Below are 56,848 nucleotides of genomic sequence, written 5' to 3'. Positions count from 1 at the left end.
CGAATTCGGTTCCGATTACCCGTCGGACGGGGTTTCGCCTTTCGGCGTGATCACTACTTTAGCGGAATTCCTCGGCGGCTCATAATCGAGTCCCGGTCCGAATTCCGGCATGCCGGAATTCTTCCCGTTGAGGGACCGTGCAGTAGTGGTGTGCCGCTGAAGCGGCGGGATGGCCACCGTGGAACCTGACGGTTCCGCGGCAACTCGAAGAACTTACACGATCCCATGGGTGCAGCACGACTGGGGGGCCACGTCCGCGGTGGTTCGAGCTGTCTCGGACCACCGGCCTCGATCGTTCCTGAGCCTCCGCTGCTCGCCGGCGGGGGCTCTGCGTTTGTGTGGCCGGGTCTTTTCGGCGCTGGGACGGGTTGCGGGCCTGGCCGTCGCGTCGGTTGGGCGGCGGGTTCCGCTGTCGGTGTGGTGGCGAGGGTCGTCGAACGGTCGAAGTGGCTCGTCAGCCGGGGTTCGGCAGCACGTGGGGCCTGTCGATCGCGTAGGTGGTGATCGGTCCAGGGCCATCGGGCCGGCAGGCGGAGCCCAGTGGCGGCGACTGGTGCTCACAGCGTGCGCGGCGGCGGATGGAGGAGGAGCGTCGTGGGCTCCCAGCGGTGGGTGTCGTCAGCCAGGACAAGCGTCGCCGGCCAGGTCAGCAGGTCGAGCACGAGGGAGACGATCCCCGGCCAGATCTGGTTCTGCGCAGCGTCGTGCTTGGGGGAGGTTGCATGAGGTGGTGCACGTCGTACGTCTTTCTGACCGGTACGGAGCGGTGCCTTTCCGGAGAGCTCAACAAAGACGTATGTGTTGGCGCTTCCGCCGGAAGCCACCGCACTCGTCCAGGCCGCCGCGGAACAGGCGGAACAGGAAGCCGATCTCTGGACGGGCTTACCCCACCGTCCTCGTGAACGCGCTCCGAGGTGGCCTTCAGGGCCTCCGCGGCGCCGACGCCGACGCCAGCCCAGGCAACGCCTGTCGGAAGCCGCGCGGGGCCACCGTCACTGTGACCGGAGGAGCGGTGCGGGGTCGCCTTCACCGTTCATGGCGTTCGAACGCGGGCCACCGCGTGTTCCGGACATTTGTCGGAGAGCCTCAAGGGCTTTGGGGCGGGTGGGAGGCAGGATGCCGGTCATGCACCGCCGACAGATCAGTTCCCTCGCGCATACCGACCATCCCATCGCCGCGCCGCTGAGCGACGATTCCGTGCATACGCTCCTCGACCGGTCCCTGCCGAGCGGCGAGGCCCGGCTGCTCGACCTCGGATGCGGCTCGGGCACCTGGCTGATGCGCGCACTGGCGGCTCGCCCGGGTCTGCGCGCCGACGGCGTCGACAATGACGCGGAGGCCGTGGCCGCCGCCGTTCGCGGCTGCGACGAGGCGGGGCTCGGTGACCGGATCGCCTTCCACGTCCAGGACGCCGCCCAGTTCAGTTCGTCGCACGCATACGATCTGGTTCTCAGCATCGGTGCCGCCCACGCCTTCGGCGGTCTCGCCCCTGCCTTGAAGGCCGCCGAAAGCCATCTCGCCCCGGGCGGGAGCGTTCTCCTCGGTGAGTGCTTCTGGGAGCGGGAACCCGGCCAGCGGACCCTCGACGCCGGTTTCGCCGTCGAGGACTACGACTGCCTGGCGACAACGGTCGACCGCATCATGGCCGACGGCTGGGTGCCGCTCTACGGGCACGTCAGCACCCTCCGGGAGTGGGACGACTACGAGTGGTCCTGGACCGGATCGCTCTCCCGCTGGGCTCTCGACAACCCGCAGCACCCGGACCGGGGCCAGGCGCTGGGAGCCGCGGCCGGGCATCGCGACGCCTGGCTCCACGGCTACCGGGGCACGCTCGGCTTCGTCACCCTGCTCCTGCGGCGAGCACCCCGCTCCTAGCGCCCCGGTCCCGGTACCGCAACGCCGTCATCCCAGGCGATGGAGATGCCTCAGCACGGCGTGCGGTACAGCCATGTCGACGAAGGCCGCGGCTCCCGGCCGCGCCCCTCCGGCTTCGGCCGGCAACAGCAGGGTGCCGTCGAGCGCTCGGGCGAGAGCGGTGGCCGCCGGTATCGCGGCGAGGTGGTGAATGCCGCCGTCCTTGCCGTACGCGATGCTCGACACCACCGGGATGCGGCCACTGTCGAGGAACACGCGCAGTACCCCCGGATCGACCAGTACGTCCTCTCCGTCACGGACCACCAGCGTGCGGCCGTCCTCACCTGTGAGGCCGACCGCCAGCGTGGTGTGGTCGTTGATGCCTCCCACCAGTTCTCGCTGTACATGTCCCGCGACATGGCTGCGCAGCGCGGCCGGGTCGTCGTCCACCCAGGCCGGGAGGTGAGGGCCGCCGTCGTGCACCACGACGGTCCTCACCCCGCTGTACCGCAGGAACCCGATGTCACCGCAGAACGCATACCGCAGTTCCTCGTCTGCGAGCACGTGGTGCCCGGCCACCACGACCACGGTCCGGCCGTGCAGTGCCCTGATCCGGGGCAGGGCGGCGACGAGGGCCTCGGCCGTGTCCTGGGCGGCCGGGTCGGGGTGTACCTCCGTTATCACGCCTCGGCTGGGCCGTCGGTCCGCTGATACAGCGTCCCGTCACTCCAGATCCGGGCGACCCTGCCCCACTTGGCGGCGGAGGCCACATCAGGGAAGAAGCCGTGCCCATTGAGGTTGGCGCTGGTGTTGCAGAGCACGGGAACGCCGCTGAGCCGGTGATAGGCGGACAGCACGGTGAAGAGCAGGTCGTCGTCCGCCGGGCCGACCGTCTGGAGCCGCGCGGTGCCGTCGAGGTGGATGACCGCGGGGATCCGGTCCACCCAGTCCGCCCGTACCTCGTGGTCGAAGAGCATGTGCGGGTCCGGTGTGCCGGGGGCGAAGATCCCCGGCGCCTCCGTCTCCAGGCAGATGGGGGCCACCGGCCGGTACGGTTCGCGGTCCTTCACCCGGTTCAGCTCGTCCTTCATCGACGCGCTGACGGGGGCCGCCAGGATGCTGCGGCCGCCGAGTGCGCGAGGACCGAGTTCGGCCCGTCCGTGCAGCACCACCACGGGCTCCCCGGACTCATGGAGGATCGCCGCGAGTTCCTCCGCGGTGCACGCCGACGTCGACCAGCCGGCGGGCAATTCGGGTGACGGCGTCAGGGCCGGACCAAGGCGGGGGTTCCAGTCGAGCGCTGCCAGGCCGTCGCGCTGCGCCCGGCCCAGAACGGCCGCTCCGATGGCGGAGCCGGAGTCGTTGGGGAACGGCGGGACCCACACGTCACGGAAGTCCGGTGCCTCGCGCAGCGCGCTGTTCCACTTGATGTTCAGCGCACAGCCACCGGCGAAGCACAGGTTCCAGGGGCCCTCGCCCTTGGCGGCGCGGACCTTGGCGGTGATGCGCTCGACGAGGAGGTCCTCGAAGAAGGCGTGCACGCTCGCCAGCACGTCCTCGTCACTGACCCCGGTCCGCGACACCCGGTCGCGGACCGCGGAGAAGAACTCGTGCACGGGGGCCACGGACCGCTCGAAGAGGCTGCCGTACCCGCCGACCGTCGCGCGGTACTCCACGGCGGCCGGCTCATCGCTCTCGAAGACCCGGTGGAACTCCTCGCGCAGAACCGTGACGACACTCTCGTCCGCCCGCCCCAGCGCGATGTACGCCATGAGCTTGCCGGCGACCGAGAGGTCGTCGACCGTGGGTGACTGGACGGTTTTACGGAAGGGCCCGAAGTGGTGTCCCGCGATGGCGTACGCATGGCCGATGAGGGGGAAGAGTTCGCCCAGGTTCTGCACGCCGCCGCGCGGGTCCGCCCAGTAGAGGCGGGGGAAGAGACCGCCGTCCCAGACCAGGACGAAGGAGCCTTCGTCGCGCTGCGCGAAGGGACTGGAAACATAGGCGCTGGCCACGTGTCCCGCGGCGTGCGGGTAACTGGTGTAGGGGTAGGTCCGGCCGTCCATCGGGAACGTGCCCGAGACACTGGGCGCATCGAGCGCCGGGCACGCCGCCGACTCCCGGTAGGGACCGACCACGATCTCCGTGGGCTCCCCCTGGTCGAGCAGGGCCACTGTTCCGGAAACATCTCCGTCCCAGCCGTCGACGACCCACTGTTCGACGTCCTCAGGCTTGTAGCCGAAATCGGAGAGGATTCCGGGGATCAGGCTGAAGTCGGCAACGGTGCTGTACCGCAGACCGTTTCCCAGTTTCTCCATCTCAACGCTGAAAACGAGACGGTCGTCGTCGAGCAGGGCAACGGCACCATCATGCGTGAGTTTCAACCCGCAGATTATCAACTGTGTCACTCCATAGGTCTGCTTGAGTCGGCACACGGGCGTGCTTCAGTCTCCGGACTGCTCGGAGGTGAGTCTCAATCGATAGAGGCTTGATTCTCGGCCGGGGCGGAAAAGGACGCGCCATTCGTCACGGGCCTCACTCGCCGGGACTTTCGAGAACCCCAGCTTCCCGAACCATTCCCCGCCGTATCGGGTCAGGGCCAGCAGGGAGCTGTATCCCTGTTCTCTGCCGATGGTCTCGGCAACACCGACCAAATGCCGGCCGATACCCCTGCCCTGCCAGTCGGCCGCAATGCACAGGTTGTAGACCACCAGGCTCTCCCCGGATGGCGCCACCCCGGCACAGCCGACCAGCCGGCCCCCGGCGCAGGCGACCACGAATTCCTTTGTACGCTCGGTCAGTTCGGCCAGTGGACGAGCGATCAAAAGGCCATTCTCGACGAAGGGGGCGGAGAGCGAAGCGATCTGTTCCGCCTCCCCCGGGCGCGCGGGTCGTGCGACGAGCACATCCGGCGTGGCCACGCGCCGGGAGCCTGCTCGTACCGACTCACGCGTCATCCGCGCCACCCGGCGGGGCGGTTGGACCACCGGCGAAGCCGAGCCCGAAGTGCTGCTCCGACGGCATCAGTTCGATCATGTTGACATTGACGCGGGGAGGCTGCGCAAGACACCAGGCCACCGCCTCGGCCACATCGTCGGCCGCGAGCGGCTCAAGGCCCTGGTACAACGCGTCGGCGCGCTGCTCGTCCCCGTCGTACCGCACCTTCGCGAACTCGGTCTTCGCCATACCCGGTGCCACACAGCTCACCCTGACGCCGGTGCCCTGGAGGTCGACACGCATATTCAGCGACAGTTGATGCACAAAAGCCTTGGTGGCGGCATAGACGTTCCCACCCATGTACGGGTAACTCGCCGCGATGGAGCCGATATTCACCACATGCCCGGAGCCGCGGGAGACGAGCCGGGGAAGCACCAGGCCGCTGACGTTCAGCAGACCGGATATGTTCGTGTCGATCATCTCGCGCCAGGACTCGCCGCTGCCCGACTGAAGGGGACCGAACCCGCGCGAGAGGCCCGCGTTGTTGATGAGCACCGAGATGTCACGGAAGTCCGGCGGCAGCTCGTCCAGGGCCCGGGTCAGCCCCTCTTGGTCACGGACGTCGGCCACCACCGGCAGAATCGACCCGGTGGAGTTCTCGTCCGCCAACGTCTTCAGCCGGTCCGCTCTGCGGGCCAGAGCCACTACCGAATAACCCCGACGGGATAACAGCTGCGCAATTCTCTCGCCGAATCCCGAAGACGCACCAGTAACCACGGCCACGCCACGTTCGCCCTGCGCCATGCACACATCCCCTCAGCCCCCGTTGCGCTGTATCGCTACGAGGACTTCACGTGCTCATCCCACACCCCGGTCGGGGCGGAGTTCTGGACACCTGATCAGCGGCATCGGGGTCTCCATTGCGCGCCGGCCGGCCAGAGGCACTTCTTCCTCACACCGAACACCTCGTCGGCAGGGCCCCCGGTCGGCCAACCTCTGACCGCGAATTCCTGGCCAGTGAATCATGGGCCGACGCGGCTCAACCATGTGACGTACAACACAGATTGTGGGCGCTGATGGATGGCGAAACTATTCCCAATTCGCCACTCGGCCGACCGGAGGTGGGGCGCGTGGCCGGGCAACAGGACTCACAATGCGAGTGGTTGAGCATCCGCGCTCACGGAGGAGTCACCATGACCTGACAGTGCGGCACTCACGTCCTGCCCTCACACCCCGCTCCCTTGCCCGCCCGGAACTTGATGTGGGCGGTCGTGACACTCGGCCCGACACCCGCACCGAGCGACCGAATCACCGGACCACACCGCCCCGCCTCGCCCGACGGCGTGCGTCTCGAAAGCCGTCATTGCCCTGGTGGGACCCAAAAGTGATCCGCCACCGGGCAGCGGCAGCAACTCCTTCGACTTGGCGACGGACACAACGGACGATCGCTATTTATCTGTTGACACTCCACGTCCACCCCATGATAGGAATGTCGGCGATGGGCCAGGGGCCATGCGCATTTCCGAATCGAGCCCCACTCACGAGGAATTTCCTGTCTTCCGTCCCAGCCACTTCCCTCAGCAAGTCCGCCGTTGATGTCATTTCCGGCCGCCAGTACAGGCCGTTCCCGACCACTGAACGTCACCTTCGACTGACAAGGGAAACAGTGTGTCTGCCCTTCAGAAACGACACATTCACCTGCCCGTCGTGACCCGGCCGCTGCCATGCAGTTGCCGGCCGGGCGGCGCCGCGCGCCACCGGTCCGAGCGCGTGTGGTTCTGAGACCCGCGCCCATGGCTGCCTCCCACGCACGGACGACGGACGGCCCCCGCGCGATGCTGCGCACCACCCCGCGGCCGGACGCGCACACCGCCCTGTACTGCCTGCCCCACGCGGGCGGTGCCGCTTCCGCGTACCGCGACTGGTCCCAGCACCTGCCCGGCTGGCTGGAGGTGGTGGCGGTCCAATTGCCGGGCCGCGAGAACCGGTTAGCCGAGCCCGCCGTGATCTCTCCCGAGGCCACGGCGGCGGCTGTCGCGGCCGACCTGAGCGAGCGGCCGGACCGGTCCGTCGTACTGTTCGGGCACAGCATGGGAGCACTGCTCGCCTTCGAGGTCGCCAGGCTGCTCGCACGGGACGACCGCACGGCGCCCGCCTGGCTGTTCGTCTCCGGATCGGACCACCCCACCGCGGCGCCCCGCACCGGCCCGCTCCTGGCCGCCCTCCCCGACGCGGAGTTACTCGCTTGGGCCGTGGCCCTCGGTGGGATGCCCGCCTGGGTGGCGGCGGAGCCACAGATGCGGGAACTGGCGCTGCCCCTCCTGCGCGCCGACTGCGGATGGCTGGAAAACCACGTTTACCGGCCCGCCCCACCACTTGCCTGTCCGATCACCGCTCTGGCGGGCGAAGCCGATCCGCACGTCGGAGCCGCCGGTCTCGAAGCCTGGCGCGCGGAGACCACGGCCGCCTTCCGGGTACGCCGTCATCGCGGCGGGCACTTCTACGCCGAGAGCGCGCTGCCCGAGATGCTCTGCGCACTCGCCGACGATGTGCGGGGGCGGCGGTGAAGGCGAAGCCGGGGCCATTGATGGAGTGGGGTCCGCCCCGCACCGCGAAGGCGGTACTGCTGTGCCTGCCCCACGCGGGTTCCGGTGCCTATCAGTTCCGTACCTGGCAGGAACCGCTCGGCCCGGACATCGCGCTGCTGGCCGTACAGCTGCCCGGCCGCGAGAACCGGTGGCGCGAGGAGCCCTCGACCCGCATGGCGCAGGTGCTCGACGAGTTGGTGCCGGCGCTCGTGGCCCGGATCGACCTGCCCTACCTGGTGTTCGGCCACAGCATGGGAGCGCTGGTGGGGTACGAGCTCGCCCGCGCCCTGGGCCGGGAGCGCGGCCGGTGGCCGCGCGGGTTCGTCGCCTCGGCCTCCCGGGCCCCGGACGATCAGGGTGAGCCCTCCGGCACACCTCGGCTGAGCGATGACCAGCTCGTCGCCGAACTGATCGCGGAAGGCGCCGTGCCCGCGGCCGTGGGCGCCGACAGTCGTCTGGCCGCGGCGGTGGCGCGACCGTTGCGCGGCGACAACGCCATCTGCGACTCCTACACACCACCCGGCGGGGACACGCTGCTGCCCTGTCCGCTCGGTGCGTGGCGGGGGCAGGAGGACGCAGGCGTCACGGCCGACCACATCCGCAGGTGGAGCGCCTGGTCCACCGGGGCCAGCACCGTACGGACCTTCCCCGGGGACCACTTCTATCACCTCAGCGATCCCCATCACGTGATCCAGGAATTACGGCAGTTCACCCTCGATCTGCTGTCACCCCACGGCTGACCGAGGACGCTCCCGGGCGTCCCCCCGATCCGTTCCCCCGATCCGCAGGACATCTCCGTACCTCTCCGTCCCCTGACCGTCCCGGCCGGCCGGGACGGGACAACCCCGAAGGAATTCGCATTGCCAAGCAACAATCCGCTGCCCGAGCTGGGAGATCCGGACCTCCGGTCACCCCGGAGCTATCTTCGATGGCTGATCGGCAGGCAGTCGAGCACACTGTTCCTCGGGGTGTTCTGGGGGTGCCTGTGGATGGCCAGCATGGGCCTGACCCCCTTCGCCATCGGCCGGGCCATCGACGCCATGTCGGAGAAGGACACCGACCGGCTGCTGGTCTGGACCGGCGTCATCATCGGGCTCGCCCTGGTGACCACCGCCGGCAGCGTGCTGCGCCACCGCTGTGACACGATCGGCCGGCTCAAGGCCAACTACCTGACATTCCGTCTCGTCGCCGCGCAGGCCGTACGGCTGGGCGCCACCCTGCCCAAGCGGATCTCCGCCGGCGAGGTCGTCGCCATCGGCACGGCGGACATCTCCCGCATCGGCGCCCTGCCCGGGGCCGTCGCCCGCGGCATCGGCAGCGCGGTCACCGTCGTGCTCGTCGCCGTGGTGCTGCTCTCCACCTCGGTCACCCTCGGCCTGCTCGTCCTGGTCGGCGTCCCCGCGCTGCTCGCGGGCACGGGACCGCTGCTCAGCCCGCTGCACAAGCGGATCGGCAGCTACCGCGACCTACAGGGCGACCTGACGAACCGGGCCGGTGACATCGTGTCCGGTCTGCGGGTGCTGCGCGGCATCGGCGGCGAGGCCGCCTTCGGCGAGCGCTACCGCAAGGACTCGCAGCGGCTGCGGCAGGCCGGTGTCCACGTGGCGAAGGTCGAATCGGTGCTGCCCGCCGCCGAGGTGCTGCTCCCCGGGATCTTCGTGGTCGCGGTCGTCTGGATCGGTGCCCGCCTCGCCGTCGGAGGCAGCCTCTCGGCCGGTGATCTCGTCGCGGCCTACGGATACGCCGCGTTCCTCATGCTGCCGATGCGCACGGTGACTTCGGCGGTGCGCTCGCTCGCCGGCGCCGATGTGGCGGCGCAGCGGGTCGTGCGCGTACTGGCTCTCGAACCCGACGCCACCTCCGGTACGGCACAGGCCGACCTCTCCGAGGCGCCCGCCCTGTACGACGCGGCATCGGGGCTGCTGGTCCGGCCGGGGCTGATGACCGCGATCGCCGCCTCCACTCCGGAGCAGGGCGCCGAGATCGCCGAACGGCTCGGGCGCTACGCCCCGGGTGAGGTGACCGTCGACGGTGTACCCCTGGAGTCGCTGCCGCTGGAGCAGGCGCGGGACCTCATCCTGGTGGCCCGCAACGACGACACCCTCTTCTCCGGCGTCCTGGCCGAGGATCTGGGGGGACGCTCCGACCAGGTACGGGCGCGGGCCCTGCACGACGCCAACGCGGAAGACATCGTCGAGGCCCTGCCGGACGGCCTGGCCACCGTCGTCACCGAGGGGGGCTCCACCTTCTCGGGCGGCCAGCAGCAGCGCCTGCGGCTCGCCCGCGCGCTGGCGGCGCGACCCACGGTACTCGTCCTCGTGGATCCCACCAGTGCCGTGGACGCGCACACCGAATCGGTCATCGCCGAACGGCTCCACACGTCCAGGGCGGAGCTCACGACCGTGGTCGTGAGCAACAGCCCGCTGTTGCTCGACCAGGCCGACGAGGTCGCCTATGTGGAGGACGGCAAGGTCGTCGTGACCGGGACACACCGTGAACTCGCCACCGGTGCTTCCCAGTACGCCGCCGTCGTCATGCGGGAGGAGACGTGACCGTGACCGTCCCCCGCCCTTCCGACAGCCGCCCTCAGAGGAGTGCCCAGTGAGTCTTCCGGTCGTCGACGCGAAGACGGTTCGCCGTCACGTACGAGGTCTGGTGCGCAGCCATAGGGGCCTGCTGACGCGAACCGTGCTCTGGTTCGTTTTCGCCACGGTCTGCGGCCTGGTCGTGCCGGCCCTCCTGGGCCATCTGGTCGGGCAGGTGGAGAAGGGCATCACCACCGGCCAGGTCGATGTCATGGTGCTGACGATCGCCGGACTCCTGCTGCTCCAGGGCGTGTTCACGCGCACCGCCCGCTTCGAGGGGGCCCGGCTCGGTGAACTGATCCTGGCCGACATCCGCGAGGGGTTCGTCCGGCGGGTCCTGACACTGCCCCTGCAAACGGTGGAGAAGGCCGGGGCCGGCGATCTGCTGACCCGCAGCACCCGCGACGTGGATTCGCTCTCCAACGCCGTACGCATGGGGGCGCCGTCGATCCTGGTGGCGAGCCTGTCGGTGGCGCTGACGCTGGTGGCCCTGATCGTGACCAGCCCGATCATGGTCCTGCCGTGCCTCGTCGCCGTCCCGTTCATCGTCTGGTCGACCCGCTGGTACCTGGCCCGTGCCCGGGATGCCTACCTGACCGAGGCGGCCAGCTACTCCGACCTCACCCAGGGGCTCTCCGAGACGGTGAGCGGTGCCCGCACCGTGGAGTCGCTGCGCCGGTCCGCCCCGCGCGTCCGCCGCACGGACGAGGACGTCGAGCGCGCGAACGGCGCGGAGCGGCGCACTCTGTTCCTGCGCAGCGTCTGGTTCCCGCTGATGGACTTCGGCTATGTGCTGCCGGTCGCGGCCACGCTGCTGTTCGGCGGCCTCTTCTACGTCCAGGGCTGGGTGACCCTCGGCGAGGTGACCGCCGCGACCCTCTACACCCGGGCCGTGATCGACCCGCTGGACGAACTCCTCGGCTGGCTGGATGAGTTGCAGGTCGGCGACGCGTCCCTGGCCCGCCTGATCGGCGTCGAGGCCGGCGCGGGACCGGAGAGCGGCTCCGGTCGGCGGCCCGAAGGCGACCAGCTCGCCGCGTCAGGCATCGCCTATGCCTACCGCGCCGGTCACGACGTGATCGAGGACGTCAGCCTGAGCACCGGAGCCGGTGAGCGCGTCGCCATCGTCGGTCCCTCGGGGGCCGGGAAGTCGACCCTCGGCCGCATCCTCGCGGGCATTCACGAGCCGCGTACCGGATCGGTCACGCTGGGCGGCGTTCCGGTTCACGAACTGCCGTTGGAGGAACTGCGCAGCCATGTCGCGCTGGTCACCCAGGAACACCACGTGTTCCTGGGAACCGTGCGCGAGAACGTCGCCCTGGCCGCACCGGACGCCACCGACGAGCAGGTGACGGCGGCCCTGGCCGCCGTGGCCGCCGAGGACTGGCTCCAGGCGCTGCCGGACGGCCTCGACACCGAGCTGGGCACCGACGAGAACCCGGTGTCGCCCGGTCAGGCCCAGCAACTGGCCCTGGCCCGGCTCGTCCTGGCCGATCCGCACACCCTGGTGCTGGACGAGGCCACCTCGCTGCTCGACCCGCGAGCCGCCCGCGACCTCGAACGTTCGCTCGCCGGCGTGCTGCGCGGGCGCACCGTCATCGCCATCGCCCACCGGCTGCACACCGCGCACGACGCGGACCGTGTCGTCGTGATGGAGGCGGGCCGCATCATCGAGCAGGGGGCCCATGACGACCTCGTCTCGGCGGGGGGCGCCTACGCGGGACTGTGGGAGTCCTGGCACGGGCGCGGTCCTTCGGCCCCTGCTCCATCCTCTGTTTCTTCGCATCCTGTGGACCAGCCCGAACACTGAGCACCAGGAGAGAGCCTTGCAAGCCGAGCGCACACTCATAGTCGACGCCGAAGCCATCGCCACCATCGTCGCGAAGGTGGGACTGGGGCAACTCTACGATCTGACGATCGCCCGTCTGGAAACCGTCGGTGGCCCCGACGCGCCGGTGGAGATGAAGCAGCGGGACGGATTCCTCATCGAGTCGCCGCAGTTGGGCCTGCTGGAGTGGATGCCGGCGCTCCGGCACGGCGCCACGGTGTCCATGAAGATGGTCGGCTACAACCCGCACAACCCGGTCAAGAATCAGCTGCCCACCATTTTGTCCACCCTGTGCGCCTTCGATGCGGACAACGGCCACCTGCGCACGGTCGTCGACGGGACGTTTCCCACCGCCGTCCGTACGGGCGCGGCGTCGGCACTGGCCAGCCGGGTGCTGGCACGTCCGGACTCGTCGGTACTCGGTCTCGTGGGCTGTGGCGCGCAGTCCGTGACGCAACTGCACGCCCTGTCACGGGTCTTCACGTTCTCCGAGATCCTGGTGTGCGACAAGGACGTGCGGGCGGAGAACTCCTTCGCGGCCAGGTCCCGGCTGCCCGAAGGCGCCGTCCGGATCGCGCCGTTGGCGGAGGTGGAGGAGCGGGCCGACGTGCTGTGCACCGCCACCTCGGTCGCGCCCCACGAGGGCCCCGTCATCCGGGGCACCGCGCTCAAGCCCTGGGTGCACATCAACGCCATCGGCTCCGACATGCCGGGCAAGACGGAGCTGCCGCTGGAACTGCTGCGCAAGGCCGTCGTCTGCCCGGATCATGTGGCACAGGCGAGGGCGGAGGGCGACTGCCAGCAGCTCACCCCCGAGGAGATCGGGCGCCCGCTCGCCGAGCTCCTCCAGGACCCGGAGGCCCACGAGAGACTGTCCCCGGTCACCACCGTGTACGACTCGACGGGCCTGGCGCTCCAGGACCTCGTCATGGTCGAGGTGTTCGAGGAGCTGGCGCGGGACCTCGGGGTCGGCCATCGCATCGCCATCGAGGCCACCGCCGACGACCCGCAGGATCCCTACTCCTTCTTGCCGGGAGCGGTCACCAGGTCCTGGGACGGGCAGCCCGGGGCCCGGCGATGACCGCGGGGCCCCCTCCCCCGGGGCACGCCGGGCCGGTGGTGGACACCGGCGTGTCGACGGTCCTGGACCTGATCGACCGCGAGGTGGCCGCGCGCCCGGGGGCGCCCGCGGTGCGCGAGCCGGGCCGGGAGACGACGTACGCGGAACTCGACCGTCTCGCGGACGGCGTCGCGGCCCGGCTCGAGCGGGAGTTCGGCATCGCGCGCGGTGACACGGTGCTCATCGCGGCGCGGGCGGGAGCCGACTTCACCGCGGCGGTCCTGGGCACGCTGCGGGCCGGGGCCGCCTATCTGCCCGTGGACACGGCGTATCCGCCCGAGCGCATCGAGCAGATCCTGCGGGCGAGCAGCGCGGGACTGCTGGTCCTGGCCGATCCCGGTGCGCTGGACACCACCAGCGCACCGGGCACGCGGGTGACCGATCTGGCGTGTCTGGTGGCACCGGATTCCGCGGGCGACCCGGTGCCGGCGGCGGTCCGCCGGCCGCCGGCGCCGGAGGACCCCGCCTATGTCATCTTCTCCTCGGGTTCCACGGGCGTCCCCAAGGGCATCGTCCAGACCCATCGCTGCCTGGCCAACTTCATCGCCTGGCAGGTGGACGGCTCCGGACTCGGGCGCGGACGGCGGGTCCTACAGGTGGCTCCGCTGACCTTCGACGTGTCGGTCCAGGAGATGTTCTACACGCTCGCCTCGGGCGGGTGTCTCCATGTCCCGGAGACTCATGTGCGGCGCGATCCACGGGATTTGATGGATTTCGTCATCGCCGAACGCATCGAGGTCGTGGACTTCCCGCAGTCGCTCATCGACGTGGTCATGACGCTGCCGACGAACTTCGAGCACGCCGCGGACCTGCGCCACATCATCAGCGCGGGCGAGACGGTCCGGGTCACACCGGCGCTTGAGGGGTTGCTGACGCGCCGGCCGGAGATCACCCTGCACAACCACTACGGGCCCGCCGAGAACCACATGGTGGCCAGCCACTCGATGAGGGCGGGTGACCGCAATCTCGAACCGAGGCCACCGGTCGGGTCGCTGGTGTGGAACACCTACATCTATCTGCTGGACGAGCAGGGCGCGCCGGTGCCCGACGGGGAGGTCGGGGAGGTCTACATCGGCGGCGTGGGGGTGGCCCTGGGGTACACCGATCCCGAGCTGAGCGGCACCGCGTTCGTGCCCGATCCGTTCCGTCCGGGCGCCCGGCTGTACCGCACCCGGGACCGGGGGGTGTGGCGGGCCGACCGGACACTCCAGTTGCTGGGCCGGATGGACGACCTGATCAAGGTACGGGGCAATGCCGTGGAACCCCGGGAGGTGGAGGCGCGGCTGGCGGACTTCCCCGGGGTCCGGGACGCCGCGGCGTTCGCGGTGGTGCGGGCCGACGGGGCGGTGGAGTTGCACGCCGCTCTCACCGGTACTCCGCCGCCGGCCCCGGAACTGCGCCGGGCGCTGCTCGCGGTCCTGCCCGACTACATGGTGCCGGTGCGCTGGTGGCTGGTGGAGGGACTGCCGGTCTCACCCAACGGCAAGCTGGACCGCAAGGCATTGCCCGGCCCCGGGGCGCAGCCCCTGTCCCTGGTGCCTCACCACTCGAACGCCTCGCAGTAACCGCGCTTCTCGATGCAGTACGTCCGGAACGCCTTGGCCTTCTCCACCAGTGCGTTGTTCCCGGTGCGCACGGCGGCCTCGACGAACCAGTCGAACGCCGCCGTCGCATCGGCCCGGCGCACGAAGGGCACCTCCGCGAACTTCCGGAAGGAGGCGCGCATACTGTCCGCGTTCATATCGGCCGCCGAGGACAGCAGTTCCGCCAGTTCGGCGTCCGATACCGGCGGGCGCGAAATGATACGGACGGGCAGCTCCGACGGAATGGCGTTCTTGATTTCAATCGGGTCTTCGGCGTCCGCAAAATCAAGACAGAGAGAAAGCCTGGCGACCGGCGAGACACTCCGGGCCGAGTGCGGAACCGTTGTGTGAATTTTCCAGACTTCGCCACGACGGAGGTGATAGACGATGTCATTCTCGGAATGCAGGGACTCCTCGTCCGTGCGCAGCGGTATCTGAACCCGCGTACCCGGCTCGGCGAATTCCAGAAAATCTACGTGTGGCGCCAGAATTCCCTCGCTCAAGCTGAATATGCGTACCCACTGCAACCTTTCGAGGGGGAAGTTGTCGGTGACGATCGACATGATGTTGGGAAGCTTCCTGCCCAGCTCCGTCAGGGCGAGCTGCCCCTCGTAGGGCCGGAAGGACGTGTCCTCGTCGCTCCCCCCGGAGTTGGCGAGAACATGCGCCGACCAGGAGCCGAAGGTGAACGCGTCGTACTCACCCCCGGCATCGTTGGCATCGATGATCGACAGCTCTTCGGTAAAGTCGTAGGAATCGATCGGAAGCGTGGCGAGCCTTTGCGACTTGAGCATGCGAGATCCCGTCGGTTAATGAGCGCACGGTGGCGCCGGACGCCGATGATCGGCCAGCGTAACGGCTGACGGAAGGGAGGGCAATGGCCGACCGCGGACATCGGATTCATTATTGACAAGATCTATTTCTCTTGCGCAGGATCTTACGGTGCCGTCATGTTCGTCAGACCATCGAAGGTATTGGGTGAGCGTGCGAAATGCTGAGTGACAATGCCCTGACCGAATCCTGGCTCGCCCGTTTGGCGGCCGGCCACGGAGTTCCCTTCCTGGATGTCGTATCCCCGGCAGGTGACACACAGGAATGCGTCCTGGAATCCACGGTCACCGAGCGGCTGGACGCCCTGGCGGGTGGCGACGCGACCGGCCTCCTGCTCCTGACCGTCGCGGCCGCGCGGCTCGCGCTGGCCGCCCTCGACGAAGAAGCACGGCATGTGGTCCTGGTGCCCGCCCCCACCCCGTCGCCCGGGGGCGCCACGGGGACCGACACGGACGCGGCGCCACGCGAACTCGCGCTCTGCGCTCCCCTCGACCGCGCGGCACCGGCCGCCGCCTTCCTGACGGCGCTGCACACCGAATTCGAATCCGCGCTGCCCCTCGCCTGGCCCGACCGGGAGACGGTCGCCGCCCGGCTGCGGCTCGCCGGTGCGCCCGTGGGCCACGCCCTCGGCCGGCTCGGCGTCGTGTGCGAGGAGGCGGGCGGCAGGCTGCTGCAACCGGTCGGCCTGTGCTTGACGCTGCGTCGCTCCGGCGGCCGGCTGACCCTGACCGCCGAGGCGGGCGGCGAGTTGCCGGTGGCCGCGGCGGCCCTTCTGCGGTGCACGGCGGCCGCCCTCGCGGAGCTCGGCCGCTCTCCTCGGCGAGCGGTCACGGAGCTGGACGTCCTCGGTCCCGCGCAACGTGCCGAACTGGAGCGATGGTCGGGCCTGCCCGTCGTGGCGGAATTCGCCGACGCGACCCTCACCGGCATCGTCGACGACGCCGCCGCCCGCTTCCCGGATCGCGAGGCGGTATCCGACGACACGCTGGGGTGGAGTCACCGGGAGCTGGCGCTGCGATCGTCGCACGCCGCGCGGGCCCTCACCCTCGACCACGGCGTGAAGCCCGGCGACCGGGTCGCCCTGCTGCTGCCCAAGAGCCCCGAACTGGTCCTCGCGGTGCTGGCGGTGCTGCGGGCGGGCGCCTCGTTCGTGCCTCTCGACCCCTCGCACCCGCCGGCCCGGGTCGCCCGTCAGCTGCGCCTGAGCGGGGCCGTCTGCGTCATCTCCGCGCAGGACGAGCTGCCCGGGGAGACGCCCGTCCCGGTGGTGTCCCCGCAGGCCCTGACCACCGCGGCCGACGGCGGCACGCAGGTGGTGGCCGAACCGGGTCCCGACGACGAAGCCATCCTCTTCTTCACCTCCGGATCGACCGGACTCCCCCGCCCGGTGGCACTCACCCACCGTCAGCTCGCCCACAAGACCCTCGCCTCGGGGCGGCTCGTCGGCTTCGACGAGGAGAGCCGCTGCGCCCTCCTGTCGGCGGTGACCTCCGACGCCCTGACCTACCAGATATTCACCACGCTCGCCGCCGGCGGCTGCGTGGTGGTCATGGGCTCGCCCCAGACGCTCGCGCCCGCGGAGTTCTGGACGACGATGCGGCGCCGTCGCGTGAACGTCCTCAACTGTGTTCCGTCCCTGCTCGCCGTGATGGCCGAAGGGCTGCCCGCGGGAGCGGCCGAGGAGATCCGCATCTGCCTGCTGGGCGGCGACGAGATCCCGGCGGGCCTCCTGCCCCGGCTGGCGGACCGGCTGCGCGTGGGTACCTTCGCCAACCTGTACGGGCCCACCGAGGCCACCATCGAGGCGGCCACCTTCACCTGCCCGGGGTCGGCCTTCCCCGAGCTGACCACCGTCCCGGTCGGCAGACCGTCCGAGGGCTTCGGCGTACTGGTGCTGACCCCCCACGGGGAGCACGCACCGCCCGGCATCCCCGGCGAGATCCATGTGCTCGGGGCGGGTGTGGCCCGGGGCTACCTCGACGACGAACCGACCGGTCCGGGCCGGTTCTGCGAGCTCCCCGCGCACCCCGGCGTGCGGGCCTTCCGGACCGGCGACTTCGGCCGCTGGAACCACCAGGGCGAGCTGGTCTTCCTGGGCCGCCGGGACAACCAGATCCAGATCCACGGCAACCGGGTCGAACTCGGCGAGGTGGAGGCGTCCCTCAGCGCGGTCGCGGGCATCGTCGCCGGCACGGTGCTTCCCTTCACCGCCGCCTCGGGGCCGCCCACCCTCGTGGCCGTCTACACCTCGGACGACCCGGAGACCGAACCGGCCCGGGTACGCCGCCAGTTGGAGCTGCGCCTGCCCGGCTACATGGTCCCGGCCCGCATCCTGCGACTCGACGAATTGCCCGTCACCCTGCACGGCAAGATCGACCGCGTGGCCATCCTGGCCCATGTGGCGGGCCTGGACAGGCAGGTCTGGCAGCCGGCGGACGAAGCCGACCGCACCGCCGCCCGGATCTGGGCCGATGTGCTCGGCGCCCCGCCGCGCGCCGCGGACGAGGACCTGTTCGCGGCGGGCGGCCACAGCCTCACCGCCGCCGTCCTGGCGGGCCGCCTCGGCGCGGCCGCCGACGGCGGCGTGATCACCGTCCGCGACGTGTTCACCGCGCGCACCCCCGAAGGGCTCGGCGCCCTGCTGCGCCGTGCCGCCACCGGCGGACGTCCGGACCCCGCCACCCGGGCACCGTGGCCCGAGACCCCGGGCCCCGTCCCCGCGAGCAACGCCCAACGCCGGATGTGGTTCCTCGAACAGTACGAGGGCGGGGAACTGCGCCCGTACAACATGGTGGAGGCATTCCGGCTGCCCGGCGCCCCCGAGGCGGCCGACGTGGCGGCCGCGCTGGAACGGACGGTGCACCGGCACCAGGCCCTGCGCACCGTGTTCCGCGCCGACGCCGAAGACCTGCGCCAGATCGTGCTGCCTCCCGAGCGGGCCCGGCCCGAACTGCTGGTCCACCGGGCCGGCAGCGGAGGCACCGCCGCCCTGCTGCGGCGCGTCGCCGATGTGGAGCAGCGCCAGGTGTTCGATCCGGCCGAGGGCCCCCTGCTGCGTGCCCACTGGCTGATGGAGGACGGCCGCCCCGGCGGCACACTCCTGCTGTCCGTCCACCACAGCGTCTGCGACGGCTGGTCGTTCGCGGTGATCCTGCGCGACCTCCAACGGTTCCTGGACGGCCGGGAACAGGTCTCGGAGCCCACGCAGTACGGTGCGTACGCGCTCGGGCAGCGGACCCGCCCCGACGACGCGCACAGCAGTGCGTTCTGGCGGCGCACGCTGGACGGCGCGCCGAGCGTCGATCTGCCGCTCGACCGCCACCGGCCGGCGGAGCGCGGTTCGGCGGCGGGCACCGTCCGGCTGACGCTCGGCGACGGCACGACCCGGTCCGTACAGGAGCTCTGCCGAGCGCTCGGCACCACTGCGTTCACGGCGATGGTGGCCGCCGTCCGGGTCCTGCTGCTGCGCTGGACCGGGGCCGAGGACATCGTGCTCGGCACGGTGGTCTCGGGGCGCGACCGGCCCGAACTGGCCGACTCGGTAGGGCTGTTCGTCAACACCGTGGCGCTGCGCACCGCGGTCGATCCGGACCGCGGCTTCGCCGATCTGGTGGCGGCGGTGGCGGCGCACGCGCGGGACGTCCGGGCCCACGAGGAGTACCCCTTCGAGAGCCTCGTGGAGGCGATGGAGCTCGAACGGATCACGGGACGCAATCCGCTCTTCGACGTGCTGGTCGAGGCCGCCCTCTCCGGTACGAACCCGCTCGGCAGCGAGGAGGGGCCGGCGGCCGAGCACATCCGCCTGGACAGCGGCGCGGAAGGGTTCGACCTCGCTTTCAGTTTCAGCGAGCCCGGCGCGGGCCTTCCGATCGAGGTGGCGATCACCTACCGCGAGGACGTACTGGACGCGGAGACGGCGCACCGGCTCGCCGGCCAGCTGGACCATCTCCTGACCGCTCTGGCGGACGCCCCTTCGGCCCCCGTGGGTACGGCCCCCCTGCTGCCCGGTGAACAGCGCGCCGCGCTCCTCGCGGCCGGTACCGGGGAGAGCCCCGCCGCCGCGCGCACGGCGGGCACGCTTCTCGACCTCGTACTCGCGCAGGTGCGGCGCGCGCCCGAGAGCCGGGCCGTCGTCTGCGGCGACCGTGTCCTGACCTACCGCGAACTGGACCGCCGGGCCGATGTTCTGGCCGCGCGGATCGCGGCGGTGGCACCGACCGGCCCCGACCGGGTGGTCGCGGTCCTGTGCGAGCGCTCCGAGTGGATGCCGGTCGCGTTGCTCGCCGTCCTCAGGACCGGTTCGGCATTCCTTCCCCTCGATCCGCAGCAGTCGACGGCCCGGCTGGTGGGGGTGCTCCACGACAGCGGCGCCGTCGCCGCCGTGGCATCGGCCGGCCACACCCGGATCACGGCCGACGCGGGCCTGCCCACGGTGACCGTCGGCGACACGTCCGAGGCCGCTCCTGTCCGGGCCGAGCCACAGCCGCCGCGTCCCGCCGGGCCCGCCGACCTCGCCTACGTCGTCTACACCTCCGGCTCCACCGGAACGCCCAAGGGCGTCATGGTGGAGCACCGCGGGATTGTCAGCTCCGTCCGCTTCCGGATCGACCACTACGGCCTCGACGCCGGCGGGGCGGTGCTCCAGGTCGATCCGATCCATGCCGACGCGGGTATCGCCGACGTGTTCAGTGCGCTCGGTTCGGGCGCGCCCATGGTGGTGGTCACCCGGGATCAGCTGCTCACACCCGAGGAGGTGGCCGCGGTCGTGCGGCAGCACCCGATCCGCCATGTGCTGCTCGTGCCGAGTCTGTACCAGATGCTGCTCGACGAGGTCGGCCCGGCGTTCCGCGAGGTGCGGGAGATCGTGCTCGGCGGGGAGCGGGTCACGCGGGCGCTCGCCGCCCGCCATGCCGCACTCCTGCCCGGGGTGAGGCTGTTCAACGAGTACGGCCCGGCCGAGGACAGCGTGGTGACCACGGTGGAGCCGGTGGACACGGCCCGGCCGCCCGGCACGCCGGACACGCGGTCCCGGACGTCCTCCGGCGACGCCTCGATCGGGCGCCCGCTGCCGGGCAAGTGGGTGGACCTGCTCGACGAACGGGGCCAGTTGGTGCCGCTGGGCGCGCCGGGCGAACTGTGCGTCGGCGGAGCGGGCCTGGCCCGCGGCTACCTCGGCGACGCGGAGTTGACCGCCGCCCGCTTCGTGACCAGCCGGGTACGCCCGGGAGAGCGCATGTACCGCACCGGCGACCTGGCCCGCCGGCTGCCCGACGGACGCCTGGAATACCTGGGCCGGGCCGACGACCAGCTCAAGATCCGGGGCAACCGGGTCGAACCGAACGAGGTGGCCGTGGTCCTCGCCGAAGCCCCCGGGCTGCGCAACGCCGCGGTGCTCCCGGCGACCGGCGCCGACGGCGATCCACGCCTCGTCGCCTATGTGGTCGGGGAGGCGGATCCGGCGGCGCTCCGCCGGTACCTCGCGCGACGGCTGCCTCCCTACATGATGCCCGCCGCCTTCGTGCGCCTGCCCGCGCTCCCGGTGGCCGCGGGCGGCAAACTCGACCGCCGGGCGCTGCCCGCCCCCGAAGAGGCCCTGGCAGCCGCGGAACTCCCCGCCGACACCCGACCGTTCACCACGGCCGAGCAGCACGTCGCCGACGTGTGGACGCAGATCCTGGAGCGTCCCGTCACGGACCCGGACGCGAACCTCTTCGAGCTGGGCGGCCACAGTCTGACCGCCGCGCGCATCGCGCATGCCCTGCACGTCAAGGTGCACACCGTCTTCACCTTCCAGAGCGTGGCCACGCTCACCGCGGCCCTGGCCGACCGGTCGGCAGACGTGGCGGCGGAGCGGGACCCGGCCTCCGGGCCCGGCCCGCGCAGCGGACCTCTGCCGCTGTCCCGGGCGCAGCGCCGTGTCTGGCTGACCTCACGGTTGGCGGGCTCGGACACTTTCCTCATCTCCGACCTCGTACGGCTGGGACGCAGGATCGACGCCGACGCGCTGCGCAGCGCCCTCGAAGCCGTCGTCGAGCGCCAGGACATGCTGCGCGCCCAGGTCCTGCCCCGGGGGACCGAGGCGGAGCTCACGGTGCTGGACCGATTGCCGAACGGCGCACCGCTGGTCGTGGTGGATCTGCCCGGCGCGGACCCCTCGGGCCCGGAGGTCGCAGCCGCGCTGCACGACGCCCGCCGGGTCGGCTTCGACCTCACCAGGGCGCCGCTGTTCGAGTTGCGGCTGCTCGCGGGGCCCGTCGGCGGTGATCTGCTCACCGTCACCGCACACCACCTGATCTACGACGGCGCGAGCGTCGACGTGCTGCTGCGCGACCTCTTCACCGCGTACGAGCGGGCCGTCGCGGGCGAACCCCCGCACCTGCCCCGGCTCACCTACAGCTACCAGGAGTGGGTGCGCGAGGAACAGGAGTGGCTGGCCGGGCCCGAGGCCGAGCGGGAGGTGGAGTTCTGGCGGGAGCGGCTGCGCGGCGTCGTGGCAGGGCCCGACCCGGTGGACCCGGCCCGCCGCCGCAGCCGCCGGGGCCGGACCGGACTGGTCCACAGGTCCCTTCCCGCGGCGGTGCTCGGCGACGCCCCCGCGACCCCGTTCGCACAGGTCGTCACCGCTTTCGCCCGCACGGTGCACCAGCGCACCCGAGCCACCGACCTCGTCGTCGGCTTCGCCGCGGGGCTCCGGCACCGGCCCCAGGCCGACGCGCTGATCGGCTATCTGGTCAACGCGGTGCCCCTACGGGTCACGCTGGACGGCGCGGCGACCGGGAGGGAGCTGCTGACCCGGGTCCAGAGCGGCATCGTCGAGGCGTACGAGCACTCCCGGCTGCCCTTCGACGTGCTCGCGGAACGGCTGGGCCTGCGCGCGGCACGGGGCCGCAGCCTGTTGCTCGACCTGGGCGTGAGCTGGGAGAACGCCGGGCTGCGCCCCGAGAGCCAGGTGGTCGAGGACCTGCTGGTGAACGATCTGCCCGCCACCAGCGACCTCTGGCTGTACGCACGGGTCAGGGGCGACGCGCTCCATCTCGACCTCACCTACGACGACAACCTCCTCGACGAGGCCGAGGCCGCGAGCTACGTCGATCATGTCGCCGACGCCCTACGGAATGTGGCGACCGGTCGGATCACGCCGACCACCGGCCCGCCGGCTCCCGCCCCGTCCGCACCCGGCTCGGTTTGGGGCGACACACACTATGACTTCTGACACCGGCTCCGGCGCTGGGGATGGGGCGACCATGACTGAACTCGATCCGACACAGCGGCTGTGCGAACTGTTCGCCACGGCACTCGAATTGGACGACGTCACCGCGGACACCGACTTCTTCCTCGCCGGCGGACACAGCCTGTCCGCGCTGGCCCTCGCCGTGGCGGTGGAGGAGGCATTCGGCGTACGGGTCCGGGTGCGGGACGTCTTCGACGCCGCCTCGCCCGAACTCCTCGCGGCCCGGCTCGCCGGCCTCGCCCCCGGGACCACCGAACCCGCCGTCCCGCCCCAACGGCCCGCCGCCGCGCTGCCCGGCACCGAAGTCGCCGAAGCCACGCGCTGGCTGTGGCTCGAACGGCAGCGCGGGGACGTCGGCCTGATGGCCTACACGGTTCCCTGTCTGCTGGACGGCGAGGGTGCCGTGGACGTCGACCGGCTGACGGCCGCGCTGTCCGTCCTGGCCCGGCGTCACCCGGCGCTGCGGACCGTCTTCGTCGAGGCCCAGGGCGAACCGCGGGCGGTGGTCACCGACGGCATACCCCCGCTGGAGACAGTCGACCTGACCGGGGACGAGGCGGGTGACGCCGGGCTCGGCGCCCTGGTGGACGAGCGCCTCACCGTGCCGTTCGACCCGTCGACCGGCCCCCTCGCGCGGACCACCTTGTTCCTGCGCCCCGGCGGCCGGTGGTCGCTCCTGCTGCTCGCGGACCATCTGGTGTGCGACGGACGCAGTCTGGAGATCCTCGCCAGGCAACTCGTGGCGGCCTACGCGGATCCGGCGGCCGCCGAGCCGCCGACGGAACCGGCCGCTCACCGCTCGCCGGACCCAGCGGCCTCCCTCAACCACTGGCGCCGTGTGCTCCTGCCGCCGCCGGCCCCGCTTCCCCTTCCGGTGCGCGGCCCGCGCACGGAGCGGGCCGGCAGCACCACCGGCACAGCCGTACGGGAGATCGGCCCGGATGTGCTGCGACAACTGACACACCTGGGCAGGCGGCACCACGCGGGCCCGTTCGTCCCGCTGACCGCCGCCGTCTCGCGCACGCTGGCCGGGATCACGGGCAGCACGGACATCTGTCTGGGCACTCCGGTGGACCGCCGGGCCCGGCTCGGAGCGCACGAGGCGGTCGGCTTCCACATCGCGACCGTCCCGCTGCGGCTGGAGGTCCGCGAGGACATGTCGGCGGACGACCTCGTACATCAGGTCGCGCAGCGCACGGTGGACGCGGTGGACCACAGCGAGGTGGCCTTCGACACGCTCGTGGCGGCGCTCGCTCCCCCGCGCGCCCCCGGACGGATGCCGTTCTTCGATGTGTGGGTGGCCCTGTACCCGCACATCGAGACCGGCCCACGCCCGCCGGACGGCATCGCCCTGCGCGGCGGGCCGGTGCCCCTGCGCGTCGGCATGTTCGAGCTGTCCTTCCAGTTCGTGGAACACCCGGACGGAATGCGGCTGTTGCTCCAGTACGACACCGCGCGCTACGCCGCGGACACCGCGGAGCGGATGGTCCAGCGCCTAGCCGACGAGGTGGCTCGCCTCCTGCGGGACCCCGCGGAACCCGGGCCGGAGGCGGCGCCCGCGACACGGTCCTTCGGCGGCTTCCGGTTCGACGCCTGATCCGGTCCCTTTGCCCCTGCCCATGAGGAGTTGAACCATGACGACGTCCATCAGGCCCCAGACCGGGACGGAGCTGCGGCTGACCGCGGCCGAGGCCCGGCAGGTGTCCGAACTGACGCTGCGCCTGGCCGAGCAGTACCCGGCGGCCGACGACGAGCGCCTGCTCCAGGACCTGCCGTTGCTCACCGACGGACTGCCCGGCCGGGTCCGGCGGTTTCTGCGTACCTTCTCCCTCGACCAGGCCCACGGCTTCTGTGCGGTCAGCGGGCATCTCGTCGACGACGAGCGCATCGGACCCACGCCCGTGCACTGGAAGGACGAGACGCGTATCCACCACGAACTGCCCGAGGAGATCCTCGTCCTCCTCTACGGTGCGCTCCTCGGGGAACCGTTCGGCTGGGCCACCCAACAGGACGGGCACCTGGTCAACGACGTGTTCCCGATCCGCCAGTACGAGCGCGAACTGCTCGGCACGGGCAGCAAGACGCCGCTGACCCTGCACACGGAGGACGCCTTCCACCCCTACCGGGCCGACTACATCCTCCTGTCGGCGCTGCGCAACCCGGACGCCGTGCCCGTGACGGTCGCGGAGGCGGATTTCTCGGTGCTGCCCGACGACGTCCTCGACGTCCTGTTCCAGAGCCGGTTCCACATCATTCCCGACAAGTCACATCTGCCGGAGAACAACACGGTGCGCAGCGACGAGGACCGGCTGGTCTTCGAGAACATCGCGCGCCTCATCGAGGGCCTCGGCCCGGTGCCGATGCTGACCGGCTCCCGGTCGCATCCGCTGCTGTGCTTCGACGCGACGCACATGTCGGCGCCGCGGGAGGACCCCGAGGCCGTACGGGCCTTCGCGGCGGCGTCGGAGCTGCTCGATGCCGGCCTGACCGACTGCGCTCTGGAGGCGGGCAGTTGTGTCGTCATGAACAACCACCGGGTGGTGCACAGCCGTAGTGCCTTCGAGGCGCGCTACGACGGCACGGACCGCTGGCTCAAGCGGGTCAACGTCACCCACGACCTCCGCAAGTCCCGTGCCATGCGCCGGTCCGTCGGCTCCCGCCTGATCGGCTGACCCGGAGCCCCGCGCCGCCCGGCGTCGTACGGCCCCGGCCCTTGTGGGCCGGGGCCGTACGACGTGGCGCCGGGGTCAGTCCTCGGTGTCGGGCTTCGCCTCGCGGACCAGTCGGGAGACCTCTCGGACCGTGGGCGTGAGGAAGAAGTCGCCCAGGTCGATGCTCACGCCCAGCTGCTGCTCGATGGCGACGAGGACGGAGATCGCGAGCAGACTGTGCCCGCCCTCATCGAAGAAGTCACCGTCGGGACCGATCGGGCCGGAGGCGAGGACCTCCTCGAAGATGGCCCCGACCGTAGCCTCCACCTCTTCGCCGCCCGCCCCCGTCGGTGCCGGTGCGGACGGCGGTGCCGGGGCGGTGGCGGTCTCGGCGAGACGCACCAGGGCGCCCCGGTCGATCTTGCCGCTCACCATACGGGGCAGTTCGCCGATCAGCGCGATGGAGGTCGGCACCATCGCGGGCGGCAGTGCCGCACCGGCGCGCGCCCTGATCTCCTCCACCGTGGTGCCCGCGGCCTCCAGCCAGGCCGCCAGCGCCGGCGCACCGTCGGGGCCGCTCACCACCGCGACCACCGCCTGCCGGACCCCCGGCAACAGCCCCAGCACGCTCTCCACTTCACCGGGCTCCACCCGGTGGCCGCGGATCTTCACCTGGTCGTCGGCCCGCCCGGTGAACTCCAGCATGCCGTCGGGACGCCACCAGACGAGGTCCCCGGTGCGGTAGCTCCGTCCCCCGGGCGCCTCGGCGTCAGCCACGAAGGCCGCCGCCGTCAGCTCCGGCCGGTTTCGGTAGCCGTCCGCGAGGCCGTGTCCCGCCAGCCTGAGTTCTCCGACGAAGCCGATCGGCAGGAGGCGGCCGTCGGCGCCCGTCACGGTGGCGAAGGTGTTGCGGATGGGCCACCCGATCGGCAGGCCGGGCCCGGCATCCGTGTCGTGGTCGAACGCGGTGGCGCCCACCGAGCTCTCCGTCGGGCCGTACTCGTTGATCAGCCGGACGCCCGGCAGGAGTTCGTGATGGCGGCGCACCAGATCGTGTGTCGTGGCCTCGCCGGCGACGGTGACGGCGCGCAGTGCGGTCGCGGCACCCGCGAGGTCACCCACCAGGACCGCGTAGAGGCTCGGAACGGTCGTGAGATGCGTGATGCGGTGCTGTCGCGCCAACTCGGCCAGCTGACGCGGCAGCAACTGGTGCGTGTCCGCGAGGACGAGGCGCCCGCCGGCGGCCAGGCACGGGAACAGGTCGGCGACCGAGCTGTCGAAGGCCAGCGACGGCAGTTGGAGCAGCCTGGTGTCGAGGTCCAGCCCGTGGTTGCGCACCTTCCAGTGCACATAGCTCGCGATGGCACGATGGCGGATCTCGACGCCCTTGGGTCTGCCGGTCGAGCCCGAGGTGTACACCACGTACGCGAGGTCGTCCGGGAGCGGCCCGGGGCAGTCGGCCTCGGGCGCGATGGCGGGGCCGCCGACCGCGGCCTGGATGTCGATCACCGGGGCGGAGAGGCCGACGGGCAGCGCGGTGAGCTGGTCCGGCGCGGCGAGGACGGCTCCGCACTCGGCGTCGTCGAGGATCTCGGCCAGCCGCGAGGCCGGTGACCTGGGGTCGAGCGGGACATAGGCCGCGCCCGCCAGCAGGACGCCCGTGATCGCCGACACCGCGTGGACCGACTTGCCGGTGAGCACGCCCACCCGGTGCCCACGCCCGATGCCCGACGCGTGCAGCCGGCCCGCCACGGCCTGCGCGGCTTGCCAGAACTCGCGATACGTCAGGGTCTCGGCACCGGCGACGACGGCCGTACGGTCCTGGTGCGAGCGCACCGTCTCCTCGATCGGCGCCGTCAGCGTCGTGCTGATGGCATCCGGTGCGAAGCCGCGCCGGCCGAACGCGGTCGCCGCCGCCACATCGTCCGCTTCCGCCGACGCCAGTGCGGCGGCCGGGCTGTGCGGATCGGCGAATCCCGTCAGGACGCGGCACACCGACCGCAGCAGGACCGTCAGGAACCATGCCTCGGCCCGGTCCGGTCCGGCGTCGGCCACGAGTTCACGCACACCGTCCGCGCCGGACTCGGTCAGCGTCAGCCCGATGACATCCCGCTGAGCGGCGGGCCCGGCGCCCACCCGGGCCGAGCGGACCAGCACCGCGCCGGCGAGCGCCGTCTCCTCGTCGGCCACCACCGGCGCCGACCGCAGAGCCGAGTCGACGGACCGGACCAGATCGGCGACGGTGACCTGGGTGGTGAGCCCGATCCCGGACAGCACCGGCCCGGCCGGGCCGGACACGGCCACCACCGGCTCATCGGTGTGCTCCGCCGCACCGACGACCACCGCCGTCGCCGCGGTGAGGGCGACCAGTTCCTCCAGGGGGCGGCCGCCGGAGACCTTGGCCAGGCCGGCGGCCGCGGACTCGGTGAGCTCAAGCCGGGCGTGGGCCCGCGCGGACTGCGCGGAACCCGTGCGCCGGGGGCGGATCGTGGTGGCGGGCACAGCAGAGTCTGACGTCATGGGCACATTCCCTTGCTCGGGGACCGATGAAGAAAACTTCCCGTTGGCCCGCGGCGGTCTGCACAGCGCGTGAGTCGTCATCGGCTTCGAACATCGCGAAGGGCACGTGCGGGCGCACCCCTCGCCGGGGCGGGACGCGAACGGATCGCGTACCGCGGAGTCATGGCCGAGCCGGTACGCGGATCAACGCTGACACCACCGGGCGCCTATCCACTTGTCGGGTCACAGCGCCGGGCGGCCCACAACTCGCCCGCCCAGCGCTCCGCCCCAGGCCGTCGCCTCGCGTCAGCCGCGCTTCGCGATCATGTTGGCCATGCCTTGCTTGCCCTGCGCCTTCAGCGCCTTGAGGCGATCCTGACGCAGGCGGGCGTCGCTCCGCGAGGCGATCCACTCGTTCTCACGGAGCAGCTTGTGATAGCTGTCCAGGCGGCGCTGTTGCAGCATGCCGTCCTCGATGGCCTCGCGCACCGCACAACCGGGCTCCTCGACGTGCTCGCAGTCCCGGAACCGGCATTCCTCGGCGAGCTGCTCGATCTCCGAGAACGTCTGCTGCAACCCGTCGGACGCGTCGTACATGCCCACACCGCGAATTCCGGGGGTGTCGATCAGCACCCCGCCGCCCGGCAGGGGCATCAGTTCTCGCGTCGTCGTGGTGTGGCGGCCCTTGCCGTCGCTCCTGGTCTGCTGCACCTCCATCGCGGAGCGGCCCAGCAGGGCGTTGGCGATGGTGGACTTGCCCGCGCCCGACTGCCCGACCAGGACGCTCGTGCCCGCCAGCATGGCCGCGAGGATGTCCATACCGTCGTCGGTGGTAGCGCTGACGACCAGGACGTCCACCCCTGGCGCGGACTGCTCGACCGTCTCGCGGACGCTCTCCGCGTTCTCCGCGAGGTCGGACTTGGTGAGGATCAGCACCGGCTGCGCTCCGCTCTCCCACGCAAGGGCGAGGAACCGCTCGATCCGGCCGAGGTCCGGCTCGGTGTCCAGGGGTACGACGACGCCGATGGTGTCGATGTTGGAGGCGAGCACCTGGCCCTCGGAACGCTGGGAGGCGCTGGAGCGGACCATGGCCGTGCGACGCGGCAACAACGCCTGGACGTACGTGCCGGCGGCGCCGACCGAGACCGCGGCCCAGTCGCCCGTGCAGGGCATCTTCGTCGGGTCGGGGTCCGCGACCGGACCGGTGTCGGCGTGGACGACGGTCACCTCGGTGTCGCCGTCGGCGATCGCGACGTCGCAGCGGCCCCGGTCGACCCGAATGACCCGGCCGGGCACCCACGAGGCGTCGGCAACGGAGGCGAAGTGATCGTCGAGCTCAGGGGACCATCCGTAGGCCTCCAGCGGCCGCGGGTAGATCGAATCGGCCGATGTCGATGAGTGACGCAACGCGATGAGCCCTTCGGGAGGCGTTTCCGGCCGGCTGACGCAAGTCGGGTTGCACCGGCTGCTGGACATAGGAGGGAGGGGTGGCTGCTCTGCGGGGCGCAGCTGGGGCGATCTGAACGTCGCCCCGGCTCGGCTGCCTCCGGCGCACCGTGGATCGAATGCGCTTGACGCTACGACAGCACCGACCGGCCCGCAACACCTTTCCCGGGTAATCGGCTTGAACTTCCGATCATGCGAGCGACTTCCTGTCGGTGGAGATCATCCTCGGTTAGAGTCGGCACACACTCCCCCGCGCATCTGCCACGAGTTTCTGCTCGCCGGGGGCAATTACCCACGTCAGTACGGGCGCCCCCGCATCTGGTCGAGGGTCATCCGGCGCCCGGTCCACCGCACTTCACCCCACATCTGCGGGAACCGATCTCAGGGGGATTCTTTGAGTCCGGACGAGACCATCACTCATCTCATGGGAGCCACCGCCGTCATCCTGGCGGCCGCCCATGGAGCCGGCATGCTGGCACGCAAACTAGGACAACCTTCCATCGTCGGCCAGTTGATAGCCGGCATCGCCCTCGGTCCCAGCCTGCTGTCCCAACTCCCGCCCTCCGTGGGCAAGACACTGTTTCCGGCCGAGATCGCGCCGATGCTCACCGCGCTGGGCCAGGTCTCGCTCGTCCTGTTCCTGTACTTCGTCGGCTACGAACTGCACCTCGGTCTGCTGCGCGGCCGGTCCCGGTCCACTCTGACGATCGCGGTGGCGGCGTTCGCGGTGCCGATGCTGCTGGGCGCGGGCGCCGCGCTCCTCTTCCACGGGACGCTGGAGAAACTCGGCCTGCCGCACGACGCCTCGGCGCGCTCGGTCGTCTTCCTGGCCGTCTCCCTGTCGATCACGGCCGTGCCCGTCCTGATCGTCGTGGTGCGGGAGAACGGGCTGGCCGGCACCGTGCCCGGCGTCCTCGCCGTCTCGGCCGCCGGGCTGATCGACGTGGTGGGGTGGGCGGTCCTGCTCGGCACCATCATGGACAGCGGCAAGGGGGCGGCGATGTCCCTCCCGGTGCGGCTGGTCCTGCTGGCCGTGACCGTCGTGGTGATGGTCTGGCCGGCCCGCCTGCTGCTGCGCCGGCTCATGCGCTCCCCGGCCGTCTCGACCCGGTCCCGCCTCGCGGTGCTGATCGGCTTCGCGTTCGCCGCCGCCTGCGCCACCAGCGCGCTCGGTCTGCACGTGATCTTCGGTGCGCTGCTGGCCGGGGTGGTCACCCCGCGCGAGCCGGACGGCACCCTCAGCCCGGAGCTGGTGCGCTCGCTGGACAGCATCGGCTCGCTGCTGCTGCCGTTCTTCTTCGTGATCTCGGGGCGCAGTGTGTCCATCGGCGCTCTGGACGGCACCGCGCTGGCCGTCCTGGCGGGCGTCACCACGCTCGCTGTCGTCGCCAAGGTCGGCTCCGGCGCGCTGGCGGCCCGCTTGTCCAAGCTGGACACCGGGACGTCGATGACGATCGGTGTCCTGCTCAGTACCCGCGGGCTCACGGAACTGATCGCTCTCAACGCCGGTTTCGAGGCTGGGCTGCTGAGCGGTCCGCTGTACACCGTGCTGGTCCTGATGGCCATCGCCACCACGCTGCTCACTCAGCCGCTGCTGGTACTGGTCCAGCGCATCTGGAAGAAGGACCACCCCGCCGACGGCCCGAGCGGTACGCGGGCCGGTGCCGGCGAGCCTGTGACAGCCGGACACTTACTGCCGTGACCCACGGCGAAGGGCGGAGGGGCACAAGCCCCTCCGCCCTTCCTTCCCGGCTCACGCCTCGCGGCGTCCGCGAGATGGTGCTCGCCCACTCACCCGGGAGCCGCCCGGGTGAGTGGGCGCCGGTCTATCGCGCGACGGTCGCCGTGGTGCGGAACAGTGCCCGCAGTTCTTCTTCGAGGGCCTTGACCTGGTCCAGGCGCGGACGGCTCTTGGGGGTGAACAGGCCGTCCGCTTCCCAGCGTTGCGGGTCCAGGCTCACCGCGGACACGTTGAGCCAGCCCCGCGAACGGATCTCCTCAAGGCGCTCGGGCAGAGCGTCCTCAAGTGCGAGGTAGAAGATGACGTGGGCCAGCTCCTCGATCCGCTCCAGGCCCTCCCGCACACTCGTCAGCACGGTGCCGAAGGCGGGTATCCCGTCACCGGGCAGGTTCTGTACGAAGAGCCGGGCCAGGGTGGGCAGGTCGTCGTAGTAGTCGATGTAGTCGAAGGAGAACACCCCCCGATAACTCCGCGCCCACGCCTGGAAGAGACTCATCATCGTGCCCTGGGTCGCCACCGCATGCGCGCCCAGCGAACTGAGCGTCGTGCTCGCCGGCTCGTCCAGGAACGTCCTCCCGTAGAACTGCGGGTCGGAGAACGCCCATCCCACGTAGTAGTCCCAGATCGTCTTCAACGACATGATCACAGCGTTGTCATGGAAGACGTAGGAACCCTGGATGTTCATCGTCAGGCCCTCGGCCAACGAGAGGAACCACCGGTTCGCGTACCGGACGAAGCCCTCGTCGAAGGTCTCCGCCGCGTCCCGGCCGACCATCTCGGTCACGAAACTGTTGGCGTAGCCGATCAGGTTGGAACCCACGGAGTAGTACGGGTCCGCGAACACCGCCGCGTCACCCACACACGCCCACCGGTCGTGCGAGAAGACCTGTTGCGAGGAGTGGCTGTAGTTCTTGAGCACCCGGAAGTCCAGAACCTCCAGCTCGCGGATGGCCGGGTCAAAGGCCGGGACACGCTCGACGACGAAGTCGATCGCCTTCTCGATCCGGTTGAACTTGGTCACCGGATGCAGATCGTCCGACACCACGATCCCGACACTGGTGTGATCAGGGGCGAGCGGGATCGCCCACACCCAGCCGCCCTCGAACATGAAGTGGTTCGTCGAGTTCCACCGCGGCTCACTGATCCGCTCGTGCCAGTCGGTGTGCTCACCGGCCACCGCCTTGTCGGTGTCGAGCTTCCCCGCCAGGCGGAACCACACCGAGTTGTGCGGCCTGGGATACCGCTTGGTCAGATCGAGCTTGCGCTGCAACAACCGGTGGCGGCCCGACGCGTCCACCACCCACCGGCACGTGACGACGGTGGGTTCCGCACCGGCGTCATCGACCGGCTGATACGTCACGCGGTGCGCGGCGTCTCCCTCACCGAGCTCGATGTCGAGGACCTTGACGCCCTGCGTCAGTTCCGCCCCCGCGCCCATCGCCACCAACCGCAGATGCTCCTCCAGGGAACCGCGGTTGAGCTGATAGGACTTCGCCGGCAGAAAACGGTTCACACCGAACTCGGCCTCCTCCTGAAGACCCGAGCCACCACCGTAGAAGTAGCGCAGCCCCAGCTTCTCCAGCTGCTTCTCCTCCAGGTAGTCCCGCAGCCCGATCACTTCGGCGAAGTAGTACGCACCCACCTCGACCGACGACTCACCGACCTTGAACGCGGACAAGGGGATGGGTGATCGCTCCCGCTCGCAGACAAGGACGGAGAGGCCGGGCCGGGCGTCCTTGAGCTGCTTGGCCAGACAGAGGCCGGCCAGACCACCGCCCGCGATGACCACGTCGTAGTCGACACCCCTGAACACGGAATCAGTACCGGTCTGCCCGCTCACTTCGTACCCACCTTGTCATCGCGTCGGTTCTCGATCATTCGGGCGAGGCACCGGATGCTCCGGTCCGTATACGGGGCGGAGTTGTCCAGCCGCACTCCCAGCCGTGCCTCCACACCCGCCAGCAGATCCATCACGCTCAGCGAGTCCCCGCCGAGCTCGAAGAAGTCGTCGTCCAGACCGATCCGCAGCGGCGCGAACAGCTTCTGCCAGATCTTCAGAAGCTCCGCCTCCACTTCCGAGGCCGGCGCCGGGCCCGCACCGCCGTGACCGACGGAGGCCGCGTACAGAGCCGCGAGCGCCGTCTCGTCGACCTTGCCGTGACTCGTCAACGGCAAGGCATCGACGGGGATGAACGCCGACGGCACCATGTACTCAGGTAACCCCTCCCGTGCCGACTCGCGCAGCCGGTCGAGGTCGTGGACCGTGGGGCCCTGGAGGAACGCGAGGAGCAGCGGTGTCCCGGACTCCGTGCGGTGACGCAGGAGGTGGACGTGGTCGACCGCGGCATTCTGCGAGAGGACATCGGCCACGTGGCCCAGCTCGACGCGGCGGCCCCGGATCTTCACCTGGCCGTCCCTGCGTTCAATGAACTGGAGATCGCCGCCCGCACACACCCGGACGATGTCCCCGGTCCGGTAGACGCGCTTCCCGGCGGCCGCGGACGTCGTCGGGGTGAAGAACTTCTCCGCCGTCAGCTCCGGATTGCCCAGGTACCCGCGCGCCAGGCTCGCTCCGGCCAGGTGGAGCTCGCCGATCCCGCCCGGTTCCACCGGCGCGCCGTCCTCGTCCAGCACGAACGCCTCGACATTGTCGATCGGCCTGCCGATGAGCACGCTCGAATCAGTCGCCGAGAGCCGGTGCACGGTGGCGCAGACCGCGTTCTCGGACGGGCCGTACTCATTGAAGAGGTCCACATCCGGCAGTCGCAGGAAATGTTCCTGGGTCAGCTTCGCCGTGAACCACTCGCCCGCGATCGTGACGCTGCGCAGAGAAGGTGCCGTCCGCGCGTCCATTCCGCCCAGGAGTCGCTTGTACAGGGCCGGCGTGATGAGAAAGTGAGTGACGCCGCGATCTTTTATGAGGCCGGTCAGATAACGCCGGTCGGTAATGCGGTCCCGGCGCGGAAGAAGCAGCCGCACACCGGAGGTGAGAGCACAAAAGGTGTCCGCAATGGAGCTGTCGAACGATGGCCTCGGAATCGCCAGCGTGACATCCTCGGGACCGAATCCGTAATACGAATTCCGCCACGTCAGCGTATTGACGATCGCCCGGTGCTCAACGGCTATGCCCTTGGGCGTCCCGGTCGTGCCCGAGGTGTAGATCACGTACGCCAGGTCGGCAGGCGCCACCACCGGCTCGGGGTCGGTGTCCGGGGTGCCCAGGGAGGCGCTCATGACGTCCTGCACGAACAACTCGCCGTCGAAGAAGACGGCCCCCGCCGCCACCGAGGACTCGATCACCATGGCCCTCGGCGCCACGTCCTCCACGATCCGCTGCGTCACCCCGGGCGGATTGTCGGGGTCCAGCGGAACGTAGGCGCCGCCCGCCTTCAGCACGGCCAGCATGGCGACGATCACGTCCGGCGGATGCCGGACCAGGATCGCCACCCGGTCACCGGGGCGGATCCCCGCCGTGTCCCGCAGATGATGCGCCAGTCTATTGGCCCGGCGATTCAGCTCGCCATAGCTCCAGAATTCGCCTTCAAATTCCAGGGCGATATTCTCCGACAGCTTTTGGGCACATTCCTCGAAAAGGAAAGTCAGGGTCCTCGGATCGTCACAGTTCATCGACAAACGTCCCCCTGCGGGATTATCGCGAATTCTCGACTCCAGCAGCCTAGCCCTCACCGATCAGGTGATCAAGAGGGGCTTTCATCAGTTATGCGGCACCCCTGCGATCTGCCGGCCGACTCCGAAAATAAACCGGGCCGACGCGCCCTAAGGGCTGTCCCGTCATACCTGGCGGGCGCGCGACGACAGCTACGGCACCTCGCCGCGTTGTCGGAACGTCCACATACACCCAGTATGCGGACGCTCCTCCGCCGTGCGATGCACCGCATCTGACGCCGCGCGCTGATCCACCAGGTATGACGGGACAGCCCTTAGAACTCAAGAGCGCGGTGGAGTGCGCCGGTCGTCGCGGCTCGCTCCGTCTGCGGAAAGAAGTGGCCCCCTGGTATGGGTACGACCTCGAACGGGCCCGCACACAGAGTCCGCCAGATCGCCGCCTCCTCGGCCGTCACGACCGGGTCCTCGTCTCCGTACATCACCGTGACCGGCGTGGTGATGTGCGAGCGACGGGCCGGCGGCCGGTAGGCCGCCTGCGCGGTGAAGTCGGCCCGGAGCACGGGGAAGAGCCATTCACGGTACCCGGGGCGGCTGAGACCGGCGGTGTTCGCGCCGAGCTGCTTCCAGAGCAGTTCGATCTCGTGATCGCCGCTGGGCGGCTCCAGCGTCGTCGCCCCGGGAGCGACCGCCGCCATGACGACCAGCCGCTGTGGCGGCCGGCCGGCCAGGGTCAGCCGGTGCGTCAGTTCGTAGGCCAGGGCCGCACCGAAGCTGTGCCCGACCAGGACCAGCGGGACCGGGAGCGCCAGCACGTCCGGCAGCACCTCGTCGACCAGCTCGTCCACCGAACTCAACGGCGCCTCCCGCCCGCGCTCTTCCCGTCCGGGCCCGACATGGCCATACAGGTCGAGCCAGTCGGGGAGCAGCCGCCGCCACGGTGCGAAGCCGGTCGCTCCCCCGCCCGCACACGGAAAGCAGACCAGGGCGGAGCGGCCCGTATCACTCGGACTGTGCTGCGCGGTCGGACTCGTACTCGGCGGGTCGAAGCGGCGCAGAGGCGCGCTGCCGGGCCCGGCGTTGCTCTGCATGTACGCACCACCCAAGAGGATCGACGAGGAGCACAGCGGGACGGACCACTACTGCGGCCTACGACTTCGTCGGGTCGACGGCGGACCAGGTGCGCTCGCCCCGGTTGCGCAGGAGCTCGGCGGTGATGCCCCGTTCGGCGCTCAGCTGCGTGAGGACGGCGGCCTGCTGCACGGGCTCGGCTTCGGGGTCGTAGTCGGAGCCGGTGAGGTGCTTGAGCCAGGGTTCGAGGCCCATGGCATAGGCGTAGACGTGCCGGGCGTTGAGCTGCTGGGCCAGCTCGTCGGCCTGGGCGGCGTTGCTGCCCTTGAGCCGTCGCCCGGCGTTGTGCTCGCGGGAGAGCTTCCCTTCCAGCAGGGGCCCGTACAACCAGTTGAGGGGTGCTCCGACGCACTCAAGGCCGATGAACAGCGCGTCGAGCGGCGTCTCGGCGAGGCCGGGAATGTTGTTGTACAGCGCGGGCTCGAGCGGCGTGATGTCGGTGGCGAACAGGAGCCTGCGGCCGCCGGCCTGGACGAGGGGCACCACCTTGGTACGGATGTCGAGGTCGGCGTGCTCGCCGACGAAGGGAAGGGCAGTGACCTCGACACCGTCGGCCACGCGGTGGGTTTCGAGTTCGGCCAGCTCCTGGACGTTGGAGAAGCCGAGGGCCTGGAGCATGGTCTTGAGGCTGGGATCGGGCAGCGATCCGCCGGAGGCACGCGGGACGAGGATCGTGCCGATGCGGGTGCGGAGCTGGAGCAGCGTTTCGAGCGAGAAGTGGTCGGAGTGGAAGTGACTGATGACGACGGCGTCTATGTGCCGGGGAAGGTCTTCGAGCGTGTAGTGCTCGTACCCGTCGCCGGTGTAGCCGATGAGGGGGTCGAGGAGGACGGAGGTGGTGCCGGTCTCGATGAGCACGGACGCGTGGTTGAGGTACCGCATCCGGACGTCCCCGGCCGGGGGAGGCGTGTGTGGCGCCGGAGGCGCGTCGTGGAAGAGCGCGGTGAACGCCGGAAGGTCGCCGTCGGCCACTCCGAGGCGTTGCGCGAGGTGCGGGACGTCGACGGGCTCCAGGCGCGCCGCGAACAGCTCGTCCCACAGCGGTGAGTCGAAGGGCAGGTCGATGTCCAGGCGCTCGGGGCTCGGGAGAACGGGGCTGCTGTACACGAAGGGCTGGGGGCTCGGTACGGCGGTGAGCGAGATGCACTGACCGTGGCGCTCGTATGCCGGGGAGCTGTACATCAGCGATTCGAAGAAGCGGAAGCTGGGCCGGTGGGCGGTGTCGTAGACGAGCTCGACCCGGCCCCGGAGCGAGTCGGGGACCAAGGGGTAGAGGGGTTCCATCGGCCCGCCGAGTGCCTTCTCCTGGAGCAGGGCACGGAGTTCATCGATGTCGTCGGCGAGTTGGAGTCTGGCCTGGCCTGCCTTCGCCATGGACTCGCGCGCCGCCTGAACGTCGTCGTGGGTGGCGCTTTGGGGGTCGAGGAAGGGGGCGCCGTAGCGGTGGGGATCCGAGGTGACCGACTCGTGGATATGAGGCGCCTTCAAGTAGCTGTCCACGATGGGCAGCAGGCGGTCCCTCAGATTGAGGGCACCCGTGTGGGGCGCCAGGAGATAGGGCCACGCGTACCAGCGGTGCAGCAGAGGCTGAGCGACCACGGACGGGCGAAGGTAGAGCTTCTGGTGTGCCGGCACGGTACTTCCCTCACTGTCGATGATGTCGGTGGGTGGGGGTGGTTCGCGGCTGCATCATGCGCACATGCGTCAATGAGAGGGCTCGTGGTGTCCGGCCAGGTCCCGGAGGAGACGTAGGTATCGGCGGGGAATCGGAGGTCGTGCCACCGGGATCGGGGCGGGTCATGCCACACGTACCGTGGCCGGACAGGTTCGAGTCGGTCCCTTTGCCTCGCGGATTCATTCATGTGTACCACAGGGCGGCAGTGATGAATCCGGCGTTTTGGCAGGCCAGTTGGCTGCCGATCATGTTGCTGATGCATCTTTAGCTTTGATCCCCCGGGCGGTTCAAGACGAATGCAAAGTGACATGGATTACATGGAGCCGGTCCGCGTCTTCGTGCTTCACTGACCGTGAATCCACGGCAGGACGATCGGTCGAGGTGGGGGCGAACCGTGAAGGAGCGCCTGGTGTCGATCCGCGGTGTCTTCGTGTGTGCGCCCGCACGCAGAGATGGACCCCGGCCCGGCACCCTTGGCCGGTTCACACGGAAGAACACGGTGGCGGGGCATTTCCTGCCACCACTGCCCTCCTCGCGCTTTCCCGCGATTACCGCTCAGTAGCGTGACGTTGACATCTCAAGAGACGCCCCGCAGCAACCGGCTCGCACTCGTCCGATCGCGCCGGGCACACCGCGAATTCAGCCAACACCACAGCAGTTGGCCCTACTTGGAATCCGCTCTCCCTGACTTGGCTCAATTCAGCGAGTATGGGCAGGGAATCGCCTTGCGGAATACGGAGTCCCGGGGGGGGAATTGCCGGGAGAGGCGGGCCGCCTCAGCCGAAGGTCTCGGCCTCGTCCTGGCCCCGGCCCTGGTCCTGGTTCCCGGCCCGGCGTCCGACCGCCGCCGCGGCCGCCCACTGACGCACTTCGACGACGGCCTCCACACCTGGGGCACCGGTCTCGCGCACCGCACGCCGGGGCCTGTGGACACGCTGGTCTCGCTCCGGCCGGACCACGGGCTCGCGCTGTTCGCCGTCCGCGGCGAGGCGGTCGACCACCCGGTACGCACAGCGCGGCGAGAGCGTCGAGATCACGGGACGGGACGAACCCGGTGGCCGCCCGCACAAGCCCCTGAGTGGCGGACTCACCGCCGTCGGCCGACCGGAGATCTTCTTACGGATCCGTGACATGCGGCCTGTCCGGTGCCTCGCCGGGGTCGGGGCGGCATAGCTTCGGGGGCATGCGCGTACTTGTGACTGGAGGAGCGGGCTTCATCGGCTCGCACATCGTCGCCGAGCTGGTCGAGGGCGGGCACGACCCGGTGGTCTTCGACCTGGCCGAGGACAGCCGGGACGTACGGGACCCGGCGGCGGTGCGGGAGGCCCTGGCCGGGGTCGGCGCGGTCTGTCACCAGGCGGCCAAGGTGGGCCTGGGCAAGGACTTCGGGGACGCACCCGGCTATGTGTCGGCCAATGATCTCGGTACGGCGGTCCTGCTGGCCGGGATGACGGAGGCGGGGGTGTCGCGGCTGCTGCTCGCCGGGTCGATGGTCGTCTACGGCGAGGGGCGGTACGAGTGTGCCGCACACGGCGTGATCCGGCCCGGCCCGCGTGCCGAGACCGATCTGAAGGCCGGCCGGTTCGAGCCGCGCTGCCCGGACTGCGGCGCCGACCTGGCACCGGGTCTGGTCGCGGAGGACGCTCCGATGGACCCCCGGAACGTCTACGCCACCACCAAGCTCGCTCAAGAGCACCTCGCGGCCTCGTGGGCCCGCGCGACCGGCGGACGCGTGATCTCGCTGCGCTACCACAACGTCTACGGTCCGGGGATGCCGCGCGACACGCCATACGCGGGAGTGGCCGCCCTGTTCCGGTCCGCGCTCGCCCGGGGCGACGCGCCGCGCGTCTTCGAGGACGGGGGACAGCGGCGGGACTTCGTCCACGTACGGGACGTGGCGTCGGCCAACGCGGTGGCGCTGGACGCCCTGGCGGACGGGCCGGGCTTCAGGGCGTACAACGTCGGCAGTGGCGATCCGAGGACCGTCGGTGACATGGCCGAGGCACTCGCCGCCGCGTGCGGGGGCCCGGCCCCGGTCGTCACCGGCGAGTACCGGCTGGGCGACGTCCGGCACATCACCGCCGACTCGGCGCGGCTCCGCCGCGAGCTGGGCTGGCGTCCGGCGGTGCCGTTCGCCACCGGGATGGCCGAGCTCGCGGCCGGCGCCGCAGGCCCGGCTTTGCAGGAGGCCGGGCTCGCCCCGCATCCGTAGAACTCCGCCTGGCGGGGGATCTGCCCTGAAGGGCTGTCCCGTCATACCCGGCGGGACAGCCCTCAGCCCGCCGGTGCGGGCAGGGTCAGTTCGAAGCGGCAGCCGCCGGAGACATTGCGGACGTCGGCTCGGCCCGCGTGGGCCTCGACGATGCCCCGGACGATCGCCAGGCCGAGGCCGGCCCCCGAGGGAGGCGTGCGGGCCGCGGTGCCACGCCAGCCGGTGTCGAATACGCGCGGGAGGTCTTCCTCCGGGATGCCTCCGCAGGCGTCGGTGACCGAGAGCACCACGGAGTCCGCGCGCCGTTCGGCGGCGATCGCGACCGTGCCGTCGGCAGGGGTGTGGCGGATGGCGTTCACGAGGAGGTTGGAGAGCACTCGGGTCATCTCCTTGCCGTCCACCTCCACCGGGAGCGCTGCGACGTTCTCGCCCGCCAGGCGCACACCGTGTTCCCGGGCGAGGGCGTCGGCGCCGGCCAGGGCGTCTCCCACCAGGTCGTGGAGGGACATCCGGGCGGGGCTGAGGGACAGCGCGCCCGCGTGGATGCGGGAGAGCTCGAAGAGGTCGCCGACCATGGAGTTGAGGCGGTCGACCTCGGTGCACATCTGGCGGTGGTAGCGGGCGGGGTCGGCCACCACGCCGTCCTCCAGCGCCTCCGACATGGCACGCAGCCCGGCCAGGGGGGTACGCAGATCGTGCGAGATCCAGGCCACGAGCTCGCGCCGGGAGGTCTCCAGGGCCCGCTCGCGTCCGCGGGAGGCGGCCAGCCGTTCGCTGGTGAGGGCCAGCTCACTGCTCAGGGCTGCGAATTCGGCGGGAGCGGGAACGAGCGGTGCCGTGAAGGTGCCCCGCTCGCCGAAGCTGCGAGCCGCACCCACGAGTTCCCGGCATCGCCGTACGATCTGGCGGCCCAGGAGCAGCGCGGTGGCGAGCGACACGGCGGCCGCCATCGCGACGACCATGGTCACGACAGCCAGGTCGTGGGAGGACAGGAACATCGCCCACGCCACCGCGAGCGTCCCGGCGAGCATCGCGGACACGGCGACGGCAGCGACGACGGCGAGGGACACCGCGACACTCCGGCGGCGCAGGATCCGCAGCGCCAGGGCTCCCAGCAGGCCGGCGGCGCCCGCGCCGAGGAAGGCGTACAGGGCGATCAGCAGCAGGTCACGCACGGTCGGCCGCCGTCCGGGCGGCCGGTGCGGCCGCCGTGTCCGGGCCCGCCTCGAAGCGGTAGCCGACACCCCAGACGGTCCGGACCAGCCGCGGGCTCGCCGGATCGTCCTCGACCTTGCTGCGGAGCCGGCGGACGTGGACGGTCACGGTGGACAGGTCTCCGAAGTCCCAGCCCCAGACCTCGCGCATCAGCCGCTCCCGGTCACAGACCTGCCCCGGGTGCCGCAGGAAGTAGGCGAGGAGATCGAACTCCCTCAGGGTGAGGGCAAGCTCGTTGCCGTTCTTGCTGGCCCGGCGGGCCGCCGGGTCCAACGACAGACCCGCCGCGGCGAGGCGTTGCCCACCGGCCGGAGCGGCGGCCGTCGCGCGGCGCAGGACCGACCGCACCCGCAGGACGAGCTCTCGCGGGCTGAAGGGCTTGGTCACGTAGTCGTCCGCGCCCACCTCCAGGCCCAGGATCCGGTCGTCCTCGTCGCCGCGCGCGGTGAGCATGATGACCGGGACAGGCCGGGTGCCGTTCTCCCGTTCGCGCACCCGACGGCAGACCTCCAGCCCGTCCATACCCGGCAGCATCAGGTCGAGCACCATGAGGTCGGGCCGGAGCTCCTCGGCGGCGCGCAGCGCGGCGGGGCCGTCGGCCGCCAGCCGCACGGCGAAACCGGCCCGCTCCAGGTACCCGGCCACGACCTCCGAGACGGTCGGATCGTCGTCCACGACCAGAACGTTGCCCAGGGCACCGGCCTCATCGGTGCCGCCGGCGCGGTGCCCCTCGTACGCACTCTCCGCATAGCTCACTGCCATGGCCCCAGGTTGTCACCCGTCCGGCCCCGGCCGCAGCGGACGTACCCCTCGTCCAGGATGGTGTCCGCGTTTCGTAAGGTCTGGAAGCGCCCTTTCCCGGTTTCTGATTCCTACGGTGTGGAGGGTGACTTCATCTGCTTGCGCACCGCCTCGCGCGGACCTCGTACTGCCGTGCCTCGACGAGGCCGAAGCGCTCCCCTGGGTGTTGGCGCGGGTGCCCTCCGGGTGGCGGGCCGTCGTCGTCGACAACGGGTCGGCCGACGGCTCCGCGGACATCGCCCGCGGCCTCGGTGCGACCGTCGTGCACGAGAGCCGGCGTGGTTTCGGTGCGGCCTGCCACGCCGGGCTGCTCGCGGCGCGCGCCGACCTGGTCTGCTTCTGTGACTGCGACGCCTCCATGGACCCCGGGCTGCTCGCCCCCATGGCCGCACGGGTGGCATCGGGCGAGGCCGATCTGCTGCTGGGGCGGCGGCGCCCGCAGGGACGGGGTGCCTGGCCCGCGCACGCCCGCGCCGGAAACTTCGCCCTCGCCCGGATACTGCGCCACCGCACCGGACTGCGGCTGCACGACCTCGGACCGATGCGGGTGGCGCGCCGAGAGGCCCTGCTCGGCCTGGGACTGACCGACCGGCGCAGCGGCTACCCGCTCCAGATGGTCGTCAGGGCGGCCGACGCGGGCTGGCACGTCGCCGAGACGGACGTCCCGTACCTGCCCCGCTCGGGGAAGTCCAAGGTCACCGGGACCTGGCGGGGCACCTGGCACGCCGTACGCGACATGCGCCGGGTACTGGCGGAGCCGCCGGGCACCCGGTCCGCCGCGGAGGGGGAGGTCTCCGGCCCGGGGCACTCAACCCCACCCTCGGCTGCACGGTCCGTCGCGGACAGGGAGGGCTCGGTATGAGCACCCTTCTCGTCATCGCCAAGGCGCCCGTCGCGGGCCGGGTCAAGACGCGTCTCACCCCGCACTTCACCTCGGAGCAGGCCGCCGATCTGGCACGCGCCGCGCTCCAGGACACGCTCACGGCCGTGCTCGCCACCCCGGCCGGGCGCCGTGTACTGGTCCTGGACGGGCGACCGGGGCCCTGGGTGCCCGAGGGCATCGAGGTCGTTCCGCAGTGCGCGGGCGGGCTCGACGCCCGGCTGTCCGCGGCCTTCTCCCGCGTCGACGGACCGGCCCTGCTCATCGGCATGGACACTCCGCAGGTCACCCCCGGTCTCCTCGCCCAGGGCCTCGACTTCGGCGAGACCGACGCCTGGTTCGGCCCGGCCGACGACGGTGGGTTCTGGGCGCTCGGCCTGGCCGAGCCCGATCCGGCGCTGGTCCTCGGCGTCCCCATGTCCGTTCCGCACACGGGGCGGGAGCAACGCCGGCGGCTGACCGAATCCGGACGCGCGGTACGGGACCTGCCCGAGCTGTGCGACGTGGACACCGCGGCCGACGCGGCACAGGTCGCGGCCGCTGTACCCGGCACTCGCTTCGCCGCCCTCCACGGCGCGTTGTGCGCGGTGACGCGATGACCACCCAGCTGACCGAGCCCGCCGTCGCCTGGCGGGCCAACCCGTACGCCGAGGCGCTCCGCGTCGGCCAGGGCCCGCTCTACCTGCGCCGCGGCGACGGCTGGCTGCTGCCCCTGGAGGTCGAGCGATGGTGCGCCGAACCCGACACGGCCGATGCCACCGTCCTCGACCGCTGTACGGGGCCCGTCCTGGACATCGGCTGCGGACCGGGCCGCCTCGTCGCGGCCCTCGCCGCACGCGGGCACCGTGCCCTGGGTGTGGACGTCACCCCCGAGGCGGTGGCCCGCACGGTGCGCGCCGGCGGCAGCGCACTGTGCCGGTCGGTCTTCGATCCGTTGCCCCGTGAGGGCCGCTGGGGCACCGTGCTGCTCATCGACGGCAACATCGGCATCGGTGGCGACCCGGCCGCCCTGCTGCGCCGCGCCGCCCGGCTGGCCTCACCGGTCGGCTCCCTGCTGGTCGAGGTGGCCACCGCGGACGTCGACGAACGCGTCGAGGTCCACATCGACGACGGCCGCGGCGGCCGTGGAGCGCCCTTCCGGTGGGCCCGGCTCGGCACCCGGGCGCTCTGCGCCGAAGCCACGGGAGCCGGCTGGACCCCGTCCCTCACCTGGCAGGCCGCGGGCCGCAGCTTCGTGGACCTGCGACGCTGACCGGACCACGCGGACCACGCGGCGGGGGCTGATGCCGGACACGCATCAGCCCCCTCGTGCGTCAGTCCCTCGTGCGTCACCCCCGGCCCGGCCGCCTCCGGGCCGCCCGTCGCACGCACGCGCGCACTCCGACGTACCCGGCCGTGATCACCACGACGGCCGCCATCGCCACCAGCCAGTTCCGCGGGTAGTCCAGCGGCAGCACCGTCGCGTTGGCCACGCCTCCGGGGCGCAGGAGCGGCGGCAGGGCGATCACCGTCAGCGAGCCCGCGACGATCAGCGCGGCTCGCGGAACGCCGTGCAGGCGCACACCGGCCGCCGCGGCGAGTGCGGCGATCGCGATCACCAGCGGTGCGAGCAGCCCGTCGTGTACGAGGACCCCACCCGCGAGCCACAGGACGACCCGCCACGGCTCGGGTTGCTCCACCAGCAGGGAACCCCCGAAGGCCATCAGGACGATCCCGCAGCCGCCCACCACGTACCGGTGGGTCATCACGCCACCTCCAGTCGGCCGACCCACTTGGTCTGGAGCACTCCGGGCCGGTTCGGGGCCATGATCCGCGCCGGGTAGCCGTGGTCCAGGGACAGCACCTCGCCGTTCAGGCCCAGCGCCAGGAGGGTGAGCGGGTCCTGGGCGTACCGGCGGCCCATCTCCATCACCCGGTACGCGCCCGCCGCCTCCAGTGACACCACCCGGCACCGTGCGTCCGGGCCACCGCCCGCCCGGTCGAGCAGGTCGCGCACCCGTACCCCCGTCCACCGGGCGGACTTGCTCCAGCCCTCCACACACGCGAGCGGCAAGGCCACCTCGTGCTGGGGCATCGCGCGCAGCTCCTCCAGCGTGAGGCTGTACGGGCGGGGCCCGGCGACGGTCAGGCGCCAGTCGGTCAGCGACGCCCCGGTGACGCGTGCCGCGGCGGCCGTGCGGTTGACCGGCAGCCCCTGTGGTCCGTGGGCCGGGCTGCGCGGAGCGAACAGCTCCAGCGGACCGAGTGCGGTGACGGACTGGCCGACGGTCGTCAGCGTGGCGGCGCCCGCCCCTGCCACGACGGCCGCCAGCAGCCGGCGGCGGTCCGGCCCGTCGGCTGCGGGAAGGGCAAGGGTGCCGGGTGAGCGACGGGTGAAGTGGTCGCGGATCCGGGGCCATTGAACGGCGACGTGGAGCAGCAGCGCTCCCAGCAGGAGCCAGGCGACGGCGTAGTGCACAGGCACGAACGAGAACGGCCAGGGGTACCACTGGAAGGTGTTCAGCAGCCCGGTGAACAGCTCGAAGATCCCGGCGGCGACGAGTACCGCCACCGAGAGGCGTTCCAGGGCGTGCCGGACCGACCGGACCGGCGGCCACGCGAAGAGCCGTGGGTAGACCGCCCACAACTTGGCCAGCAGCAGCGGGATCGCGGCGATGCCCGCGGCCACGTGCAGCCCCTGGGTGAGCCGATAGCCCCAGTACGGACGGCTCGGCAGCCGGTCGGCAAGCCAGGTGGGCGGGTGCTGGAGGTAGTGGCTGAGTACGCCGGTCACACAGCAGACGGCGATGGCGAGCCCGAGCAGGCGGCCGATCGCGGTCGCGGTACGGGCATCGTGCAGACGCGCCGTGAAGGTGACCGGCGGTCCGGGGAGTGGAGTGATGCGCATGAGCCCATGACACCCCCGGCAGGGCCCGCACGGGTGGCCGGAACACCTTACGAAACACGGACGTGCGGGGCGCCTCACCACACTTCCACGACCGTTCCTGGAACGCTGCAGACGTGAACCCGCGCACCGCCCTCACCGCCACGGTCCTCGCCGCCCTCACCGCCGTCCTCGTGCTCACCGTCCGGTACGACGGCTACTTCACCGATCCCGCCGGGCTGTTCTGGTGGTACGCGGCGTGCTGGGTGCTGTTCGCCGGCGCGCTGCTCGCGCTGCGCCGGGTCCCGGCCTCCCATGTCGTGCCCCTGCTCGTGGCCGGGGCGGTCGCCGTGACGGTGACCGGGCTGGTCGCGCCGCCCCGGACCAGCACGGACTCGTACCGATACGCCTGGGACGGCCGCGTGCAGTCGGCCGGCATCTCCCCCTACGACCATGCTCCGCAGGACCCGGAGCTGGTCCGGCTGCGCGACCCGTGGCTCTTTCCGACAGGCGCGGCCTGCACCGTCCCGGACCGTGCCCGCGTTCCCCATGCCGGGCCGGCACCGCACTGCACGCTCCTCAACCGGCCTACCGTGCACACCATCTACCCGCCCGTCGCCGAGGCGTACTTCCTCGCTGTCGACAGGCTCTCCCCGGAGGGAGCGCGGCACAAGCCGCTCCAGACCGGCGCCGGCCTGATCTCTCTGGGTGTGACCGGTGCGGTGCTGCTGATCCTGCGCCGCCGGGGCACGGACCCGCGCCGGGCCGCGTACTGGGCGTGGTGCCCCGTCGTACCGATCGAGGCGGTGAACAACGCGCACGTGGACGTCCTCGGCGCGCTGCTGGCCGTGATCGGCCTCGGACTCGTCGCCGTCCTTCCGGGCCGCCGGTCGGCCGGCGGACTGGTCCTCGGCGCCGCCATCGCCGCCAAACTCATGCCCGCCGTCGTCATGCCGGGTGCGCTGTCCGGAGTCCGTCGCGTCCGCGACGGGGCCGCCGTGCTGCTGCCCGCCGCCGCGTTCACCGCGTTCGCCTACCTGCCGTACGCCCTCCTCTCGCACGGCTCCGTCTTCGGCTACCTCGGCGGATACGTGGCGGAGGAAGGCTACGACGACCCCGCTGCCGGACCCCGGTACGCGCTGCTCCGGACGGTCCTCCCCGACAGCTGGGCACTGCCGGTACTCGTCGTCGTCATGGCGGGCGTGTCCCTGTACGTGATGTGGCGCGGCAGCCCGCACCGCCCGTGGAGCGGCGCACTCCTGGTCACCGGCTGGGCGTTCGCCCTCCTCACGCCCGGCTACTCCTGGTACGCCCTTCTCCTGGTGGCCCTCGTGGCGCTGGACGGACGCTGGGAATGGCTGGGCCTCGCCCTCGCGGGCCCAGCCGTCTACGTCCTCGGCCGGGCGTTCGACAGCCGGGAGACGATGGCCGCGATCGCGTACGGTCTCGCGGCTCTCCTCGTCCTCGCGGCCACCGCTGTGCGCCGGCGTCGCGGAACCGGCACGCGTCGGCCCGAGGACTTCTCGATCCAGACATCAGGGCCCGGGGCACCCCCCTCGCCCCCGGCTGTGAGCCGCCCGGCGTAGTGCCGCCGGCGTTCGGCAGGCGCGGCGCACGCATACGGGGAAGGCAGTCCCGCGGTGGAGCGAGCGCAGCAGGGGTGCCCTCGGCCGTGGTGATCCAGTGGCCGAGGAGCTGAGTCCTCCGTGAGCGTGGGGCCGCCGACGGTCACCCGGCCGCGCGTCCGGCTTGCCGGTGGAGTCCATCGGGCGCGCCTGCGAGCGGTCCGGGGCCTCCTCGGCGCGCTCCGGGCCCACCCCGGGCGACGAGTTCGTCGCCGATCATGCCCACGGTCGTGTTCCCGCCCCGCGGGAAGGCCGGGCCTGCGCACGTACGCTTCTCGGTGCGGCCCGGCCGCTCGCCGAGCCGCTCCCTGATCCGCTGGGCCGGGCCTTCGTCGTACGTCATGGAACCCTCTCGGCCGCACGCCCCGACGGCGCGCCGTGCGGGAGAGGACGTCGGCCGGCCGTCACCTGATCGCCGTGATGCGGGCGTCTTCGGCATCGAGGGCCAGGACGCCGCCGAGTCCGCCGTTGTGGCGTGCGGCGAGTCCGGGGCCCACCGTGCGGGAGCGTGGGGAACGGCCCTCTCGTCGCGGGGGCATCGGCATCGGCGGCGCCCTTTTTACCGAGGGTGGACCATCGGCGAGCGCTGTCATTTCGTGGCGTTGCGGGCCCGCCGCCGGTCTCGTGCCGCACGTCGTCGAGGCCCCGACGCATGCCACCTGCGGGCGAGGAGGGTCGCTGCCGACGCGACGAGGAGGGCGGCTGTGATCAGCAGCCAGCGCCCCAGGAACCGGTCGGCCGGGAGCCCCGTGACCGCGGTGTAGTGGCCCACCTGACGCAGGACCAGCGGCCACCAGACCAGCAGCAGAAGTCCCGAGACGAAGAGCGGAACACGGACGTAGTTGACGCTCGGCCTCGGCTGCGCCTCCCCCACGCCGCCTTCCCTCCGCCCGAACAGGCGCTGCGCGGCCCTGTCGGTCACCGCGTACAAGGGGAGCAGCACGAGGTCGTGGAGGAGCGCCGCTCCGACGAACCACAGAGCCACGCCCAGGGTGTCTCCCTTGAGCAGTCGCACGCCGGCGTAGGCGGCGAGGGCGAAGGAGGCGAGTACGAGGAGCAGGTGGAGCGGGGAGGCTCCGTAGCGGCGGCGGAAGACGGTCCTGCTGCTCATGCCGGCTCTCCGAAGATGACGCGGGTGACCCATTTGGTGTTGTGGACCCCGGGAGCTCCGGGGACGATCACGCGGGCGGGGTAGCCGTGGTCGCGCGAGAGGACTGCCCCGTTGACACGTACGGCCAGGAGTGAGCGAGGGTCGCGTACCTGGTTGTCCCTCAGGACGACGGAGCTGAACGCCCCTCCCCGCTGTACCGATTCCACCAGGGCGTGCGGGGTGTCCGTGCCCAGTCCGACCAGTGCGGCCAAGTCGGTGAGCCGTACGCCGCCCCACAGCTGGTCGGGGGTCGACCAGCCTTCCACGCACGCGATGGGCAGGGCCGCTTCGTGCTGCCGCATGGCCAGCAGCTGATCCCTGGTGAGGACCACTTGACGGTCTGCGCCCCGTACGGTCAGCCGCCAGGCGGGGCCGATGTCGCTGGGCCGGATCCCGACGGATGCCGCGGCCTTGTTGATCTGGAAGCCGTTGGGTCCTGAGCCGGGATCCTTGCCGTGCGGGGCGAGCAGCGCGGTCCGGCGCCACCAGCCGCCCACGCTCTGTCCGGCCGTCACCGCGAAGAGCGCGAAGGCCCCCAGTCCGACCATGCCCAGGGCGCCCCGGCGTGAGATGGTCGGGGGCGCCGGCCGAGGCGAGACCAGTCCGGCCGCCTCCTCCGTACCGGCCTCCGGCTGCGCGCTCCCGTACCTCACCGCACGGAGGGCTCGCGGCAGCCGGAAAGCCACGTGCACGACGAAGGCGCCGATGAACACCCATGCCCCGTAGAAGTGCAGGACGTAGAAGGAGCCCGGGAAGATGTAGTGCAGCTGCACGTTGAGGATGCCGGTGACGAACTCGAAGCCGGCGCCGCCCACCAGCAGGAGCAGGGACAGGCGCTCGACGCCGTGGCTGACCGACCGCACGGGCGGCCACGCGAACAGCTTGGGGATGACCGACCACAGCTTCGCCAGCAGCACCGGCACGAGGACGACTCCCAGCACCACATGCACGCCCTGGCTCACCCGGTAGAGCCAGTACGGCGAGGTCGGCCAGGAGAACAGATAGAAGCCGAACCACCCCTTGTCGGGCGTCTGGTCGTTGACCGGCGCCAGGTCCGGGTTGTACGCCGCGTACGACAGCAGGCCCGTCACGAACAACAGCGTGACTCCGACCAGCAGGACGAGTCCGAGCACGGCGGTCAGCCACGGCCCCCGCAGCGGGCTGCGCCAGAACTCCGGACGCGCCGGTCCCGGCGGGGGCCCCGATGCGACGGCGGAATCCACGGCAGCCAGCAGGCGGGTCAGCGGACCCGGCCGCTTCGGCGGCTTCGAAGGCGGTCGGGATGTGCGCTCGGGCTGATTCCGCTTGCCGTCGCTCGCCTCCATCGGGACACCTCCGCGCACTCGCCGGTCGTCCGGGAAAACATCCCGCACCGGAGGCCGGCCCAGGCCCGTGACACGCCCACCCGAGGCCATCCGGTGGCCGACGCGTACGTCGTCGGACCACCGGATCTGCCGTCACCGTCGCCCGGCTCTCGCCGCCGGCGCCGGCCGTCGTGTTCTTCATCCCGCCCGTCGCCCGGATCCTCGCGATCCGGTGTCCAATTCATCCGAAGCGTCCACGCGCCAGAGGAAACTCCCGCTGCTCACCAGCGTTTCTCGCCCGCGAAATACTCTGCGATCACCGAGACAGGAACCGCCGGACTGCGCGAGGACTTCCCGCTTCCGTTTCACCCGCCAGTTGGGCTCATCCTCCTCACGACTACACGACCGTCAAGGCTTTTCAAGTGCTTTGACAACCGCGGTTTGCGGCTTGTGCGTGATCTTTCACACGTTTTTCCTGCGGGTGTCGGTAGCAAGAAAGAAGATGAACGGACAAGCCCCTTAGTCGAGGAGTCATCAATGGCCAAGATTCCTGCACCCAAGTCCGAGGTCCACGCGGACCGTCAGCCGAAGAGGATCGGGTTCTCCGTGGAGACGGTGAAGTCGGCCCAGGTCAAGGGCGTGCCGAACCTCGAAGTCGACCAGAAGGACGTGTAAGGGAAGGGCCCTTCCAGGACCTGACCCGCCCGGTGGCTCCAAGAGTCACCGGGCACCACACCTGAAGCGTGAGGACCAGCGTGTTCGATCTCGAATCCCTGCTTGACCCGATGCCGCTCGATCAATTCCTTCGCGAGAACTGGACAACCCGGGGCGTCGTCTTTCGCGGGCAGGATCCGGACCGCTTCCGTCCGCTCTTCTCATGGGATCAGCTCAACCACCTCCTCAATTTCCACCGTCTCCGTTTCGGTGAAGAGATCCGCCTCGCCGCGATAGGCAGAAAGCTCACCGAAAAGCCTGAGACGCCCGAGGAGTGGATCAAACACTGCCAGGACGGCTACACCCTCATCATCAACCAGTTGCAGGCGCGGCTTCCCGCGATCGCCGAACTGGCATCGTCGATCGAGCGTGCGGTCGGCCACCGGAGTCAGGTCAACATGTACTGCTCCTGGCCCGAGCAGCAAGGGTTCGACCAGCACCACGACGACCACGAGGTCTTCATCCTGCAGATCGAGGGGACGAAACGCTGGGTCGTCTCCGAGGAGACGTACAAATACCCGCTCGACAAATACAACAACGTCTCCGACGACACGGGCGAACCCAAGGGACCTCCTTACATCGAGACCGAACTCCACCCTGGGGACGTGCTCTACATTCCGCGGGGACACTGGCACTACGCGGTGGCCGGTGACGAACCCTCTCTGCACCTGACGCTGGGGGTGACGTGCCGCACCGGCATCTACTGGTTGAAGTGGCTCGCGGACGAGCTGATGGACGAGGCGGAGTGGCGACGCAACCTGCCGCCCGTCGTCCGGGGTGACACGGCTGAACTCGCCGGCCATGTCCGCGGGCTGCTGGGCAGGCTCGCCACGCTGGCCGACGACGAGCGGCTGGTGAAGGCATATATCGCCAACCATCTGACCTCACAGGACAGTCGCCACCGGGAGGTCGGCCTACCGAGCCAGTCGGGCTTCCATCCGCTCTCCGTGAAGGGCGACACGCGTCTGCGGCGGGCCAAATTCAACCCCGTCACGATTGATTACGATGCCGAGTCCGAACAGCACCAGATTCTGTTCGGCACGAGGAAGATCACACTTGACGGCGCCCCCGCGGAACTGATCGACAATCTCTTCCGCCACGAGACGTTCACCCTTGAGGAAGCTGTCGGATGGGCCCCCGCATTCGACCCGGCCGAAGACGTCGCCCCGCTGCTGCGGCTGCTCGTCGAGGAGGGAGTCCTCCTGGAAGAGGTTTCCCACAGGGAAGAGGTTCCCCACGTGGGCTGAGCATCGCCAGGCACCCCGCCCGACGGCCGGCACGGCAGACAGACGGTCCGGAATTCCCGGAACCATGACACTGGTCCCACCCCTCTTACGGGTCCGCCCCCGCGGGACGCTCACCACTGATGGAAGATCACTCGATGAATATCGGTCTGATCGAGCTCAGCGCACACAGCGAGGTCCTCGACAGTCTCATACGGCAAACCGTCGACCTCGGCGGGAGACCGACCGTCTACACCAACTCGTTCTGCGCCGAATCCTTGGCCGCCGCTGCCTCGGCGGAAGTTGAGTGGCAGGTGTGTCCGTCGAGTGTGCCGTACGCCGAATTCATCGAGAATTGCAGACCTTCGATCGGTTCACAGGATCACGTATTCATCGTCACTCCAGTCGATTCCCTGTGTGGTCTGCTGTCCGATGGGAGCGCGACAACACCCGCCTATCACTGCCTGGTCCACAACCTCAACACGTTCACCTCGTCGGACGGCAACCGGCCGAGCGCTGCCATCGCGAAGCTCGTTCTCCAGGGCGCGGCGCGTGTCGTTCTCCCGGATCTCCGGCTCATGGAATCCGGCGCCCCGCTGCGGGATCGCGCGATCAATATCGCCTACCCGCAGCGTCCGCCCACCGTGTTCGCGCGGGACGAGGTGCGGTGCTGTATCCCAGGGCGGATCTACGGGGGCAGGGACCACGCCGAGGTCCTGTCCGCGCTGGAACTCGCCTCCCCACGGTTGACGAAGCGGCTGCGGATCGATTTCTTGGGAGAGCACGCCACTGAGGAGTCCAAGGCTGCCGTCGACGCGGCGACGAAGGCGGTATCTCCCTCGGTCGAACTGCGAGATCACCCTGGTTACGTCGCCCAGGGCGAATTCGACCAGACTCTCGCGGAGGCGGACTTCCTCATTTTGCCCGTCGCCGAGTACCTCACGCGTAACGGCATCACCGAGACCCGCGGCCGGACCTGCGTCACGGGCAACATCAACGACATGGTCCGGTTCGGTACCCCCGCGCTCCTGCCGGCGTTCTACCCGTTGAGCGACTGTACGAACGGAATGACAGAACGGTACAGCGGCATCCCGTCCCTGGCGGATCTGATCGTCACCTGGGTGAACACCGGCGAGTTCAACCACAGGAAGCGTGCGGCCGTACCAGGACTGGAGGCTTACCGGGCCGAGTGCCTGGCGGCCCTGCGTGAGGAACTGGCCCGCCGGTAGCGGCTCGCGCGAGATCAACGACCCACTCTGCCGAGGTCCGCGCACGGGCACACCGGCGGTCCACAGCGGCGGACCGCCCTCAGTGCCGGCCGCTGTCCGCTCCGCGCTGCGGGGCGCGGTCCCGGCAGCGCGCACAGCCCTTGTGCGGAGCTCCCCACCCGGTTCGAAGGAAAGCGACGTGTGCGAGCAGGAGACCAACAGCGCCCCACGGAGGCGCATATGAAGACCGGCATACCCCGCGGCCCCGTACGTACCCTGACGATCGCCAGTTTCGTCACCACTGTCGGCAGCGGGCTCTATCTTGCCGGCAGCATGCTGTTCTTCACCCGCGTCGTCGGACTGAGTGTGGCGGCCGTGAGCACCGGCCTCGCCGTCTCGACGTTCGTCGGCCTCCTGTCGGGCCTTCCCCTCGGCGCCGTGGCCGACCGCGTCGGGCCCCGGGGGCTGTACGTCGCCACCCAGGGCATCCAGGCCGTGGCAATGTTCCTGTTCCCGACGACACACTCCTTCGCCGGCTTTCTCACACTGGTCACCGTCGCCGCCATCGGCCAACGGGGCGCTCAGGCGGTCAGCGGCGCCCTGATCGCGCGGATCAGCGAGCCCGGTCAACGCACCCGGGTCCGGGGCTATCTCCGCGCCGTCACCAACCTCGGGCTCGGCATCGGTGCCGCCGCAGCCGGCCTCGCGCTCCAACTCGACTCGACGGCGGGCTACACCCTGCTCATTCTGGCGAACGGGCTGAGCTTCCTGGCGGCGGCCGGGCTGCTGCTCCTGATCCCCTCCGTGGAGCCGGTGCCGCGCCCCCCAGGTGCGCGGAGCATGGAGGCCATGCGGGACAGGCCGTACCTCGCGCTGTCGCTGCTGTGCGGGGTCATCGCGTTCCAGTACGACGTGGTCTCGCTGGTCCTGCCGCTCTGGCTGGTGTCGCACACCGCGGCGCCCCGGTGGTGGCTTTCCGCACTGCTGGTGGTGAACACGGCGGTGGTCGTTCTCTTCCAGGTCAGGGCCACCCGCGGGGTGAGGGGCCCCTTGGCCGCTGCCACCGCGCTCCGCGGAGCGGGATTCCTCTCCCTCGCCGGCTGTACCGTCCTCGCTTTCGCCGCCGGAGTCTCCGCCCCCGTCGCCGCGACCCTGCTGCTCATCGGCGTACTCCTCCTGACGTCGGGGGAACTCGGCCTGGCCGCAGGGGCGTTCGAAATCAGCTTCGGGCTGGCCCCGGAACACGCCCAGGGGCAGTACCAGGGCACCTTCAACCTGGCAGACGGCTTGGTGCGGGCAGCGTCACCGGTCGTCCTCACAGCGCTCTGCCTCCAATGGGGCAGGCCCGGCTGGGTGGTACTCGGCGTGGTCCTCGCGCTCTGCGGCCTCGCCACCCGGCCGCTCACCCGGTGGGCGCTGCGCACAAGGACGTTTCCGGTGCCGGAGACCTCCGTACCCGTCGGCTGAGGTGTCCACCGGGGCGCCCCGCATGGACGCACGGACACACGGCACGCGCGGTCTGTGCGGGAATGCAGCGAGGCTCGGGGCAGCTCGGTGGCGGGTGGAGTTCATGTGCTGGTACGAGCGGCGGCGGCACCGTCGGCGCGGACCTGGCCGGGGGCATGGACTCCACCAGCCTGTGCTTCCTCCTCGGGGAGCGGACCGAGCCGCGTCCGGTGACGAGCAGCTGGGAGGCCGAGGATCCCGCGCACGACGACTGGGAGTGGGCGCGGAGAGCCGCAGCGGTGCTGCCCGATGCCGGACATCGGGTGACCGCTCGCGGCGAGAGCGTCATGTGGTTCGCGGACGTCGGGGAACCGGGCACCGGCACCGAGGCCCCGTTCCCCTGGATACGTACCAGGACCCAGCAGCTCGCACAGGTACGACAGGTTGCCGAGCGAGGGTCCACCCGGCAGCTGACCGGTCACGGCGGGGACGAGCTGTTCTGCGCGATGCCGACGCTTCCGCGGGCGCTGGCCGGTCCCGCCCGTTCAGGTCTCTCCACACGGTGAAAGCGGACAGCGCCCTCCACCGCTGGAACCCCCTCCCCACACTGCGCGCACTCGCAGACAACCGCCCGTACGGCCAGTGGCTCGCCGCGTCGTCCGAAACGCTCACCACCGCCCCGCCGCCGGCCTCCCGGCCCGACTTCGGCTGGAGGTGCGTCCGAGGATGCCTCCCTGCGCGACCCGGGACGCCGTCGGGGCGGTTCGGGGCCTGATACGGGAGGCCGCCGGAGCCGAGCCCCGGAGCCGCAGCCTGGTCGGCACATGGTGCTGGAGTTTTCGCCCGCGAATGCGGCAGCACCATGCGGCCGGTCGCCCGGCTCACCTCCGCGCTCGGGGTGTCCTGGCACGCGCCGTACGTGGACGAGCGGGTGGTGGAGGCCGCGCTGTCCCTCCGCCTCAGCGACCGAGCCGACAGCACCGCGTGGGCATCGACCACCTGACGGTCACCCTGCGCGTCCGGCCCGCGGCGGAGAGCGCCGCCCGCGCGCCTGCGGGGTCCGCGTGTACGCGCACCCGCGCCACTCCACGACCACACGACACGCAACTTCGGTACAGGGACGCCCACTTGGCTCATCCTTCAGTCGCGCCGTCCCCCCGTGTCCTAGGCTGCTGCCAGCCCGACGGTTGGCCGCCGTCCACACACCCACCGGGGAGCAGATGGAACCCGCCGCCATTGGCGCTCGTCTCGCCTCAAGCGTGGTCGCGCCGCTGGTCAAGAAGCTATTCGTGGCCGATGGTCCCGGGGCGGGCCTGGTCGACAAGCCCGTGCGCGTGGCGAAGCTCGTGTCGTTCAAAGGCGAGAAGCGCGTCCTGTCCGACGAGGATCTGCACAAGATCGCCGAGGAACTGGTCGGCCGCGCCGCTCAGTCGACCGGTATAGAGGAACGGCTGCCCACATACGAACAGCGCGCCGTGGCGCATGCCGTCGCCGACTCCCTGCGCGCCATGGGCTACATCGACATGGACGATATGCAGGCCGTACAGCTCGGCCACCTGGCCCTCTCCCGGCACCTGAGATCGCAGAGCCGGTCGGCGACCCTCGGCCTGTCCAGTGACGCCGTCCTGCTCCATGCGAACGTGCTCGACACCGCCTGCCTCCACATCCTCCAGTTCTTCACCCAGAGATCAACTTTCGTGGCGCGTACGCTGGTTGAGCAGAGCCGCCGGATCGAGGAGCTGTCGCTCAGGATCGATTCGCTGATCTCGCGTACGCCGTCGCCGGCCGATGGCCCCTTCGAGGAGCGCTACGCCCAGTACATCGCGGCCAAGCACGGCAAGCTGACCATCTTCGGACTCGATCTCTCCGCATCACCGGAGACCTGGCCCCTCGATGCCGCCTACCTGAGCCTGGACGCCGTGGGCGACACCACGAATCCGATGCCCCTGCTCCTCCCCGCCGACCATGTGCTGGCCGGACGTACCCGCGTTCTGCTGCGCGGTGTGGCCGGTTCCGGGAAGACGACGCTCGTGCAGTGGCTGGCGGTCTCCACGGCGCGGAAGGAGCTCGACGAACGTCTGCTGTATCTCTACGGCCTGGTGCCGTTCGTCCTGCCCCTGCGCACCCTGACCCGGGGCGGCGCCGAACTCCCCACCCCCGACGGCTTCCTCGCCGCGGTGGGCTGCCCCATCAGCGATGTCCAGCCGACGGGCTGGTTCGACCGGGTGCTGCGGTCGGGGCGCGGGCTGGTCCTGATCGACGGGATCGACGAGATCCCGGAGAACGAACGCCAGGAGGCACGCCGCTGGCTACAGGACCTGGTCGGCGCCTACCCCGGCAATCGCTGGCTGGTCACCTCCCGGCCGTCGGCCGTGCGGGAGGACTGGCTGGTCGGGGACGATTTCGCCGAGCTCGATCTGGCGCCCATGAGCCGGGACAACGTGGCCGAATTCGTCAAGCGGTGGCACAGGGCCGCCGGTATCGGCGACGGCTATGCCAGGGATCTGCTGCGGGCGGTGCGGGCCAAACAGGATCTGGGGCGGCTCGCCACCAATTCTCTTGTCCGGGCCCGTCGCCGCCTGGGTGCACGACCGCTCAAGCTGCTGTTCCAGACCCTGGCCGGCCCTGTTGGCTAGCGGAGCCGGCCCTGGCCGGCCGGTGTGCCGACCTGGCGCGCCTGACCGCGTACTGCGCCGACCGCGATCTGCGGCTGCTCGAGGACGCCTGCCAGGCCCAGGGCACCCGCTACGACGGCAGCCCCGCCGTCCACCTCGGGCCCGACCCGGCGCCGGAGGGCGCCGTACTGATCTGCGGCGCCCTCGGTCCCGAAGCCGCCGCCGCTCTCCTGCGCGGCCCTGCCGCCGTCGTGTCGACCACCGGCGG

At 70.8% G+C, this 56,848-nt stretch carries 42 protein-coding genes; 24 read left to right on the top strand and 18 right to left on the bottom strand.

Going from position 1 to position 56,848, the window contains the following annotated elements:
• The first annotated feature begins 1,125 nt into the window (after positions 1 to 1,125).
• On the top strand, positions 1,126 to 1,875 hold the full coding sequence (locus tag ACLJWH_RS38915) for an SAM-dependent methyltransferase (protein WP_411146545.1): 750 nt from the start codon (positions 1,126 to 1,128) through the stop codon (positions 1,873 to 1,875).
• Positions 1,876 to 1,902: 27 nt separating this feature from the next.
• Here ACLJWH_RS38915 and ACLJWH_RS38910 read toward each other — a convergent pair whose 3' ends face one another.
• The 4 genes from ACLJWH_RS38910 to ACLJWH_RS38895 are packed head-to-tail and all read right to left on the bottom strand — an operon-like array spanning position 1,903 to position 5,595.
• A complete protein-coding gene (locus ACLJWH_RS38910; RefSeq protein WP_411146544.1) occupies positions 1,903 to 2,538 on the bottom strand; it encodes a hypothetical protein in 636 nt (211 codons plus the stop codon).
• Positions 2,535 to 4,238 (bottom strand): carbamoyltransferase N-terminal domain-containing protein, encoded by a 1,704-nt coding sequence (locus tag ACLJWH_RS38905; protein ID WP_411146542.1) that lies wholly within the window; start codon positions 4,236 to 4,238, stop codon positions 2,535 to 2,537. Before ACLJWH_RS38905 ends, ACLJWH_RS38910 begins: the two co-directional genes overlap by 4 nt.
• Positions 4,239 to 4,298: 60 nt before the next feature.
• Positions 4,299 to 4,775 (bottom strand): GNAT family N-acetyltransferase, encoded by a 477-nt coding sequence (locus tag ACLJWH_RS38900; RefSeq protein ID WP_411146541.1) that lies wholly within the window; start codon positions 4,773 to 4,775, stop codon positions 4,299 to 4,301.
• Between the two features lie 25 nt (positions 4,776 to 4,800).
• Positions 4,801 to 5,595, bottom strand: a complete 795-nt coding sequence (locus ACLJWH_RS38895; protein ID WP_411146540.1) for an SDR family NAD(P)-dependent oxidoreductase — start codon at positions 5,593 to 5,595, stop codon at positions 4,801 to 4,803.
• A 989-nt stretch (positions 5,596 to 6,584) separates the two neighbouring features.
• On the opposite strand from ACLJWH_RS38895, the gene ACLJWH_RS38890 reads away from it, so the two are divergent.
• The 6 genes from ACLJWH_RS38890 (at position 6,585) to ACLJWH_RS38865 (ending at position 14,477) form a co-directional block, all read left to right on the top strand.
• Positions 6,585 to 7,358 carry a thioesterase II family protein gene (locus tag ACLJWH_RS38890; RefSeq protein WP_411146539.1) on the top strand — a complete coding sequence of 258 codons (774 nt, stop codon included), beginning with the start codon at positions 6,585 to 6,587 and terminating at the stop codon, positions 7,356 to 7,358.
• Between the two features lie 20 nt (positions 7,359 to 7,378).
• Positions 7,379 to 8,119, top strand: coding sequence for a thioesterase II family protein (locus ACLJWH_RS38885; RefSeq protein ID WP_411146538.1), 741 nt, complete (start codon positions 7,379 to 7,381; stop codon positions 8,117 to 8,119).
• 120 nt (positions 8,120 to 8,239) lie between these two features.
• Positions 8,240 to 9,931, top strand: a complete 1,692-nt coding sequence (locus ACLJWH_RS38880) for an ABC transporter transmembrane domain-containing protein (protein ID WP_411146537.1) — start codon at positions 8,240 to 8,242, stop codon at positions 9,929 to 9,931.
• A gap of 49 nt (positions 9,932 to 9,980) precedes the next feature.
• Positions 9,981 to 11,774 (top strand): ABC transporter ATP-binding protein, encoded by a 1,794-nt coding sequence (locus tag ACLJWH_RS38875; RefSeq protein WP_411146536.1) that lies wholly within the window; start codon positions 9,981 to 9,983, stop codon positions 11,772 to 11,774.
• Positions 11,775 to 11,790: 16 nt separating this feature from the next.
• A complete protein-coding gene (locus ACLJWH_RS38870; RefSeq protein WP_411146535.1) occupies positions 11,791 to 12,873 on the top strand; it encodes an ornithine cyclodeaminase family protein in 1,083 nt (360 codons plus the stop codon).
• A 35-nt stretch (positions 12,874 to 12,908) separates the two neighbouring features.
• A complete protein-coding gene (locus ACLJWH_RS38865; RefSeq protein WP_411146534.1) occupies positions 12,909 to 14,477 on the top strand; it encodes an amino acid adenylation domain-containing protein in 1,569 nt (522 codons plus the stop codon).
• Here ACLJWH_RS38865 and ACLJWH_RS38860 read toward each other — a convergent pair.
• A complete protein-coding gene (locus ACLJWH_RS38860) occupies positions 14,453 to 15,289 on the bottom strand; it encodes a putative nonproteinogenic amino acid hydroxylase (protein WP_411146533.1) in 837 nt (278 codons plus the stop codon). The genes ACLJWH_RS38865 and ACLJWH_RS38860 overlap by 25 nt on opposite strands.
• A gap of 197 nt (positions 15,290 to 15,486) precedes the next feature.
• Between ACLJWH_RS38860 and ACLJWH_RS38855 the strand changes: the two genes are divergently transcribed.
• From ACLJWH_RS38855 to gntD, 3 genes are read left to right on the top strand one after another with little or no spacing between them, the layout of a single operon-like run.
• A complete protein-coding gene (locus tag ACLJWH_RS38855) occupies positions 15,487 to 22,539 on the top strand; it encodes an amino acid adenylation domain-containing protein (RefSeq protein ID WP_411146532.1) in 7,053 nt (2,350 codons plus the stop codon).
• A 31-nt stretch (positions 22,540 to 22,570) separates the two neighbouring features.
• On the top strand, positions 22,571 to 24,154 hold the full coding sequence (locus ACLJWH_RS38850; protein WP_411146531.1) for a condensation domain-containing protein: 1,584 nt from the start codon (positions 22,571 to 22,573) through the stop codon (positions 24,152 to 24,154).
• A gap of 37 nt (positions 24,155 to 24,191) precedes the next feature.
• Positions 24,192 to 25,229 (top strand): guanitoxin biosynthesis L-enduracididine beta-hydroxylase GntD, encoded by a 1,038-nt coding sequence (gene gntD, locus ACLJWH_RS38845; RefSeq protein ID WP_411146530.1) that lies wholly within the window; start codon positions 24,192 to 24,194, stop codon positions 25,227 to 25,229.
• A gap of 75 nt (positions 25,230 to 25,304) precedes the next feature.
• Here the strand turns inward: gntD and ACLJWH_RS38840 are convergent, their stop codons facing one another.
• The gene (locus ACLJWH_RS38840) at positions 25,305 to 27,728 is read right to left on the bottom strand and encodes a non-ribosomal peptide synthetase (protein WP_411146529.1); all 2,424 of its coding nucleotides are present in this window, start codon (positions 27,726 to 27,728) and stop codon (positions 25,305 to 25,307) included.
• Between the two features lie 285 nt (positions 27,729 to 28,013).
• Positions 28,014 to 29,114 (bottom strand): ribosome small subunit-dependent GTPase A, encoded by a 1,101-nt coding sequence (gene rsgA / locus ACLJWH_RS38835; RefSeq protein ID WP_411146528.1) that lies wholly within the window; start codon positions 29,112 to 29,114, stop codon positions 28,014 to 28,016.
• A gap of 463 nt (positions 29,115 to 29,577) precedes the next feature.
• Here rsgA and ACLJWH_RS38830 point away from each other — a divergent pair, with 463 nt between their 5' ends.
• Positions 29,578 to 30,855, top strand: coding sequence for a cation:proton antiporter (locus ACLJWH_RS38830; protein WP_411146527.1), 1,278 nt, complete (start codon positions 29,578 to 29,580; stop codon positions 30,853 to 30,855).
• A gap of 124 nt (positions 30,856 to 30,979) precedes the next feature.
• Here ACLJWH_RS38830 and ACLJWH_RS38825 read toward each other — a convergent pair whose 3' ends face one another.
• The 5 genes from ACLJWH_RS38825 to ACLJWH_RS38805 form a co-directional block, all read right to left on the bottom strand.
• Entirely contained in the window at positions 30,980 to 32,734 is a 1,755-nt protein-coding gene (locus ACLJWH_RS38825) for an NAD(P)/FAD-dependent oxidoreductase (protein ID WP_411146526.1), read from the bottom strand.
• Positions 32,731 to 34,521: a non-ribosomal peptide synthetase gene (locus tag ACLJWH_RS38820; RefSeq protein WP_411146525.1), complete on the bottom strand. Its 1,791-nt coding sequence runs from the start codon at positions 34,519 to 34,521 to the stop codon at positions 32,731 to 32,733. Before ACLJWH_RS38820 ends, ACLJWH_RS38825 begins: the two co-directional genes overlap by 4 nt.
• 314 nt (positions 34,522 to 34,835) lie before the next feature.
• Positions 34,836 to 35,609 (bottom strand): thioesterase II family protein, encoded by a 774-nt coding sequence (locus ACLJWH_RS38815; protein WP_411146524.1) that lies wholly within the window; start codon positions 35,607 to 35,609, stop codon positions 34,836 to 34,838.
• 58 nt (positions 35,610 to 35,667) lie between these two features.
• Positions 35,668 to 37,284 (bottom strand): MBL fold metallo-hydrolase, encoded by a 1,617-nt coding sequence (locus ACLJWH_RS38810; RefSeq protein WP_411146523.1) that lies wholly within the window; start codon positions 37,282 to 37,284, stop codon positions 35,668 to 35,670.
• 816 nt (positions 37,285 to 38,100) lie between these two features.
• A complete protein-coding gene (locus tag ACLJWH_RS38805; RefSeq protein WP_411146522.1) occupies positions 38,101 to 38,361 on the bottom strand; it encodes a hypothetical protein in 261 nt (86 codons plus the stop codon).
• A 146-nt stretch (positions 38,362 to 38,507) separates the two neighbouring features.
• Between ACLJWH_RS38805 and ACLJWH_RS38800 the strand changes: the two genes are divergently transcribed.
• The gene (locus tag ACLJWH_RS38800; RefSeq protein ID WP_411146521.1) at positions 38,508 to 39,536 is read left to right on the top strand and encodes an NAD-dependent epimerase/dehydratase family protein; all 1,029 of its coding nucleotides are present in this window, start codon (positions 38,508 to 38,510) and stop codon (positions 39,534 to 39,536) included.
• 62 nt (positions 39,537 to 39,598) lie between these two features.
• On the opposite strand, the gene ACLJWH_RS38795 is transcribed toward ACLJWH_RS38800, so the two are convergent.
• Positions 39,599 to 40,711, bottom strand: a complete 1,113-nt coding sequence (locus ACLJWH_RS38795; RefSeq protein WP_411146520.1) for a sensor histidine kinase — start codon at positions 40,709 to 40,711, stop codon at positions 39,599 to 39,601.
• A complete protein-coding gene (locus tag ACLJWH_RS38790; protein WP_411146519.1) occupies positions 40,704 to 41,513 on the bottom strand; it encodes a response regulator transcription factor in 810 nt (269 codons plus the stop codon). Before ACLJWH_RS38790 ends, ACLJWH_RS38795 begins: the two co-directional genes overlap by 8 nt.
• 124 nt (positions 41,514 to 41,637) lie before the next feature.
• On the opposite strand from ACLJWH_RS38790, the gene ACLJWH_RS38785 reads away from it, so the two are divergent.
• The 3 genes from ACLJWH_RS38785 to ACLJWH_RS38775 are packed head-to-tail and all read left to right on the top strand — an operon-like array spanning position 41,638 to position 43,684.
• Positions 41,638 to 42,414, top strand: a complete 777-nt coding sequence (locus ACLJWH_RS38785) for a glycosyltransferase family 2 protein (protein ID WP_411146518.1) — start codon at positions 41,638 to 41,640, stop codon at positions 42,412 to 42,414.
• Positions 42,411 to 43,031: a DUF2064 domain-containing protein gene (locus ACLJWH_RS38780; RefSeq protein WP_411146517.1), complete on the top strand. Its 621-nt coding sequence runs from the start codon at positions 42,411 to 42,413 to the stop codon at positions 43,029 to 43,031. Before ACLJWH_RS38785 ends, ACLJWH_RS38780 begins: the two co-directional genes overlap by 4 nt.
• Positions 43,028 to 43,684 carry a class I SAM-dependent methyltransferase gene (locus ACLJWH_RS38775; RefSeq protein WP_411146516.1) on the top strand — a complete coding sequence of 219 codons (657 nt, stop codon included), beginning with the start codon at positions 43,028 to 43,030 and terminating at the stop codon, positions 43,682 to 43,684. The genes ACLJWH_RS38780 and ACLJWH_RS38775 overlap by 4 nt, the downstream gene beginning before the upstream one ends.
• Before the next feature lie 76 nt (positions 43,685 to 43,760).
• Here ACLJWH_RS38775 and ACLJWH_RS38770 read toward each other — a convergent pair whose 3' ends face one another.
• On the bottom strand, positions 43,761 to 44,177 hold the full coding sequence (locus tag ACLJWH_RS38770; protein ID WP_411146515.1) for a hypothetical protein: 417 nt from the start codon (positions 44,175 to 44,177) through the stop codon (positions 43,761 to 43,763).
• On the bottom strand, positions 44,177 to 45,319 hold the full coding sequence (locus tag ACLJWH_RS38765) for a molybdopterin-dependent oxidoreductase (protein WP_411146514.1): 1,143 nt from the start codon (positions 45,317 to 45,319) through the stop codon (positions 44,177 to 44,179). Before ACLJWH_RS38765 ends, ACLJWH_RS38770 begins: the two co-directional genes overlap by 1 nt.
• Before the next feature lie 113 nt (positions 45,320 to 45,432).
• On the opposite strand from ACLJWH_RS38765, the gene ACLJWH_RS38760 reads away from it, so the two are divergent.
• Positions 45,433 to 46,881: a glycosyltransferase 87 family protein gene (locus ACLJWH_RS38760; RefSeq protein ID WP_411146513.1), complete on the top strand. Its 1,449-nt coding sequence runs from the start codon at positions 45,433 to 45,435 to the stop codon at positions 46,879 to 46,881.
• Between the two features lie 628 nt (positions 46,882 to 47,509).
• Here the strand turns inward: ACLJWH_RS38760 and ACLJWH_RS38755 are convergent.
• Both ACLJWH_RS38755 and ACLJWH_RS38750 read right to left on the bottom strand, forming a co-directional pair.
• The gene (locus tag ACLJWH_RS38755; RefSeq protein WP_411146512.1) at positions 47,510 to 48,031 is read right to left on the bottom strand and encodes a hypothetical protein; all 522 of its coding nucleotides are present in this window, start codon (positions 48,029 to 48,031) and stop codon (positions 47,510 to 47,512) included.
• Positions 48,028 to 49,293 (bottom strand): molybdopterin-dependent oxidoreductase, encoded by a 1,266-nt coding sequence (locus tag ACLJWH_RS38750; RefSeq protein WP_411146511.1) that lies wholly within the window; start codon positions 49,291 to 49,293, stop codon positions 48,028 to 48,030. Before ACLJWH_RS38750 ends, ACLJWH_RS38755 begins: the two co-directional genes overlap by 4 nt.
• Before the next feature lie 618 nt (positions 49,294 to 49,911).
• On the opposite strand from ACLJWH_RS38750, the gene ACLJWH_RS38745 reads away from it, so the two are divergent.
• The 8 genes from ACLJWH_RS38745 to ACLJWH_RS38710 all read left to right on the top strand — a co-directional run.
• Positions 49,912 to 50,049: a hypothetical protein gene (locus ACLJWH_RS38745; protein ID WP_411146510.1), complete on the top strand. Its 138-nt coding sequence runs from the start codon at positions 49,912 to 49,914 to the stop codon at positions 50,047 to 50,049.
• A gap of 80 nt (positions 50,050 to 50,129) precedes the next feature.
• Positions 50,130 to 51,335: a cupin domain-containing protein gene (locus ACLJWH_RS38740; protein WP_411146509.1), complete on the top strand. Its 1,206-nt coding sequence runs from the start codon at positions 50,130 to 50,132 to the stop codon at positions 51,333 to 51,335.
• 134 nt (positions 51,336 to 51,469) lie between these two features.
• On the top strand, positions 51,470 to 52,540 hold the full coding sequence (locus ACLJWH_RS38735) for a hypothetical protein (protein ID WP_411146508.1): 1,071 nt from the start codon (positions 51,470 to 51,472) through the stop codon (positions 52,538 to 52,540).
• 219 nt (positions 52,541 to 52,759) lie between these two features.
• On the top strand, positions 52,760 to 53,986 hold the full coding sequence (locus ACLJWH_RS38730; RefSeq protein ID WP_411146507.1) for an MFS transporter: 1,227 nt from the start codon (positions 52,760 to 52,762) through the stop codon (positions 53,984 to 53,986).
• A gap of 62 nt (positions 53,987 to 54,048) precedes the next feature.
• Positions 54,049 to 54,531 (top strand): asparagine synthase-related protein, encoded by a 483-nt coding sequence (locus ACLJWH_RS38725; protein ID WP_411146506.1) that lies wholly within the window; start codon positions 54,049 to 54,051, stop codon positions 54,529 to 54,531.
• A gap of 296 nt (positions 54,532 to 54,827) precedes the next feature.
• On the top strand, positions 54,828 to 54,968 hold the full coding sequence (locus ACLJWH_RS38720) for a hypothetical protein (RefSeq protein ID WP_411146505.1): 141 nt from the start codon (positions 54,828 to 54,830) through the stop codon (positions 54,966 to 54,968).
• A 217-nt stretch (positions 54,969 to 55,185) separates the two neighbouring features.
• Positions 55,186 to 56,601 carry an NACHT domain-containing protein gene (locus ACLJWH_RS38715; RefSeq protein ID WP_411146504.1) on the top strand — a complete coding sequence of 472 codons (1,416 nt, stop codon included), beginning with the start codon at positions 55,186 to 55,188 and terminating at the stop codon, positions 56,599 to 56,601.
• Between the two features lie 11 nt (positions 56,602 to 56,612).
• Positions 56,613 to 56,848, top strand: a 236-nt coding sequence (locus tag ACLJWH_RS38710) for a DegT/DnrJ/EryC1/StrS family aminotransferase (RefSeq protein ID WP_411146546.1), incomplete at its 3' end; no start/stop codon positions are given.

It is taken from the genome of Streptomyces sp. x-80, assembly GCF_046549095.1.
Lineage (GTDB): Bacteria > Actinomycetota > Actinomycetes > Streptomycetales > Streptomycetaceae > Streptomyces > Streptomyces celluloflavus.
This window is presented reverse-complemented; position numbering and strand designations above follow the sequence as displayed.

Bases quoted from the DNA above. Each gene is read 5' to 3' on its own strand.
- ACLJWH_RS38915 (WP_411146545.1), top strand. From the start codon at position 1,126: ATGCACCGCCGACAGATCAGTTCCCTCGCGCATACCGACCATCCCATC.
- ACLJWH_RS38895 (WP_411146540.1), bottom strand. From the start codon at position 5,595: ATGGCGCAGGGCGAACGTGGCGTGGCCGTGGTTACTGGTGCGTCTTCG.
- ACLJWH_RS38890 (WP_411146539.1), top strand. From the start codon at position 6,585: ATGGCTGCCTCCCACGCACGGACGACGGACGGCCCCCGCGCGATGCTG.
- ACLJWH_RS38885 (WP_411146538.1), top strand. From the start codon at position 7,379: ATGGAGTGGGGTCCGCCCCGCACCGCGAAGGCGGTACTGCTGTGCCTG.
- ACLJWH_RS38860 (WP_411146533.1), bottom strand. From the start codon at position 15,289: ATGCTCAAGTCGCAAAGGCTCGCCACGCTTCCGATCGATTCCTACGAC.
- ACLJWH_RS38855 (WP_411146532.1), top strand. From the start codon at position 15,487: ATGCTGAGTGACAATGCCCTGACCGAATCCTGGCTCGCCCGTTTGGCG.
- ACLJWH_RS38850 (WP_411146531.1), top strand. From the start codon at position 22,571: ATGACTGAACTCGATCCGACACAGCGGCTGTGCGAACTGTTCGCCACG.
- gntD (WP_411146530.1), top strand. From the start codon at position 24,192: ATGACGACGTCCATCAGGCCCCAGACCGGGACGGAGCTGCGGCTGACC.
- ACLJWH_RS38840 (WP_411146529.1), bottom strand. From the start codon at position 27,728: ATGACGTCAGACTCTGCTGTGCCCGCCACCACGATCCGCCCCCGGCGC.
- ACLJWH_RS38830 (WP_411146527.1), top strand. From the start codon at position 29,578: ATGGGAGCCACCGCCGTCATCCTGGCGGCCGCCCATGGAGCCGGCATG.
- ACLJWH_RS38820 (WP_411146525.1), bottom strand. From the start codon at position 34,521: ATGAACTGTGACGATCCGAGGACCCTGACTTTCCTTTTCGAGGAATGT.
- ACLJWH_RS38815 (WP_411146524.1), bottom strand. From the start codon at position 35,609: ATGCAGAGCAACGCCGGGCCCGGCAGCGCGCCTCTGCGCCGCTTCGAC.
- ACLJWH_RS38800 (WP_411146521.1), top strand. From the start codon at position 38,508: ATGCGCGTACTTGTGACTGGAGGAGCGGGCTTCATCGGCTCGCACATC.
- ACLJWH_RS38790 (WP_411146519.1), bottom strand. From the start codon at position 41,513: ATGGCAGTGAGCTATGCGGAGAGTGCGTACGAGGGGCACCGCGCCGGC.
- ACLJWH_RS38780 (WP_411146517.1), top strand. From the start codon at position 42,411: ATGAGCACCCTTCTCGTCATCGCCAAGGCGCCCGTCGCGGGCCGGGTC.
- ACLJWH_RS38775 (WP_411146516.1), top strand. From the start codon at position 43,028: ATGACCACCCAGCTGACCGAGCCCGCCGTCGCCTGGCGGGCCAACCCG.
- ACLJWH_RS38770 (WP_411146515.1), bottom strand. From the start codon at position 44,177: ATGACCCACCGGTACGTGGTGGGCGGCTGCGGGATCGTCCTGATGGCC.
- ACLJWH_RS38765 (WP_411146514.1), bottom strand. From the start codon at position 45,319: ATGCGCATCACTCCACTCCCCGGACCGCCGGTCACCTTCACGGCGCGT.
- ACLJWH_RS38755 (WP_411146512.1), bottom strand. From the start codon at position 48,031: ATGAGCAGCAGGACCGTCTTCCGCCGCCGCTACGGAGCCTCCCCGCTC.
- ACLJWH_RS38745 (WP_411146510.1), top strand. From the start codon at position 49,912: ATGGCCAAGATTCCTGCACCCAAGTCCGAGGTCCACGCGGACCGTCAG.
- ACLJWH_RS38735 (WP_411146508.1), top strand. From the start codon at position 51,470: ATGAATATCGGTCTGATCGAGCTCAGCGCACACAGCGAGGTCCTCGAC.
- ACLJWH_RS38730 (WP_411146507.1), top strand. From the start codon at position 52,760: ATGAAGACCGGCATACCCCGCGGCCCCGTACGTACCCTGACGATCGCC.
- ACLJWH_RS38725 (WP_411146506.1), top strand. From the start codon at position 54,049: ATGCAGCGAGGCTCGGGGCAGCTCGGTGGCGGGTGGAGTTCATGTGCT.
- ACLJWH_RS38720 (WP_411146505.1), top strand. From the start codon at position 54,828: ATGCGGCCGGTCGCCCGGCTCACCTCCGCGCTCGGGGTGTCCTGGCAC.
- ACLJWH_RS38715 (WP_411146504.1), top strand. From the start codon at position 55,186: ATGGAACCCGCCGCCATTGGCGCTCGTCTCGCCTCAAGCGTGGTCGCG.